61 protein-coding genes and 8 pseudogenes (2 of these 69 only partly in view) are annotated in these 56117 nt (G+C 41.0%); 42 read left to right on the forward strand and 27 right to left on the reverse strand.

The annotated features are described in order from the left end of the window. Positions 1 to 777, forward strand: the 3' portion of a protein-coding gene (locus KV40_RS02905; RefSeq protein WP_052055298.1) for a TIGR03032 family protein. The gene continues 312 nt to the left of window position 1, outside the view; only the last 777 of its 1089 coding nucleotides appear in the window; its start codon lies beyond the left edge, outside the window; its stop codon occupies positions 775 to 777. A gap of 83 nt (positions 778 to 860) precedes the next feature. On the opposite strand, the gene KV40_RS02910 is transcribed toward KV40_RS02905, so the two are convergent. After that, the gene (locus KV40_RS02910) at positions 861 to 1487 is read right to left on the reverse strand and encodes a TetR/AcrR family transcriptional regulator (protein WP_036477819.1); all 627 of its coding nucleotides are present in this window, start codon (positions 1485 to 1487) and stop codon (positions 861 to 863) included. 156 nt (positions 1488 to 1643) lie between these two features. On the opposite strand from KV40_RS02910, the gene KV40_RS02915 reads away from it, so the two are divergent. The 6 genes and pseudogenes from KV40_RS02915 (at position 1644) to KV40_RS02935 (ending at position 7881) form a co-directional block, all read left to right on the forward strand. Beyond that, positions 1644 to 2837 (forward strand): ABC exporter membrane fusion protein, encoded by a 1194-nt coding sequence (locus KV40_RS02915; protein ID WP_036477821.1) that lies wholly within the window; start codon positions 1644 to 1646, stop codon positions 2835 to 2837. A gap of 31 nt (positions 2838 to 2868) precedes the next feature. Further along, positions 2869 to 3543 (forward strand): hypothetical protein, encoded by a 675-nt coding sequence (locus tag KV40_RS02920; protein ID WP_036477823.1) that lies wholly within the window; start codon positions 2869 to 2871, stop codon positions 3541 to 3543. Then, positions 3536 to 4702, forward strand: a complete 1167-nt coding sequence (gene devC, locus KV40_RS02925) for an ABC transporter permease DevC (protein WP_036477825.1) — start codon at positions 3536 to 3538, stop codon at positions 4700 to 4702. Before KV40_RS02920 ends, devC begins: the two co-directional genes overlap by 8 nt. 28 nt (positions 4703 to 4730) lie before the next feature. Beyond that, positions 4731 to 4847: pseudogene (locus KV40_RS37195) on the forward strand (DUF1232 domain-containing protein); the annotation flags it as partial. Between the two features lie 285 nt (positions 4848 to 5132). Beyond that, the gene (locus tag KV40_RS02930) at positions 5133 to 6650 is read left to right on the forward strand and encodes an FAD-binding domain-containing protein (RefSeq protein ID WP_036477828.1); all 1518 of its coding nucleotides are present in this window, start codon (positions 5133 to 5135) and stop codon (positions 6648 to 6650) included. Between the two features lie 109 nt (positions 6651 to 6759). Next, the gene (locus tag KV40_RS02935) at positions 6760 to 7881 is read left to right on the forward strand and encodes a carboxylate-amine ligase (protein ID WP_036477830.1); all 1122 of its coding nucleotides are present in this window, start codon (positions 6760 to 6762) and stop codon (positions 7879 to 7881) included. 25 nt (positions 7882 to 7906) lie between these two features. On the opposite strand, the gene KV40_RS02940 is transcribed toward KV40_RS02935, so the two are convergent. Continuing rightward, positions 7907 to 8662, reverse strand: a complete 756-nt coding sequence (locus KV40_RS02940; protein WP_036477832.1) for an SDR family oxidoreductase — start codon at positions 8660 to 8662, stop codon at positions 7907 to 7909. 12 nt (positions 8663 to 8674) lie between these two features. After that, positions 8675 to 9448 (reverse strand): class II glutamine amidotransferase, encoded by a 774-nt coding sequence (locus KV40_RS02945; RefSeq protein WP_036477834.1) that lies wholly within the window; start codon positions 9446 to 9448, stop codon positions 8675 to 8677. Positions 9449 to 9526: 78 nt separating this feature from the next. Between KV40_RS02945 and pyrC the strand changes: the two genes are divergently transcribed. From pyrC to KV40_RS02960, 3 genes are all read left to right on the forward strand, one after another. Continuing rightward, positions 9527 to 10555 carry a dihydroorotase gene (pyrC, locus tag KV40_RS02950; protein WP_036477836.1) on the forward strand — a complete coding sequence of 343 codons (1029 nt, stop codon included), beginning with the start codon at positions 9527 to 9529 and terminating at the stop codon, positions 10553 to 10555. An 88-nt stretch (positions 10556 to 10643) separates the two neighbouring features. Beyond that, on the forward strand, positions 10644 to 11411 hold the full coding sequence (locus tag KV40_RS02955) for an SDR family NAD(P)-dependent oxidoreductase (protein ID WP_036477839.1): 768 nt from the start codon (positions 10644 to 10646) through the stop codon (positions 11409 to 11411). Between the two features lie 5 nt (positions 11412 to 11416). Continuing rightward, the gene (locus KV40_RS02960; RefSeq protein ID WP_036477841.1) at positions 11417 to 14170 is read left to right on the forward strand and encodes a glucosidase; all 2754 of its coding nucleotides are present in this window, start codon (positions 11417 to 11419) and stop codon (positions 14168 to 14170) included. Between the two features lie 41 nt (positions 14171 to 14211). On the opposite strand, the gene KV40_RS02965 is transcribed toward KV40_RS02960, so the two are convergent. Continuing rightward, on the reverse strand, positions 14212 to 14484 hold the full coding sequence (locus KV40_RS02965; protein WP_036477843.1) for a cation-transporting P-type ATPase: 273 nt from the start codon (positions 14482 to 14484) through the stop codon (positions 14212 to 14214). Between the two features lie 169 nt (positions 14485 to 14653). Between KV40_RS02965 and KV40_RS34580 the strand changes: the two genes are divergently transcribed. After that, positions 14654 to 14800, forward strand: coding sequence for a hypothetical protein (locus KV40_RS34580; RefSeq protein WP_156113921.1), 147 nt, complete (start codon positions 14654 to 14656; stop codon positions 14798 to 14800). Between the two features lie 43 nt (positions 14801 to 14843). Here KV40_RS34580 and hypB read toward each other — a convergent pair whose 3' ends face one another. The 8 genes from hypB to KV40_RS03005 form a co-directional block, all read right to left on the reverse strand. Next, complete coding sequence (hypB, locus tag KV40_RS02970) at positions 14844 to 15608, reverse strand: hydrogenase nickel incorporation protein HypB (protein WP_036477845.1); 765 nt, start codon at positions 15606 to 15608, stop codon at positions 14844 to 14846. 32 nt (positions 15609 to 15640) lie between these two features. Continuing rightward, positions 15641 to 15982: a hydrogenase maturation nickel metallochaperone HypA gene (gene hypA, locus KV40_RS02975; RefSeq protein ID WP_036477847.1), complete on the reverse strand. Its 342-nt coding sequence runs from the start codon at positions 15980 to 15982 to the stop codon at positions 15641 to 15643. Continuing rightward, positions 15970 to 16467, reverse strand: a complete 498-nt coding sequence (locus KV40_RS02980; RefSeq protein WP_052055299.1) for a hydrogenase maturation protease — start codon at positions 16465 to 16467, stop codon at positions 15970 to 15972. Before KV40_RS02980 ends, hypA begins: the two co-directional genes overlap by 13 nt. 14 nt (positions 16468 to 16481) lie before the next feature. Next, positions 16482 to 16844 (reverse strand): STAS/SEC14 domain-containing protein, encoded by a 363-nt coding sequence (locus KV40_RS02985; protein WP_036477850.1) that lies wholly within the window; start codon positions 16842 to 16844, stop codon positions 16482 to 16484. Next, positions 16841 to 17428: a universal stress protein gene (locus tag KV40_RS02990; RefSeq protein WP_036477851.1), complete on the reverse strand. Its 588-nt coding sequence runs from the start codon at positions 17426 to 17428 to the stop codon at positions 16841 to 16843. Before KV40_RS02990 ends, KV40_RS02985 begins: the two co-directional genes overlap by 4 nt. Positions 17429 to 17474: 46 nt before the next feature. After that, positions 17475 to 18014, reverse strand: a complete 540-nt coding sequence (locus tag KV40_RS02995) for a universal stress protein (RefSeq protein ID WP_253274146.1) — start codon at positions 18012 to 18014, stop codon at positions 17475 to 17477. 14 nt (positions 18015 to 18028) lie between these two features. Next, complete coding sequence (ppsA, locus tag KV40_RS03000; protein WP_036477853.1) at positions 18029 to 20560, reverse strand: phosphoenolpyruvate synthase; 2532 nt, start codon at positions 20558 to 20560, stop codon at positions 18029 to 18031. A 237-nt stretch (positions 20561 to 20797) separates the two neighbouring features. Beyond that, a complete protein-coding gene (locus KV40_RS03005; protein ID WP_036477855.1) occupies positions 20798 to 20995 on the reverse strand; it encodes a hypothetical protein in 198 nt (65 codons plus the stop codon). Between the two features lie 245 nt (positions 20996 to 21240). On the opposite strand from KV40_RS03005, the gene hoxE reads away from it, so the two are divergent. The 9 genes and pseudogenes from hoxE (at position 21241) to KV40_RS36895 (ending at position 26949) form a co-directional block, all read left to right on the forward strand. Next, positions 21241 to 21750, forward strand: a complete 510-nt coding sequence (hoxE, locus tag KV40_RS03010) for a bidirectional hydrogenase complex protein HoxE (RefSeq protein WP_036477856.1) — start codon at positions 21241 to 21243, stop codon at positions 21748 to 21750. Beyond that, entirely contained in the window at positions 21740 to 23350 is a 1611-nt protein-coding gene (gene nuoF, locus KV40_RS03015) for an NADH-quinone oxidoreductase subunit NuoF (protein ID WP_036477859.1), read from the forward strand. Before hoxE ends, nuoF begins: the two co-directional genes overlap by 11 nt. Positions 23351 to 23698: 348 nt before the next feature. Beyond that, complete coding sequence (locus tag KV40_RS03020) at positions 23699 to 24700, forward strand: L-lactate dehydrogenase (RefSeq protein WP_036477862.1); 1002 nt, start codon at positions 23699 to 23701, stop codon at positions 24698 to 24700. A gap of 104 nt (positions 24701 to 24804) precedes the next feature. Then, a pseudogene (locus tag KV40_RS36535) lies at positions 24805 to 24983 on the forward strand (hypothetical protein); the annotation flags it as partial. A gap of 1 nt (position 24984) precedes the next feature. Next, positions 24985 to 25285, forward strand: a pseudogene (locus KV40_RS37200) (hypothetical protein); the annotation flags it as partial. A 67-nt stretch (positions 25286 to 25352) separates the two neighbouring features. After that, positions 25353 to 25793 carry a DUF4278 domain-containing protein gene (locus tag KV40_RS03025; protein WP_036477864.1) on the forward strand — a complete coding sequence of 147 codons (441 nt, stop codon included), beginning with the start codon at positions 25353 to 25355 and terminating at the stop codon, positions 25791 to 25793. 244 nt (positions 25794 to 26037) lie between these two features. After that, complete coding sequence (locus tag KV40_RS03030) at positions 26038 to 26634, forward strand: GerMN domain-containing protein (protein ID WP_052055300.1); 597 nt, start codon at positions 26038 to 26040, stop codon at positions 26632 to 26634. Positions 26635 to 26658: 24 nt separating this feature from the next. After that, positions 26659 to 26808, forward strand: a complete 150-nt coding sequence (locus KV40_RS03035; protein ID WP_036477867.1) for a hypothetical protein — start codon at positions 26659 to 26661, stop codon at positions 26806 to 26808. An 18-nt stretch (positions 26809 to 26826) separates the two neighbouring features. Then, the gene (locus KV40_RS36895) at positions 26827 to 26949 is read left to right on the forward strand and encodes a hypothetical protein (protein WP_256381100.1); all 123 of its coding nucleotides are present in this window, start codon (positions 26827 to 26829) and stop codon (positions 26947 to 26949) included. 270 nt (positions 26950 to 27219) lie between these two features. Here KV40_RS36895 and hypE read toward each other — a convergent pair whose 3' ends face one another. Then, positions 27220 to 28269 carry a hydrogenase expression/formation protein HypE gene (gene hypE, locus KV40_RS03040; RefSeq protein ID WP_036477869.1) on the reverse strand — a complete coding sequence of 350 codons (1050 nt, stop codon included), beginning with the start codon at positions 28267 to 28269 and terminating at the stop codon, positions 27220 to 27222. A 24-nt stretch (positions 28270 to 28293) separates the two neighbouring features. Here hypE and KV40_RS03045 point away from each other — a divergent pair. Then, positions 28294 to 28515: pseudogene (locus KV40_RS03045) on the forward strand (hypothetical protein); the annotation flags it as partial. Positions 28516 to 28918: 403 nt separating this feature from the next. After that, entirely contained in the window at positions 28919 to 29299 is a 381-nt protein-coding gene (locus KV40_RS03050) for a hypothetical protein (RefSeq protein WP_052055302.1), read from the forward strand. A gap of 262 nt (positions 29300 to 29561) precedes the next feature. Here the strand turns inward: KV40_RS03050 and KV40_RS36550 are convergent, their stop codons facing one another. Next, positions 29562 to 29918: a hypothetical protein gene (locus KV40_RS36550; RefSeq protein WP_253274149.1), complete on the reverse strand. Its 357-nt coding sequence runs from the start codon at positions 29916 to 29918 to the stop codon at positions 29562 to 29564. An 854-nt stretch (positions 29919 to 30772) separates the two neighbouring features. On the opposite strand from KV40_RS36550, the gene KV40_RS03065 reads away from it, so the two are divergent. The 4 genes and pseudogenes from KV40_RS03065 to hypD form a co-directional block, all read left to right on the forward strand. Beyond that, complete coding sequence (locus KV40_RS03065; RefSeq protein WP_036477874.1) at positions 30773 to 31462, forward strand: phosphoribosyltransferase; 690 nt, start codon at positions 30773 to 30775, stop codon at positions 31460 to 31462. A gap of 31 nt (positions 31463 to 31493) precedes the next feature. Then, the gene (locus KV40_RS03070) at positions 31494 to 31886 is read left to right on the forward strand and encodes an ATP-dependent metallopeptidase FtsH/Yme1/Tma family protein (RefSeq protein ID WP_081942742.1); all 393 of its coding nucleotides are present in this window, start codon (positions 31494 to 31496) and stop codon (positions 31884 to 31886) included. Beyond that, positions 31837 to 32130, forward strand: a pseudogene (locus tag KV40_RS03075) (cell division protein FtsH); the annotation flags it as partial. The gene KV40_RS03070 and the pseudogene KV40_RS03075, both read left to right, overlap by 50 nt. Then, positions 32097 to 33059 (forward strand): annotated as a pseudogene (gene hypD, locus KV40_RS03080) (hydrogenase formation protein HypD); the annotation flags it as partial. The pseudogenes KV40_RS03075 and hypD, both read left to right, overlap by 34 nt. 251 nt (positions 33060 to 33310) lie before the next feature. Here the strand turns inward: hypD and KV40_RS03085 are convergent. The 5 genes from KV40_RS03085 to KV40_RS03105 all read right to left on the reverse strand — a co-directional run bounded on the left by KV40_RS03085 (position 33311) and on the right by KV40_RS03105 (position 37666). Further along, positions 33311 to 35020 (reverse strand): solute carrier family 26 protein, encoded by a 1710-nt coding sequence (locus KV40_RS03085; RefSeq protein WP_036477882.1) that lies wholly within the window; start codon positions 35018 to 35020, stop codon positions 33311 to 33313. A 201-nt stretch (positions 35021 to 35221) separates the two neighbouring features. Beyond that, positions 35222 to 35764 carry an oxidoreductase gene (locus KV40_RS03090; RefSeq protein ID WP_036477885.1) on the reverse strand — a complete coding sequence of 181 codons (543 nt, stop codon included), beginning with the start codon at positions 35762 to 35764 and terminating at the stop codon, positions 35222 to 35224. A gap of 2 nt (positions 35765 to 35766) precedes the next feature. After that, positions 35767 to 35991, reverse strand: a complete 225-nt coding sequence (locus tag KV40_RS03095) for a hypothetical protein (protein WP_036477887.1) — start codon at positions 35989 to 35991, stop codon at positions 35767 to 35769. A gap of 44 nt (positions 35992 to 36035) precedes the next feature. Then, complete coding sequence (gene hoxU, locus KV40_RS03100) at positions 36036 to 36758, reverse strand: bidirectional hydrogenase complex protein HoxU (RefSeq protein ID WP_036477889.1); 723 nt, start codon at positions 36756 to 36758, stop codon at positions 36036 to 36038. A gap of 80 nt (positions 36759 to 36838) precedes the next feature. Beyond that, complete coding sequence (locus KV40_RS03105) at positions 36839 to 37666, reverse strand: DUF6544 family protein (protein ID WP_036477892.1); 828 nt, start codon at positions 37664 to 37666, stop codon at positions 36839 to 36841. A gap of 144 nt (positions 37667 to 37810) precedes the next feature. Here KV40_RS03105 and KV40_RS34035 point away from each other — a divergent pair. The 9 genes and pseudogenes from KV40_RS34035 to KV40_RS35595 all read left to right on the forward strand — a co-directional run. After that, a pseudogene (locus KV40_RS34035) lies at positions 37811 to 38005 on the forward strand (Hsp20/alpha crystallin family protein); the annotation flags it as partial. A gap of 24 nt (positions 38006 to 38029) precedes the next feature. Next, a pseudogene (locus KV40_RS03115) lies at positions 38030 to 38215 on the forward strand (adenosine-specific kinase); the annotation flags it as partial. Positions 38216 to 38241: 26 nt separating this feature from the next. Then, complete coding sequence (locus KV40_RS03120; protein WP_036477895.1) at positions 38242 to 38628, forward strand: DUF4440 domain-containing protein; 387 nt, start codon at positions 38242 to 38244, stop codon at positions 38626 to 38628. Positions 38629 to 38729: 101 nt separating this feature from the next. Beyond that, entirely contained in the window at positions 38730 to 41030 is a 2301-nt protein-coding gene (gene hypF, locus KV40_RS03125) for a carbamoyltransferase HypF (protein ID WP_036477898.1), read from the forward strand. A 157-nt stretch (positions 41031 to 41187) separates the two neighbouring features. Beyond that, positions 41188 to 41409: a DUF4327 family protein gene (locus KV40_RS03130; RefSeq protein ID WP_036477901.1), complete on the forward strand. Its 222-nt coding sequence runs from the start codon at positions 41188 to 41190 to the stop codon at positions 41407 to 41409. Between the two features lie 22 nt (positions 41410 to 41431). Further along, complete coding sequence (locus tag KV40_RS03135; RefSeq protein WP_036477904.1) at positions 41432 to 41665, forward strand: HypC/HybG/HupF family hydrogenase formation chaperone; 234 nt, start codon at positions 41432 to 41434, stop codon at positions 41663 to 41665. A gap of 96 nt (positions 41666 to 41761) precedes the next feature. Next, positions 41762 to 42286, forward strand: coding sequence for a universal stress protein (locus KV40_RS03140; protein WP_052055303.1), 525 nt, complete (start codon positions 41762 to 41764; stop codon positions 42284 to 42286). 23 nt (positions 42287 to 42309) lie between these two features. After that, positions 42310 to 42771, forward strand: a complete 462-nt coding sequence (locus KV40_RS03145; RefSeq protein ID WP_371260765.1) for a hypothetical protein — start codon at positions 42310 to 42312, stop codon at positions 42769 to 42771. Between the two features lie 115 nt (positions 42772 to 42886). After that, positions 42887 to 43051 carry a hypothetical protein gene (locus KV40_RS35595; RefSeq protein WP_172657221.1) on the forward strand — a complete coding sequence of 55 codons (165 nt, stop codon included), beginning with the start codon at positions 42887 to 42889 and terminating at the stop codon, positions 43049 to 43051. A 12-nt stretch (positions 43052 to 43063) separates the two neighbouring features. Here KV40_RS35595 and KV40_RS03150 read toward each other — a convergent pair whose 3' ends face one another. Both KV40_RS03150 and KV40_RS03155 read right to left on the reverse strand, forming a co-directional pair. Then, positions 43064 to 44209 carry an ATP-dependent 6-phosphofructokinase gene (locus KV40_RS03150; protein WP_036477912.1) on the reverse strand — a complete coding sequence of 382 codons (1146 nt, stop codon included), beginning with the start codon at positions 44207 to 44209 and terminating at the stop codon, positions 43064 to 43066. Between the two features lie 68 nt (positions 44210 to 44277). Then, positions 44278 to 45297: a dihydroorotate dehydrogenase-like protein gene (locus KV40_RS03155; RefSeq protein WP_036477914.1), complete on the reverse strand. Its 1020-nt coding sequence runs from the start codon at positions 45295 to 45297 to the stop codon at positions 44278 to 44280. Between the two features lie 134 nt (positions 45298 to 45431). On the opposite strand from KV40_RS03155, the gene KV40_RS03160 reads away from it, so the two are divergent. Then, a complete protein-coding gene (locus tag KV40_RS03160; protein ID WP_036477917.1) occupies positions 45432 to 45800 on the forward strand; it encodes a hypothetical protein in 369 nt (122 codons plus the stop codon). A gap of 3 nt (positions 45801 to 45803) precedes the next feature. On the opposite strand, the gene KV40_RS03165 is transcribed toward KV40_RS03160, so the two are convergent. The 3 genes from KV40_RS03165 to KV40_RS34585 all read right to left on the reverse strand — a co-directional run bounded on the left by KV40_RS03165 (position 45804) and on the right by KV40_RS34585 (position 49794). After that, positions 45804 to 48431 (reverse strand): cation-transporting P-type ATPase, encoded by a 2628-nt coding sequence (locus KV40_RS03165; RefSeq protein ID WP_052055304.1) that lies wholly within the window; start codon positions 48429 to 48431, stop codon positions 45804 to 45806. Positions 48432 to 48441: 10 nt separating this feature from the next. After that, entirely contained in the window at positions 48442 to 49350 is a 909-nt protein-coding gene (locus KV40_RS03170; protein WP_036477920.1) for a hypothetical protein, read from the reverse strand. Positions 49351 to 49614: 264 nt separating this feature from the next. Next, the gene (locus KV40_RS34585; protein ID WP_156113923.1) at positions 49615 to 49794 is read right to left on the reverse strand and encodes a hypothetical protein; all 180 of its coding nucleotides are present in this window, start codon (positions 49792 to 49794) and stop codon (positions 49615 to 49617) included. A gap of 259 nt (positions 49795 to 50053) precedes the next feature. Between KV40_RS34585 and KV40_RS03175 the strand changes: the two genes are divergently transcribed. The 4 genes from KV40_RS03175 (at position 50054) to KV40_RS03190 (ending at position 52642) form a co-directional block, all read left to right on the forward strand. Then, the gene (locus KV40_RS03175) at positions 50054 to 50236 is read left to right on the forward strand and encodes a DUF4278 domain-containing protein (RefSeq protein WP_036477923.1); all 183 of its coding nucleotides are present in this window, start codon (positions 50054 to 50056) and stop codon (positions 50234 to 50236) included. Positions 50237 to 50254: 18 nt separating this feature from the next. Next, positions 50255 to 50560 (forward strand): late competence development ComFB family protein, encoded by a 306-nt coding sequence (locus KV40_RS31755; RefSeq protein ID WP_052055305.1) that lies wholly within the window; start codon positions 50255 to 50257, stop codon positions 50558 to 50560. Positions 50561 to 50618: 58 nt separating this feature from the next. Beyond that, on the forward strand, positions 50619 to 51116 hold the full coding sequence (locus tag KV40_RS03185) for a CBS domain-containing protein (RefSeq protein ID WP_036477927.1): 498 nt from the start codon (positions 50619 to 50621) through the stop codon (positions 51114 to 51116). A gap of 74 nt (positions 51117 to 51190) precedes the next feature. Continuing rightward, positions 51191 to 52642, forward strand: coding sequence for a Ni/Fe hydrogenase subunit alpha (locus KV40_RS03190; RefSeq protein ID WP_036477930.1), 1452 nt, complete (start codon positions 51191 to 51193; stop codon positions 52640 to 52642). Positions 52643 to 52940: 298 nt separating this feature from the next. Here KV40_RS03190 and KV40_RS31760 read toward each other — a convergent pair whose 3' ends face one another. Next, a complete protein-coding gene (locus KV40_RS31760) occupies positions 52941 to 55049 on the reverse strand; it encodes a serine/threonine-protein kinase (protein ID WP_052055306.1) in 2109 nt (702 codons plus the stop codon). Between the two features lie 61 nt (positions 55050 to 55110). On the opposite strand from KV40_RS31760, the gene KV40_RS33035 reads away from it, so the two are divergent. Both KV40_RS33035 and KV40_RS37205 read left to right on the forward strand, forming a co-directional pair. Next, positions 55111 to 55248, forward strand: a complete 138-nt coding sequence (locus KV40_RS33035) for a pentapeptide repeat-containing protein (RefSeq protein ID WP_081942738.1) — start codon at positions 55111 to 55113, stop codon at positions 55246 to 55248. A gap of 7 nt (positions 55249 to 55255) precedes the next feature. After that, on the forward strand, positions 55256 to 55438 hold the full coding sequence (locus KV40_RS37205; protein WP_371260766.1) for a pentapeptide repeat-containing protein: 183 nt from the start codon (positions 55256 to 55258) through the stop codon (positions 55436 to 55438). A gap of 338 nt (positions 55439 to 55776) precedes the next feature. Here the strand turns inward: KV40_RS37205 and KV40_RS35600 are convergent, their stop codons facing one another. Both KV40_RS35600 and KV40_RS03200 read right to left on the reverse strand, forming a co-directional pair. Next, positions 55777 to 55935, reverse strand: a complete 159-nt coding sequence (locus KV40_RS35600; RefSeq protein WP_172657222.1) for a hypothetical protein — start codon at positions 55933 to 55935, stop codon at positions 55777 to 55779. A gap of 4 nt (positions 55936 to 55939) precedes the next feature. After that, on the reverse strand, positions 55940 to 56117 hold the final stretch of the coding sequence (locus KV40_RS03200) for a ferric reductase-like transmembrane domain-containing protein (RefSeq protein ID WP_172657223.1). 1160 nt of this gene lie beyond the right edge of the window; only the last 178 of its 1338 coding nucleotides appear in the window; its start codon lies beyond the right edge, outside the window; it ends in the stop codon at positions 55940 to 55942.

Raw genomic sequence — 56117 nt, forward strand, 5'->3', positions numbered from 1 at the left:
TATCAAGGCTACGATCGCCTGTACGTTCCCCAAGTTAGCTATGTCACAGGCGATTTAGACGTACACGATTTAATTGTAGACAAGTCAGACAAGCTGATTTTTGCTAACACTTTATTTAGCTGCTTGTCAACTATTAGCACTACTCACAGTTTTCAACCTTTGTGGCAACCTCCTTACATTACCAAGCTAGCAGCAGAAGATCGCTGTCATCTCAACGGCGTTGCCCTCAGAGATGGCGAACCAGGTTTCGTTACCTCAGTCGGTCAAACCGATATTACCGATGGCTGGCGCGATCGCCGTCAGGATGGCGGTTGTGTTATCGACGTTAAAACTCAAGACATAGTTACCGAAGGTTTGTCTATGCCTCACTCCCCACGCTACTATCGTGGCAAACTGTGGCTGTTAAATTCTGGTACGGGACAGTTTGGCTATGTCGATCTCAAACGCGGAGTTTTTGAACCCGTTACTTTTTGTCCTGGGTATCTTAGAGGCTGTGCTTTTTATGGCGACTATGCAGTAGTTGGACTTTCTAAATCTAGAGAAAATAAAACTTTTTCAGGTTTGGCATTAGATGAGAAACTGCAAGAACAACTAGTAGAACCCCGTTGCGGACTGATGGTAATCGATCTGCGTAGTGGTGATATCGTTCACTGGTTGCGAATTGAAGGTGTAGTTAGAGAATTATATGACGTAGCCGTACTGCCTGGAGTTAGACGACCAATGGCAATTGGTTTAAAATCTGATGAAATTCGCCGCGTGATTACGATTAAAGATTAGACTTTTTGCACGCATTATCGTCGAGCAAATTCACTTGCTACTTGCTACTTTCAAGCCGATTGTTTAGTTGTCCGAATTTATATTTAAGAGCGATCGCCTGTAATTAGATCTGTCAAAGTATCAATCACGCGATCGCTTGCCAATGGCACGATATCTTTACCATGCAGCATTTCTTGCAGCATTACATAGTAAATCATCGTACCCATCATCACTCTAACGGTGGCTTCTGGATCTTCAAGCTTTAGTTCGGGATGGGATTTGAAGTACTTAGTTAGAGTTTCAATAGCTGGTTTGGCAAGGTTGTTGACGTAAGATTTAGCTAGTTCTGGAAACCGTCCTGACTCGCCAATAACAATCCGAATAAAATCTTGAAAGGCGCGATCGCTTTTGGCATTTTCTAACATCTTGGTCGCCATTTCAGACAAGACTATTTTGGGGTTTTTATTTAGGGATTGAGGTTCGTGTAAACCCATTGCCGTATTAAATTTATCTTGGGCTAAGTCGTGCATTACTGCATTAAATAATCCTTCTTTATCGCCAAAGTGACTGTAAACAGTAGCTTTAGAAACTCCTGCGGCTTTAGCTACCTTGTCCATACTAGTAGCGGCATAACCATGCTTGAGAAACTCTTGCATCGCCCCTTTTAAAATGGCTGCGGTTTTCTCTTGCGATTTGGAACTGGCTGTATCGACCGTCTTAGTTTTTCTCATGTTTTTTCTTTGATAAGCGATCGCGTTTCTTAATTTATGGTTGTACACGAGTCTTAGCTTTTTTAGCTTAATATAAATGTTGCTGAACTAGTCGGTTTAGTCTTATTATAGTATTAACTGAACTAAACGGTTTAGTCGTAAGCGAACTAGATAGACATGAACCACATAAGCAGCGACCGAGCTAAGATAGTCAAACCTTTGTTTAAAAAACCTTCTGCCTTAATAATTGGCATAGTTTTGCTAATGGCAGGAACCACAGTTTATGCCCTGCGTCAATTTTCTACGTCTCAATCAGAACCAGCACCAGAAACAGTTACTCCGAAAATTACAACCGTAACCGCATTGGGAAGACTAGAACCTAGTGGCGAAATAATCCAGATTTCAGCACCTTCTGCTTCTGAGGGTAATCGAGTAGAGGAATTGCTAGTCAAAGAAGGAAATAAAATTACTAAAGGACAAACTATTGCTATTTTAGACAGTCGCGATCGCCTTGCTGCCGCTTTAAAACAAGCAAAAGAACGAGTAGGTGTAGCCGAAGCAAATTTAGCACAGATAAAAGCAGGGGCAAAGACAGGAGAAATTAACGCTCAAAAAGCAACTATTGCTCGCATTCAAGCCGAACGCAGTAACGACATTGCCGCACAGGAAGCAACTATAGCTAGACTAGAAGCAGAACTACAAAACAGCAAAGTAGAATATGGTCGCTATCAGCAATTGTTTGATGAAGGTGCAATTTCAGCCTCCGAACGAGATAGTAAAGAGCTTGCTTTTAATACGGCACAAAGACGCTTAGAAGAAGCTAAAGCTAACCTGCAACGCATACAAACTTCCCAACGCGAACAAATTTTAGAAGCTCAAGCCACCTTAGATCGCATAGCCGAAGTACGTCCAGTAGATATAGACGTAGCCGCAGCCGAAGTTAGAGAAGCCCAGGCTGCGGTAGCAACAGCACAAGCAGAATTAGATCGGGCATATATCAAATCGCCCCAAGCAGGAACGGTAATTAAAATCCTCACTCGCCCTGGTGAAGTAGTTTCTAGCAACGAAGGTATCGCTAGAATCGGGCAAATCGACCAAATGTATGCCGTAGCAGAAGTCTACGAAAGCGATATTGGTAAGGTGCAATTAGCACAACAAGCCATCGTTACCAGCAGTGCCATATCGGGAAAACTAACAGGAACGGTAGAACGTATCGGTTTAGAAGTAGAAAGACAAGAAGTAGTTAACACCGATCCTACCGCTAACATCGATGCCAAAGTCGTAGAAGTAAGAGTCAAGCTAGATAAAGAATCCAGCCAAAAAGTAGCGGGATTAACTAATTTGTTGGTTAATGTAAAAATTTCTCTTTAATCGCGATCGCTATTTTAAAAAAATATATATCATGCGCGTAAATAGTCATAATTATTCAATTCAGGAACTTAAAGCAAGTTGGTTTGATTTATTACAGGAATCATCGGCAGATATAGAATTAGGAAATAAGATTTTTGTCGCGTTAATTCATAGTTATTGCGATCCTGTAAGAAGCTATCACAACCTAGAACATATACGAGAAATCCTAAATTCAATAGAACAAGTTAAAAACATTTCTAATAGCTTAAATGTCTTAAAGTTTTCTGCTTGGTTTCATGACTATATTTATAGTCCTCAAGCTCAATATAATGAGATTGACAGTGCAGTTTATGCCACAAAAGTTCTCAAGCAATTAAATATTGATGCTGAAATAATCAAAGCGGTCGCACAAATTATTTTAAGTACCATAAATCATCAACCATTACTTGAAGAAATTGATAACTTAATTTTTTTAGATGCCGATTTAGCAATTTTAGGAACTACAGGCGATAAATATCTACAATATTCTCAAGCAATTAGACAAGAATATTTTCACTTGAGCGATCGCGATTATTATCAAGGAAGAAAGAAAATATTAAAGCAATTTTTGGCAAGAGAAAGAATTTATTACACCGATTATTTTTATCAACGGTTAGAGTTACAAGCCAGAAAAAATTTACAAGCCGAAATAAATCAGATCGAATTATCAATTAATTCAAATGTTTAAAGCACTAAAAAACCGTACACCCTTGGGATGGCTGCAACTCAAACACGACAAATTCAGATTACTAACCGCACTATCAGGAATAGCTTTTGCAGATATTCTGATCTTTATGCAGTTGGGCTTTATGAATGCTCTGTATACCACTAATACTCAGTATGCACGAAAAATTGACGGCGATATCATTTTAACAAGTACCCAAGCGACTAATTTTACTAGACCATACACTTTTCCTCGCCGACGACTCTATCAGGCGATGGATATACCAGGAGTAGAATCTGCCGAACCAGTTTATATTGGTTCTCTTAGCTGGCGCAATCCTCAAAACCGCGAGAAAACTTCGATGACGGTAATTGGGTTCGATCCAGAACAACCAGCCTTCGATCTACCAGAGGTTAATAGTCAATTAGATAAAGTAAAAATCCCCGACACCGTACTATTTGATAAAGCTTCTAGAGGAGAATACGATGAAGTTATTAGCCAAATAGAAGCAGGTAAAACTATTACTACCGAAATCGATCGCACTACTGTAACTATCGATGGCTTATTTCAAGTTGGGGCATCTTTCCAAGACGACGGCGCATTGATTACCAGCACGCAAAACTTTATGCGCCTGTTTCCTAGAAAAGAACCAGGAACGGTCAGTTTGGGAGTGGTCAAGCTAGCACCAGGGCGCAACCTCGAAGCTGTGAGAGCGGCTTTAAATGCCTACCTTACTGAAGATGTCAAAGCCTACACCTACCAAGAATACGTCGATTCAGAACTAGCTTATATTCAAGCTAGCACTGCTATTGGCTTTGTGTTTACTTTGGGTACGCTGATGGGTTTTATCGTCGGTATCGTCATCGTCTATCAGGTGCTTTCTACCGATGTCAACGATCACATGGCAGAATACGCCACCTTTAAAGCTATGGGCTACCGCAACATCTATTTACTTGGCGTAGTGTTTGAAGAAGCTTTAATTCTCTCGATTATTGGCTTTGTACCTAGTGTGGCGATCGCTGCTGGCTTGTACCACCTTACGGCAATGGCAACGGCTTTACCAATTGTCTTACCCGTATCGAGAGCAGTTACCGTCTTAATTATAACTATTGTAATGTGTAGCGTTTCTGGTGCGATCGCTACTCGCAAACTTCAGGCAGCCGATCCTGCGGATATTTTTTAATATTTACTTTAGGAATTAGCTCTTATTACCTGTTGATGCTATTCCTGATGCGATAGCTGGTTTGGGTTTTACTGATGATGCTAGTGTTCTCAGCACCACGCTATTTACTGTTAGAGCTTACGTTGCATTTGAACAATATGGATAGATTCAAAAACAATAAACAGCCCTATTTCAGACATCTCACTCTAAGATTACCGATTAATCAATCGTTTTGAAAAATCTGCCGATGCCGCTGGCGATCGAACAGATCGGCAAGTACTCAACAGGAATATCGAACTAGGCTGATGAATTGTTTAGAGCATTCACGAATGCCAGACCTAAAGCAGCTTTCCTAACGCTGTACCTATTTTTGAGTAAGAATCATCAACTATATAATATTTTTGTACTATAATCGATTGAGTAGTTTTAAGGTACCAATAGCATAGTCTGAATGCAGATAATTTGGTTTCGTCGCGACCTACGTTTAAGCGATAATGAAATTGTTGCCGAAGCTTGTAAGAACCAGCAAGAAGTTTTGCCCTGCTTTATTATCGACCCCTGGTTCTATCAACAACCAGAAACAGGAAAGGCAAGAGTACGATTCTTATTCGAGTCTCTAACCAATTTAGATGTTAACTTAAGAAAACTAGGTAGCAAACTGTATTTCTTTGAAGGCGAATCGGTTGCCATTATTCGAGCTATTACGCGATCGCTCTTGGCATTAGGCAAACAGCCAAAGCTTTACTTCAACCAAGATGTACAAGTACAATATGGTATCGATCGCGACCTTCAGATACTTGATTTTTATCGGCAGCATAACTTAGAAACGCATATTGGTAAAAATCATTTCCTTCAAAATGAGGAATGCTACGAAACTTACTGGCAAAATTATCACGATTATCAGGAGCGATCGCTTCATCCCCGACCCAAAAAGATTAATACTCCCCAACTCACTTTAGGACAAATAGAGTGGGACGAACTCCAGCAGAAATATTGCCATTATTGGGAAGCCCAGAAGTTGCATTACTTTGTCGGCAGTGAAAATGAAGCAGATAAAACGCTTCGGGATTTTTTAGGCTATAGATATCGTGGCTATCACTGGCGAATGTCTCGTCCCTGGCTAGCTCAACGAGGGGCTTCTTCTCATCTTTCGCCCCATTTAGTTTTCGGTACAATTTCAACTCGAACAGTATATCAAGAAGCATCAAAATTACTACAGAAACTATTACCCAAATCAAAAAACGCCTTTGCGCTTTCAGCCTTTTTAGATCGCCTACGCTGGCATGATAAATTTACCCAAAGACTGTATTTCCATCCCCAACTGGTAGTACAAAATCGCTACTCAGAGTTTGACGACTGGTATTCTCCCGAAGAACTAGGGGTCGAGAAACAAAAGTTATTTCTGGCTTGGTGCAAAGGACAAACTGGTTTTCCACTGGTCGATGCTTCAATGCGTCAGCTAAATCGAATGGGCTGGATGAATTTTCGGATGCGCTCGATGTGTGCGACATTTTTAACTATAAACTGTGGTGTTTCCTGGCATCACGGGGCGCGTTACTTTATGTCCCGTCTAGTTGATGGCGACATTGCTATTAATCATTGGCAATGGCAAATGCAGTCGGGAATTACTAACCCCATGAGTAAGACTTTTAGAATCTATAATCCAACTAAAAATTTACAGGAGAAAGATCCAGAGTTACAGTTCGTGCGCCACTGGCTACCAGAACTGCGAGGTCACAGTATGGAGCAACTGTTGACTAGAAAATACAATAATAGCTACCCTCAACCAATTCTAGATTGGAAGCAAACTCGTTTGACCAACGGTAAGGTAGTTTCTCAGATAAGAGCCAAGGTTAGGGAACGCTTAGAAAAAGAAGGAGGAGAAGAATACGAAAGTGCATTAGGTGCTAAAAAGACCGTAGAGAAGTACTTTACGACTAAAGACCGACAGTATCGAAATTTGAAATAAGTTGGCTACTCTTTTTTCCAACATTTCTAATAAGAAAATAAGGATTAGAAAAATAGTCGGTTAGATTACTTCATCGATAAGATATAACTAAAGAAATTCCGAAACTTGAATGAGTCTACCAGAATTTACTTTAGGTGTCGAAGAAGAATATCAAATTGTCGAGCCGCAAACTAGAGAGTTAGCCGCAAGCTCGGGAAAAATTCTTCCCCTTGCTCGACAGAGATTAAGTGAAGATACAGTACAGTCAGAAATTCATCGCTCTCAAATTGAGATTGCTACTGAAGTTTGTCATAGTTTAGAAGAGGTTCGCGCTCAGTTAGTGCGATCGCGTCGCGCAGTAATTGAAGCTGCAGCTAAAGATGGCAAAAAGATTGTTGCCGCAGGTACTCATCCTTTCTCAAGCTGGAAGCAGCCTATTACCTCCAAACAACGCTATCAAAGCTTAGAAGAAGATTTTCAGCAAATAGTGCGAGAGCTAGTTATATTTGGTTGTCATGTTCATGTTGGTTTAGAAGATAAAGAAATGGCGGTTGCTGTACTTAACCGCGTTCAGAATTGGCTAGCTGTTCTTTTAGCTCTTTCTGCCAACTCCCCTTTTTGGTTGGGTCAAGTCACGGGATATGCTAGCTACCGAACTGAAATCTGGTCGCGTCTGCCTCAAACAGGTCCAACATTATTTTTTAAGGATTACGAAGACTATCAAGCGACGATCGCAGAAATCATTACGGCAAGTGCGATCGACGATCCCACTAAAATTTACTGGGATGTGCGTCTGTCAGAAACGTTTCCCACGATTGAGTTTCGCGTTGCCGACGTTTGTTTGACAATTGACGAAGCTTTGATGCAGGCTGGATTAGTTAGAGGACTCGTACGGACTTGCTACAACGAAATTAAACAGGGCATTGCTTTTGTCCCCCCAAAATATCAATTATTGCAAATAGCTCGTTGGCAAGCAGCACGTTACGGTTTGAGCGGAAATTTAATTGAGGTTGGAAGATCGCGTTCGGTTTCTGGTGTAGAATTAACCACTAGTTTTCTAAACTACCTGCGTCCTGCATTAGAACAATTAGGAGATTGGCTGACCTTGTCCTCGTTAGTGCAGCGTACTTTAGAACGAGGTAATGGCGCTCGACGGCAATATGAAGTATATCAACAAGCAAACAATTTTACTGCTGTAGTAGATTATTTAATTGAGCAAACGGCGCAGGGAGTAGAGGTTGAATTTATTTAAGAATATCGCACTAAAAAATTAATACTTACAATCGCGAGAAAAGTTGCAACCAATCAATATTTTTAGGTCTTTCCCCATCGTTGACAATTGAAAAATCTTTATCGATCGTACTGTCAGAAAATAATGATTCTACGCAAGCATTAGCTACGTCGATACGACTGGTTTCGCCGCCAAAGCAATCTCCTGATTCTATTTTTACTCCTTTCTTACCATCGGTTTTAGCCCGAAGCAGTGTAATTAAATCATAGGAAGTATAAGGACCATCAATTAATCTAGCTGGTCTGATAATTGTATAGGGAATACCAGAAGTGACAATCGCTTTTTCTCCTGCCAACTTAGCATCAAGTACCCCGAAGGCATTGAGAATATTGTAGGGCAGTTCATCTTTTCGTAATACCCCTGCCGAAGAGACAAATACTAATCTTTTTAAATCTGGCGGTGCAGCAGCAACTAGATTCTTTACTCCTTTACTATCTACTGCTTCAGGAGTATTAGAGGGTTGAAAGAAATTGGTAAAATCCCAACGCAGAGAAGGAAAAGCAGTAGTTCCCGTACAGCAAATAATATAATTTATATCCCGTACAGCTTCAGCTAGAGTATTGGGATAACGAATATCTCCCTCTACAGCCTCAACTCTATTGTCAAACATTGATGCTGCTTTGGCTTTAGTTCTAGTCAAAGCTCGAACCTGAAGGTTTTTGGTTAGTAGTTTTGCTACTACCAGCTGTCCGACACCACCCGTAGCACCTGCAACCAGAATTTTATCTTTTTCCGATACCATATTCGATCTTATCTATGTAAATTTTAAGGGCAAACCGTCTTGAAATACTAGCAGTTCTCCGAATTGGATTTGCGTCCAAACTTCATTATCGGTGAGGGGAGTAGTCGCGATAACAGCAACGCGATCGCTTGGAGTAGTCAATTCTTGGAAATCTACAGTTACATCTTGGTCAATTAAGTGTGCCGCAGCAAACGGTGCTTGCCGTACAATATAACTAAGCTTGGTTGAGCAGTGAGCAAAAAAATGCTCTCCTTCAGATAGTAAGTAATTAAAAATACCATAAGTAGAAATTAGATCGGTGATTTCCTGTAGAGCTAAATATAGTTCTTTTAGATTTGGCTGACCTGACGGAAAGCGTTGTCTTAACGTTTCTAGTATTAAGCAAAACGCTCTTTCACTATCGGTTTTCCCCACAGCATGATAAAACCCCAAACATTGAGGGTGAAAATCTGGTAAATCTCCATTGTGAGCAAATACCCAATACTTTCCCCACAGTTCCCGACGAAAGGGGTGGCAGTTTTCCAGAGCAATTTCCCCTTGCGTGGCTTTGCGAATATGGGCAATTACATGGGTAGAGTGGATGGGGTAGTGTCTTACCACTTCGGCGATTGGAGAACTAATTGAGGGTTTGGCATCGATAAAAAGCCGACATCCTTTGCCTTCAAAGAAAGCAATACCCCAACCATCACGATGGTCGTCAGTTTTTCCTCCTCGTGCAGAAAATCCTTCAAAAGAAAAGCAAATATCCGTAGGGACATTGCAGTTCATTCCCAGTAATTGGCACATAGCGCTCGCCGTTGTCAACTATAGATATTAATGGCTAAAGCCTCATAATACTTCCTTTAGGTGTTTTATCATAGAAAAATGCAAAATCTTACTCTTACTAGACCCGACGACTGGCATCTGCATCTACGAGACGGCGAAGCACTCAAAGCAGTCCTGCCCCATACAGTACGTCAGTTTGCACGCGCCATCATCATGCCGAATCTAAAGCCTCCGATACGCACAGTAGCTGATGCTGCTGACTATCGCGAGCGCATAAAAGCAGCAATTCGCACTGGCAAACAGTTTGAGCCACTGATGACCCTCTACCTCACCGACAATACCAGCCCCGAAGAAATTATCGCAGCTAAGGCATCTCAGTTTGTCAAAGCGATAAAATACTATCCTGCGGGTGCAACCACCAATTCAGATTTCGGTGTGACGGACATTAGTAAGTGCGATCGCGTCTTTGAAATGATGGAACAGGTAGACATACCTTTATTACTTCACGGGGAAGTGACCGATGGAGATGTTGATATATTTGACCGCGAGAAGGTGTTTATCGAGAAACATTTAATTCCCCTCAAGAAGCGATTTCCCAAACTGCGGGTGGTACTCGAACACATTACCACTGCCGATGCCGTGCAGTTTGTCCTGGCAACTAACAAGATCGCTGCCACGATTACACCACAACATCTATTGTTTAGCCGTAATGCTATATTCCAAGGTGGCATTCAGCCCCATTTTTATTGCTTACCAATTTTGAAACGAGAACAGCATCGCTTGGCACTTTTGCAAGCAGCAACATCTGGCAATCCCAAATTTTTTCTAGGTACTGATAGCGCGCCCCATCCCCGCAATAGCAAAGAAAGTTCCTGTGGTTGCGCGGGTTGTTATTCGGCTCTCCATGCTATGGAACTATACACAGCAGCTTTTGAAAGTGCTAATTCCCTCGATAAACTCGAAGCTTTTGCCAGTTTTTACGGAGCAGATTTTTATCAACTCCCGCGCAATACAGAACAGATTATTTTGACTAAAACAACCTGGCGTATTCCTGATGAAGTTCCATTTCCTGAATCTGGACTCGTTCCCTTATGGGCAGGTCAAGAGATGAAGTGGAAAATGATTTAACATTCCCATGACAGAAATTAATTGATTTAGTCTCTTTCGCGATCGCGCTATTTCCAACTCTAATTTGGTATCAAACAAAGTTAAAACTATGAAACTAGAAAACAAAGTCGCGATCGTTACTGGTGGTAGTGGAGGTATCGGACAAGCTTTATGCGATCGCTTGGCACGAGAAGGAGCAAAAATTGTGATTAACTATCGTTCTCATCCTGATGAGGCACAAAAAGTCAAACAGGAGATAGAGCAAATAGGTTCTGAAGCTCTAATTGTACGAGCAGACTTGAGTAAAGTTCGAGAAATTAATAATTTAGTCGAAGAAGGTATTAATTATTTCGGCAAAGTCGATATATTAGTCAACAATGCAGGGTTAGAAAAACGAGCCGATTTTTGGGATGTCACAGAAGAAGATTATGACTTAGTATTAAACGTCAACCTCAAAGCTGTGTTTTTTAGCACTCAAGCCGTAGTCAGACATTTCCGAGAAACTAATAACCCAGGCAGAATCATTAACATCAGTTCCGTTCACGAAGAACTGCCTTTCCCTCACTTTACAGCCTATTGCGCTAGTAAGGGCGGAGTAAAGATGATAACCCGTAATCTGGCTGTAGAACTAGGCTCAATGGGAATTACAATAAACAATGTTGCTCCAGGTGCGATCGCTACACCCATTAATGAAAAGCTACTCAACAATCCCGAACAGCTTAAAAAAGTTACGCAAAACATTCCTTTGGGACGTTTGGGAGAACCAGAAGATGTAGCGGGGTTGGTGGCATTTCTTGCATCCGATGAAGCTAGATATATTACAGGTTCGACTTTCTATGTCGATGGTGGTCTGTTGTGGAACTATCAAGAACAGTAATTAATATGATTGCAGAAAAACAAAGACTAGAAGAAAATCGAGAACGCTTGGCTTATTGGACGCGCTGGGGTCCTTATATTAGCGAAAGGCAATGGGGAACGGTTAGAGAAGATTATAGCGAGTCTGGTTCGGCTTGGGATTATTTTTCTCACCAAGATTCTTTATCTCGTGCTTATCGATGGGGAGAAGATGGCATTGCGGGTATTTGTGACAACCATCAGCGTCTGTGTTTTGCTTTAGCTTTTTGGAACGAACGCGATCCGATTATCAAAGAAAAGATGTTCGGTTTGACTGGCAATCAAGGCAATCATGGGGAAGATGTCAAAGAGTATTACTTCTATTTGGATAATACCCCGACTCATTCTTATATGAAGTATCTCTATAAATATCCTCAGCATGAATATCCCTATGGAGATTTAGTTCGAGAAAATAAAAGACGGGGCAAACACGAGCCAGAATATGAGTTATTAGATACGGGAATTTTTGACGAAGATAAATATTTTGATATATTTATTGAATATGCTAAAAACAGCGACGAAGACATTTTAATTAGAGTTACGGCATATAATCGCGGTGATGAAACCAAACCCCTACATATTTTACCTACTCTCTGGTTTCGCAATACTTGGTCTTGGTTTAAAGATGTTCCAAAACCAAAATTAAAAATTTATTCCCAACAAGATAATTACAGCGTTATCGAAGCAGATCATCCCAGTTTAGGAAAACGCTGGTTATATTGCGGTGCGACCCCCCAAGACCGCACTTTTCCGCAAGGGAACGCGCACCAAGACAGCGCCCACCCTGTAGGGGCGTTTCGCGAAACACCCCTACTGTTTACCGAAAACGAAACTAACAACGAATTACTATTCGGACAACCCAATGCTTCTCCCTATGTTAAAGACGGCATTAATAACTATATCGTTCGAGGCAAACAAGAAGCAGTAAACCCAAACCGAATTGGCACTAAATTTAGCGCGCATTATCAGCTATCGATCGCTCCTGGTAAAAGCCAAACAATCCAACTGAGATTAGCTAATGTCAATTCTTTAGAAAATCCTTTTGCTGAATGCGATCGCATCTTCCAACAAAGACAACAAGAAGCAGACGAATTTTATCACTGGATTAATCCCCATCCCATCTCAGAAGATAAACGTCGAGTCCAGCGACAGGCTTTTGCGGGGATGTTATGGAGCAAACAGTTTTATTATTATGTTGTCGAAGATTGGCTACAGGGCGATCCCAATACTGTTGCTCCTCCAGAAGCGCGTAAATCTGGCAGAAACTCGGAGTGGAAGCATCTTTTTAATGATGATATTATTTCTATGCCCGATAAGTGGGAATATCCTTGGTATGCAGCCTGGGACTTAGCTTTTCATTTAATTCCTCTAGCTGTACTCGACCCCGACTATGCCAAACTCCAGCTTTCTCGCCTTACCAGAGAATGGTATATGCATCCCAACGGACAAATTCCGGCATATGAATGGGCATTGAGCGATGTTAACCCACCCGTACAGGCTTGGGCAGCCTGGCAGATATATACTATCGAACAAAAGTATTGGAAGCGCAAAGATCTCGATTTTTTAGAGCGTATTTTTCAAAAGCTATTACTGAACTTTACCTGGTGGGTCAACCGCGAAGATGCTGGGGGAAAAAACGTTTTTGAAGGGGGTTTTTTAGGTTTAGATAATATAGGGGTATTCGATCGCTCGGCAGAATTACCCACAGGAGGATATTTAGAACAAGCAGACGCTACTTCTTGGATGGGAATGTATAGTCTGGGAATGCTAAATATTGCTCTGGAATTGGCGCGAGAGCGTCCCCCTTATGAAGATGTTGCCAGTAAGTTTTTCGAACATTTTCTTTATATTGCCGATGCCATGAACCATGTCGGTGATGGGGTTTCTTTATGGGATGAAAAAGATGGCTTTTATTACGATGTAATTAACTTTCCCAATGGCGATAGATGTTTTTTAAAAGTGCGATCGCTTGTAGGTTTAATTCCTCTTTTGGGGGTCAACGTTCTCGAACCCGCAACGATCGAGAATTTATCAGGATTTAAAAAGCGTTTAGAGTGGTTTATCAACAATCGTCCCGATCTCAAGAAAAATGTTGCCTGTATGGAAACAAAAGGCATGGGTGCAAAAAGACTACTGGCTTTATGCTATGCCACTAAAAGAAATGATGGCAAACCTAATAAACTACAAAGGTTACTGGCTTATGTGCTCGACGAAACCGAGTTTTTAGGTTCCTATGGCATTCGTTCCGTCTCTAAATATCATCAGGATAAACCTTTTGTCTTGCAGGTAAACGAGAATGAATACAAAGTAGACTATCAGCCAGCAGAATCCAATTCGGGAATGTTTGGCGGTAATTCTAACTGGCGCGGTCCTATTTGGTTTCCGATTAATTATTTACTCATAGAAGCCTTACAAAACTTTTATAAGTATCTGGGAGATGATTTTCAAATAGAATTTCCTACAGGTTCGGGAGAATTAAAAAATCTTCAGGCAATTATTCTGGAACTCTCTATGCGGATGACTAAAATCTTTTTACGAGACGATTTAGATAAGCGTCCTGTATATGGCGGTATCGAAAAGTTTCAAAACGATCCTCACTGGCGCGACTATATCTATTTCTACGAGTACTTTCACGGCGATAATGGTGCGGGTTTGGGTGCGTCCCATCAAACAGGCTGGACGGGAATAGTAGCTTATATGATTCAACTACACGCCGAACATTCAAATTCAAATTTAACTTAGCAAAATTATGAAAATTTTATTATTTGTGGCACAGATGAAAATTAATAATAAATGTTAAATGAAATGACTGAACTACAAAATAACTTTAAATACCCGAAATTCTCCTTGATTAGTGGGATGAGTTCTTGGCAATAAGCATTATTATTACCTTGTTGCAGTAGCAAAGAACGCTGAGGCGGTTCTGGTAGTTCGTTGGCACCATACTGTTTTAGTTTTACCTCAGCTTCACTATCGGCAAGTCCTTCGGCAGCAGTAGCCTGGTTGAGATAAACTTCCTCGGCATTTAACGACCAAATCGGAGGATGGAAAGTCATGACTAACTCACTTTGGTATTGGAGCAAAGATTTTGAAAGCGATATTTGCGTAGCAGTTCGAGTAATTGGCTCGATCGCTTTAATAAAAATTAGGGTAAAAATTTGAGAAACTTGTGAAGTGTGCTTTCAAACTTTAGCCCCTTAGAAATCATTAACTAATTTATAAATAATGCTCGATTCTTTTACCAGTCGCAACGCGATTAAAGCTAAAATCGTTGCGATTAAATCAAGTTGCCACAAACCACATCCCGCAGCTATGCTCAATCCTGCTGCCACCCAAATTACAGTAGCAGAGGTTAATTACAATAAACAATAAGCAGTTAAACTCCCATTGTTTATTGCTAACTACTTATTGCTCATTAAAAAAAAAGCTCATCGTTCATTGATGAATGTAATAAATGAGTATAAAAGCGATCGATTCCCGTACCTGTTTTGGCTGAAACCTCGAAAATTTGAGCTTGCGAAGCAATTTCTCGAATATTGGCGATCGCTATATCTCTTTGGAATTCTACGGCTTCAGCCAGATCGATTTTATTAATAACTACTATATGTGCTGATTTAAACATAGTTGGATACTTTAAAGGTTTATCTTCACCTTCGGTAACAGACAGCAACACCACTCTCAAATCTTCCCCCAAGTCGTAAGCGGCAGGACAAACTAAATTACCGACATTTTCAATAATTAGCCAGTTAAAATTATCTAGATCGAGTTTCTGGGCAGCTTTAGCAACCATGTTGGCTTCTAAGTGACAGGCGTTACCAGTAGTAATTTGAACTGTTGGTGCGCCCCAATTTTGTAGTCTACGAGCATCGTTATCCGTAGCTAAATCGCCAACAATCACCCCAATATCGATGTTATTTTGATAGTTTTGCAGCATTTTTTCGATTAGAGCTGTCTTGCCCGCTCCTGGTGAAGATAACAAGTTAATAACCAATAATTCTTTTGATTTAAAATAGTTGCGGTTTTGCGCTGCCAGGCGATCGTTTTTACTAAGAATACCTCGATTAATCTCGATTTGACGTTGGTGTGTTGCTTTTACTTGAGGAGTTGTTGGTAAAATTCCAAGAGAATTTTCGATTGCTACATTATCGATCGCATTACTACAGCCACAGTCTTTACACATCTGATAATTTCTCCATTAACAAGCACTAACTACTAACTAACTATTAGGGATGCTAATTCCAATTCACTACCAGTAAGAATGTTGGTACTTATTTGCTGACATTGAGGACATCGATAAACAAAATCTTGGGGTTGAAAATTGCGATCGCATCGTTGACAATAACAAGTAACGGGAATGAGGTTAATTTCTAGCGAGGCATTTTCTGCCATCGTTCCTGCAATCAAAATTTCAAAGGCAAATTCTAAAGCTTCGGGAATTACTCCCGATAACTCGCCAATATTCAGCGTCAGACATTCTATCTGTGTCGCCCCGTTTTGTCTGGCTCGATCGAAGGCAATTTCTAGAGTATTTTGCATCATACTTACTTCGTGCATGAGTTGTATTTGATGTCGGTAGCTGTTGTCATAGTCTGACAATTGCCATTTAGAATGGCTCTAATCTGAATTAAAGCCAAAGCAATTCCTTTTTTAGCTAAAGAAGATAAACTTTCGCCTAGTTGAAAATTTGTAGCTGGTATAATTACCCACCACGCCTGGGGACATTTGCCGTAGATCGCTAAAGTAAGACTTAGTAAGGCTCTAGGATCGCCAAAGTGACTGTGAAGCTGAGTTGTAGCCAATGGTTTTAAAGCACATACTTCTACAGTATCGGTATCGACTGCCTGACAGGCATCGACAAAAATGATCGAGTCTACTCCAGCCAGATCCTGAGCTAGTTCGGGAGTTAATTGAGTGACAGCAAGCGATCGCACCTTCGGCAAGTGCCAATCGGCAACCATTTCCGCTACTCTTACTCCAACACCATCATCACACCGCAAGCTATTACCGTAACCAATTACTAAATTTTTGGCAGCAATCATTACATACCTTGCAACTAACTACTTATCCATTTCAGTGCCTTATCTCGATCGGCAAAGGTAAAATGTTTGACTTCGATGCCAGAAAACAAAGAATTACCTACTGCTGCTAAATTTTTCAGCCACTGGCGATCGGAGACGATCGCTTCTTTCTCAAAATCTTTAAAGTGTTGTAAGCTAAATTTCAGGTCTTTAATAAAAGCTTCCAAAGACATTCCCGTCCAGTTTTCTACTTCTGCATACACTCTTAATTTTCCTCTCCGTTGCAGTTGCTTCTCGATTAGTTCGATTACGCGATCGATATCTTCGACTTCAATTTTGCCATCGATATTGATTCCGATTATGTTGTCTGGTTTGTGGGGAATGAGTTTAATGGTCATGGTTTCCCTCTGCTGTTAAATAAATATTTGTTTGCTATTTTTGTCGATACCATAGTTTCCGCTCCATAATTCCGCTCTGGTTCTCTCGCAGTCGGAACCAGCATTACCGAACAAGGAGCATGGTGTATTACGTAGTTGCTAACACTACCTACCAACAATTCTTTCAGTTGCGAAAAACCCCGTCTGCCGATAACTATTACCTCGGCATGGCAAGAGCTAGCAAAATCGCAAATAGTCGAACTGGGATGACCTGTAATTTGACTGAATTCAGTTGTTACACCTGCGGCGATCGCGCGATCTCTAAAAGAACGCAGTATCTTTAGTCCTTCAGCTTCAAAAGCTTTCCATTGCTGGTGATACATAGTATCTGCAAGACGAACGAGTTCGGGATCGAGATGTAAATAATGATGATGTCGGCTAACTGTCGGATAGCGAGACAGAATCGGACTGTCTGGTTCTTCTGCCGATAAAACGTGCAGTAAAATTAACTTAGCTTTGGTGGCTTGAGCCAGAGATAAAGCTTCTTCAAACACTCGTTTATTTGCTGTAGAGCGATCTATTGCCGCCAAAATTATGTCAAACATTTCTTTGGTTGGTGGTTAGTAGCTAATAGTTGGTAGGTAAGCGATTTTAGCTGTCAACTGTGGTTGCCGAAGTTTCTCGCTCGCTCGCATCAAAATTCGAGCCATTGGCGATCGCCTCACGTACGATTAGCACCGAACAAGGTGCATGATGGGTTACATAGTTACTAACGCTGCCGAGAAACATTTCTTTTAGTCCTTTCAGTCCGCGACTGCCTACTAAAATCAAATCTGTCCCCCAAGTATCGGCTAGTTCGCAAATCATTCGTCCTGGATCGCCAATTAATTGGGTATGTTCGGTGTTAACTCCTGCTTCTGTAGCCTTCTGAGTTAGATTTTTTAAGAAATTAATTCCCTGTTGTTGATACTCTGCCAATCTTTCTTTATATAATTCATACTCGCGATCTTCCAAGATCGGGTAATAGTTAGCATAAGTAGGCAGAGTGGGATATCCTGATTCGTCTTCGGATAAGATGTGCAGCAGCATTAATGTTGCTCCCGTACTTTTAGCTAGAGATACTGCCGAGTTATAAACAGATTTATTTCTTTCTGAATAGTCTACTGCTACTAAGATTTTGTTTATCATCATTTGGAACTCCTCTTTTAATGATTAATATTGCTTTCTACTGCGGCTACTTGAAGTCTGGTTTTAAGCACCGCATCGGGATTGAGACTAATCGAATCAATACCCTGGTTCACTAAAAACTCGGCAAACTCTGGATAATCGCTTGGTGCTTGTCCGCAGATGCCGATTTTGCGGTGGTTGCGTCGGGCGGCAGCGATCGCCATAGCCAGCATATTTTGAACGGCATGGTTGCGTTCGTCAAAAAGATGTGCCACTAGAGAAGAATCGCGATCGAGTCCTAATGTCAGCTGGGTTAGATCGTTAGAACCGATGGAAAAGCCGTCAAATACCCGACTAAATTCGTCTATCAACAGTACGTTACTGGGCAGTTCGCACATGACGTATACTTGCAAACCGTTTTCGCCTCTGACCAAACCATTTTTTGCCATCTCTGCCAACACTTTACGTCCTTCATCGGGAGTGCGACAGAAGGGAATCATCGGGATAACATTAGTCAAACCCATCTCATCGCGCACTCGTTTGAATGCCTGACATTCCAATGCAAAACCCTGGCGATATTTAGGATCGTAATAGCGACTGGCACCACGCCAACCCAGCATCGGATTTTCTTCAGATGGCTCGAACTGTTTGCCCCCCAACAGGTTGGCATATTCGTTACTCTTAAAGTCTGACATTCGCACGATAACTGGTTGGGGATAAAATGCTGCGGCAATAGTAGCAATACCTCTAGCTAATTTATCGACAAAAAAATCGGGTTTGTGTGGGTAATTAACCGTCAGGCGAGCGATGTCTCCGACTAGCTTCGCAATCGCTACTTTTTCGGTAGATTCTGACAGTTTGTCAAATTCCAGCAACGCCATGGGATGAACTTTAATTTGGTTGGCGATGATAAATTCTAACCTTGCCAAACCCACACCGTCGCAGGGTAAAGCCGAAAGGCTAAAAGCTGATTCGGGATTTCCGACATTCATTAAAATTTGGGTTCTAGTTGAAGGTAGATCTTTCAATTGAGTAGATTCGACGGTAAACGGAATCAAACCAGCATAGACTTTACCGCTTTCTCCTTCGGCACAAGAAACCGTAACTTCTCGTCCTGTTTGAATATTTTTAGTGGCATCACCGCAGCCGACAATTGCGGGTATACCCATTTCGCGGGCGATTATCGCTGCATGACAGGTTCTTCCCCCCTGGTTAGTGACGATCGCGCTGGCTTGTTTCATAATTGGTTCCCAGTCGGGATCGGTTTTATTGGTGACGAGAACTTCTCCTGGCTGGAATTTATCGATTTGAGTAACATCCAAGATAACTCTGGCTTTACCCCTACCAATTTTTTCGCCTACTGCCCTGCCTGTCGCCAAAACATTAGTACCAGTTTCGACAAGTTTATATGTCTGCAAGACATCGATCGCTTTTTGGGACTGCACTGTTTCGGGACGGGCTTGAACGATAAATAATTCTCCCGTCACTCCGTCTTTTGCCCATTCGATGTCCATTGGGGTATAAACTCGACGTAGTTTAGAGTAATGCCGTTCGATCTGACACGCCCATTTAGCTAGAGTGAGAATTTCATCGTCATCAATGGCATATTTAATTCTTTCTGAAGGCGAGGTAGGAATATTTTTAGTCAGCTTGCTACCACCGATGTCGTACACCAGCTTAATTTCTTTACTGCCGAGGCGTTTTTCCAAAATTGGACGATAGCCCTGGCGTAAAGTTGGTTTAAAAACGATATATTCATCGGGGTTGACCGCACCTTGAACCACATTTTCACCCAAGCCGTATGCCGCAGTAATTAACGCGACATCTCTAAAGCCCGTTTCAGTATCGATAGAAAACATAACTCCAGACGTTGCCAAGTCCGAACGCACCATCTTTTGTACGCCAACTGAAAGAGCGACGTTAAAGTGGTCGAAACCTTTAAGGGTACGATAGGAAATAGCGCGATCGGTAAATAAAGACGCAAAGCATTTATGACAGGCTTCGAGAACGTTGGGAATGCCACAAACATTGAGATAGGTTTCCTGCTGTCCTGCAAAGCTCGCATCGGGTAGATCTTCGGCAGTAGCAGAGGAACGAACCGCTACATCGACGTTATAAGTATACTGGTGGCACAGTTCTTTTTCTTCTCCTTCAAAGCGATCGCAATATTGAAAGTCGATGCTGTATCGCTGGCATAATTGACTGTAGGCTTGGGTTATAGCAGTCTCTAATTCTTTGGGGAAAGGAGTATTAAGAATTAATGCTCTGGCTTGCTTGCCCCGCAGCTTGAGGTTGTTGACATCTTCCACATTGAGATCGGCAAATAGTTGGCGCAGCTTAGTTTCTAGTCCCGCTCTTTCGATAAAGAAGCGATAGGCATAGGCAGTAGTGGCAAAACCTCCTGGAACTTTAATTCCCTGTGGCGTTAACTGTCGGATCATTTCTCCTAAAGAAGCGTTCTTGCCACCTACTAAAGAAACGTCTGACATACCCACATCTTCAAACCAGAGAACAAAAGCTCGTTCGCGGTCTTGTAACAGTTCTCCGTAGCGATTTACTGTTGCTACCATAAATCCCAATTCCTCTATTTTTTAGCTTTTTACGCCTATTTGAGGCTGATGATTCTGTTGTATCCAAATAAGTTGAGAAACTTGTGAAGATAAGTAATAGTAAAAATTAAGCAAACAGCAACCAAAACCAAAAATGGAGTGCTTTCTCTGGGAAATTACACTCCATTTATTGCTAATGCCAACTGCTTAAAATTTAACTGCATTTGCTTTAAAAATATTCAATTGTCTTTTAGATTCTCAACTCATAGCTGCATGAGAGCGATCGTAAACTAGATCGAAATCATTGAGAGCTTTACCTTGAATGTGATTGTGATATTTAGGATCGACATTTACGCCAATATCAGCAGCAGTACGAGCCAACATAGATCTTTCGCGATTCATAACTAACTTGTGATGGCGCATTAAAAGAGAACGAGCTTGGTTTTGAATAGACATTTTAGTTTCTCCTTATTTCTACACCACAAATATATCATATTTTCTGTATCAAATTTTACTTTTTTTTTAATGCTTCACAAATTCTTCAAGTAGTTTTTCTAATCTGAAATCGAAGCCAATTTCTGGCGATTAAATTTTTTCTAGCACTTGAGGAAAAAATAATGAAAACTACTCTGGCGAGAAAAAACTTAACTGCAACTATGGTGTGGCAGGAGACGATAAACCATTAACCATTAGAGCGAAAAATGTCAGTTACTAAAAAAAAATCACAACTACATCCCAGTGGCGATAAGCGGTTACGGATGTTATCGGCGACAATGAAACGTCACCAATATGCACCAGATGCTCTGATTGAAGTGTTGCATCAAGCACAAGAGTTGTTTGGCTATCTAGAGGAAGATTTACTGCTTTATATCGCTCACAGCCTTAAACTCCCGCCTAGCAGGGTTTACGGAGTAGCCACCTTTTATCATTTTTTTACTTTAAACCCAAAAGGAAAACACACTTGCGTTGTCTGTATGGGTACTGCTTGTTATGTCAAAGGAGCAGCTAATTTATTAGCCAGCTTAGAACAACAGCACCAAGTTAAAGCAGGAGAAACTACTTCAGATGGTCAACTGTCGCTACTTACTGCCCGTTGTCTGGGTGCTTGCGGCATTGCTCCTGCGGTGGTAGTAGATGGCAAAGTGGCAGGACATCAAACTTCTGCATCTGTTCTCAGTCGAGTTGAGGAATGTTTGCATCATGGATTTTGAAGAACTTAGAGCGATCGTCAGTAGCCAAAAGGAAAAACAACAACAACCTACTATTCGTTGCTGTACCGTAGGAGGATGTTTATCGGCAGGGGGACTATTAGTAAAAGAGCAGATAGAACGAGCGGTAAAGGAGAAGGGACTGGCGGAAACAGTAGCTGTTTCGGGTGTCGGCTGTATGGGATTGTGCAGTCGCGGACCCTTAGTTAGAGTCGATCCTCAAGGAACTCTCTACGATCGCATTACGCCAGAGACTGTCAGTGAAATAGTGACATCTGTAGGTATGAATCAAGACTCAGTTCTTACTCCGTCTCAATATCAACCAAATAGTCACCCATTCTTTACCCGACAGTTAAAGATTGTCTTAGAAAACAGTGGTGCGATCGATCCAGAAAATATTAAAGAATATATTGCTGCTGATGGTTATCGAGGACTACACCATGCCTTACTGGAAATGACTCCAGAATCAGTAGTAGCAAGCATCTCTCAAAGTGGTTTGAGGGGTAGAGGTGGCGCGGGATATCCTACGGGTCTAAAGTGGGCAACGGTAGCTAAGGCAAAAGGAGAACGTAAATTTGTCATTTGTAATGCCGATGAAGGCGATCCTGGAGCGTTTATGGATCGCAGCGTGTTAGAAAGCGACCCCCATAGAGTTATCGAAGGTATGGCGATCGCCGCTTATGCTGTCGGGGCGAGTCATGGTTATATTTACGTGCGCGGCGAATATCCTTTGGCGATCGATCGCCTGCAAACAGCAATTCGTCAGGCAAAACAGTTAGGTTTATTAGGCAGTCAAATATTTGAATCTCCGTTTGATTTTAAAATCGAGCTACGGATTGGGGCGGGTGCGTTTGTCTGTGGCGAAGAAACGGCTTTAATGGCATCGATCGAAGGCAAGCGGGGTATTCCTCGTCCCCGTCCTCCCTATCCTGCCGAATCTGGCTTATGGGGTTGTCCGACTCTAATTAATAATGTCGAAACCTTTGCCAATATTCCCACAATTATTCGTAAGGGTGCCGATTGGTTTGCTAGTATTGGCACCGAAAACAGTAAAGGAACTAAAGTCTTTTCTCTGGCAGGAAAGGTTTGCAATACGGGCTTAATTGAAGTACTGATGGGAACTACCTTACAGCAAATCGTAGCAGAAATGGGTGGTGGTGTTCCCGATGGCGGTAAAGCCAAGGCTGTGCAAACTGGCGGTCCTTCTGGCGGCTGTATTCCTGCTGCGGCTTTTAATACTCCTGTAGACTACGAATCTCTATCAGAACTGGGTTCGATTATGGGTTCTGGTGGAGCGATTGTCATGGATGAAACCACCAATATGGTAGATGTAGCTCGCTTTTTTATGGAATTTTGTATGGATGAGTCTTGTGGTAAATGTATACCATGTCGAGCGGGAACGGTTCAGTTATATCAGTTACTAACAAAAATTCGACAAGGTACGGCATCTTTGACTGACTTAGAACAATTAGAAGAATTGTGCGAAATGGTTAAATACACTAGCTTATGTGGTCTTGGGCAATCGGCACCCAATCCCGTATTAAGCACTCTGCGCTATTTTCGCGATGAATATTTGGAATTGATTTCAAACCTCAATGAATGAGAGCAAGTGACATATAGTACTATTGACACAGCTATTCGGCATTCAGGGAAGACAGATGTAAATTGGCATTCAAAATTCACGAACTAAGAACGTTTAATCCCTCAAAACGTCCAGCCATTGTACTCTCCGTCTCATGTAAGAGTAAATTATCATATTTTTGGCATTAGTGAGATAGGTTCTCATAAATTTCTCAACTTTAATTTCTAATCTAAAAATAGACAACCGATATTATTAAACTCGATCGAGGTATTTACCATGAGGCAAATAACCAATAGTGCTATAACTTATCTCGAACCAAAACTTTAACCTACCACTAATTACTCACCAAATCTTATAACTCAAACTTATATGTTCGACCAAATTTTTACTTCTAACACTACAGCCAAAAGCTGCTCGATTCTTCGTCCTCGCAAAGGAGTAATTATCGGCTTGGGACAAGTAGGGTTAGCTTGCGCCTATTCACTACTGATTCAAAACTGTTTTGACGAACTGGTTTTACAAGATCTCGACCTGCAAAAAGTCGAGGGAGAAGTAATGGATCTGGTTCATGGAATGTCGTTTATCGATCCTACAGACGTAGTAGCAGGAACGGTAGCCGATGCTGGTCGGGATGCCGATATTGTAATTATTACTGCTGGGGCAGCGCAAAAACCAGGGGAAACTCGTCTCAGCTTACTCGAACGCAATGTGGCTATTTATCAAAATATTTTGAGGGATGTAGTCCAACACTGTCCTAATGCCATTTTGCTGATTGTCACTAATCCCGTCGATATTATGACCTACGTGGCACTAAAAATTTCTGGGTTTCCTAGTTCTAGAGTTATTGGTTCGGGAACAGTACTAGACACCTCTAGATTTCGCTTGTTGTTAGCAAACAAACTAAATATTGATTCCCGCAGCGTTCATGCTTACATCATCGGCGAACATGGCGATAGTGAAGTTCCCGTCTGGAGTACGGCGAATGTAGCTGGTCGAAAACTACTATCGCAAGATTGGGAACATTTAGCCGAGAGCGAGCGCGCCGAACTAACGGCTATTTTCAATCGGGTAAAAAACGCTGCTTATGAAATTATCCAGCGAAAAGAATATACTTCTTACGCGATCGGTTTAGTTGTTACCGATATTGTTAAAGCTATTTTACGCTCTCAAGAACGAGTGCTTACCGTTAGCGGTCTTGTCAAGGGCTTATACAATATCGAGAATGTGTGTTTGGGTTTACCAAGGGTAATTAACGAACGCGGTATTCTCAAAACCGTTAACCTTCAACTCAGTCCTACAGAAATCAAACAGCTTCAACATTCTGCCGAAATCCTTCAAAACGTATTCCAAAGTCTCAATTTGCAGAATTAGAACCAGTACCCAATCTAAAGATTTTATTCTTTTGACTCAAAAACTATGACTCGTATTCAGACTCAGACAAACGTGGAAACTTTAATCTCGGAAGAGCCAAAAAAATCGATGCTTATTGGCACACCTGTAATTATCTGGCAGTCGGCATGATTTATTTACGAGATAATCCTTTACCGAAAAAACCACTAAAGGCAGAACATATTAAACAGAGATTACTCGAACATTGGGGAGCATCTCCCGCCCTTAGCTTAGCTTCACCTATGTTCACCTCAATCGCCTAATAAGCTTTTCGTCCTCGATATCCGATGATTATTTTACGAACTCCTAAAGGCTGGACGGAACCTGAATTTGTAGACGGTCATAAAGTAGAAGGCTTATGGCGATCGCATCAAGTACCAATGGTTGGATAGCGGATTATCTGCCCGAAGATGAAGATGGCGGTTAACTGTCTCCAGACGGCGAGTTATGGAAATGTTGAGCGAACACACCCTAGAAAGTTGGCTGGAGGCTTATCTACTATCTGACAGATATGGATTGTTTCATACCTATGAAGCCTTTGTTCATGTTATTGACACGATGTTTAACTAACTCACAACTTCTTCAAATTATTAGCTTAGTCTAAAGTTAAAAGCTAGCAAAGGAGGACGGTCACATGAAACTTCAAGCAACAAAAAAACATGACATTAGTTTTCCCTTTAAACTCTATTGGCGGCAATTATTTTCTTCTCATCAATACGTCAAATTTATCGATCCCTTTAGTTTTTGGCACAGGTATAAAATCGACCATTTAGAAACCTGCTGGGAACTCAATCCCGTTCTATTTTTAGAACGCTGTTACCGACTCGATTGTCAGCCAAAACGACAAGTTACTGTACCCACCAGCAACTTTACGACAAGGGGTATGTATAGAGGCGTACCTTGGGAAAAAACACCTCAAAATACAGTTTTAATTTCTCAGCCAAGTTGGCAACTAAAATATCGTGGTGTAACTTATCATGTCAACGGCATTTTTAAACTTAATACCAATAAAATTACTAGCGATTCCAGTCAAAATTCCGCTAACAACTCGGAAAAACTTTTTACTAGCAACTAAAAATATTAAGCCCTAAAAAGTGAGTGGTAATTTTAGTAATAAAAATAAAAAAGCAATCAAGCCTTTTTCTTGACCATCTTCACACTTTTTTTAAGTTTTTAGCTTAATTTAAAACTATAAAAGATCGAGAGCAACCTTCGCAAATTTACAATTGATACAAATATTAGGAAACAACATAGATGAAAGAAAGTAGAGCAAAAACTAGTAAAAAGCTTGTTAATTATTAATTGGGATTGATATTAATATGAAACTGCTTAATAAATCCCCTAATTTTATACCAATAGGGATTGGATTTATTCTGTTAGCGATCGGGATGGCTCAAGTTACGGCTCTGTGGGCTTTACAAAAAGCTATCCTACCTGATATTATCAAATCGCTTACTGTTGAACAAGTTAATTCGGCTGAATTCAGTCCCCAAATTTATTGGTTAGAAATTGTCGATAACCGTATTCAGTTGACATCAAAAGCTACCAATATTGTTGCAGCTTCTCCAGAAATTGCCCTTCAAAAAGCTTTAAATAAATTATTCGCACAATCTTCAATTTTTGGTTTCACCACTACCATTCCCAAACAAACTGAGTTACTTGACTTACACGTAAATAAAACAGGTATTTATATAAATTTATCTCGTGAATTTAGTCAAGGAGGTGGCAGCAGTTCGATGATTTATCGAGTAGCACAAGTTCTTTATACTGCTACTAGCATCGATTCCCAAGCACAAGTTTGGCTCTCAATTGAAGGACGACCATTAGACGAACATTATCTGTTAGGGGGTGAAGGACTGCTTTTGGAATATCCCCTAACCAGACAAAAATTCTCTAATGATTTTTTAAATCAATAGTTTAGTTTATAGAAGTAAAACAAAATGAAAATTTTTCAATGGCTACAAAATTTAGTTCAGTATATTTGGGATGGAGTCTCCAGACTGTTTAAAGCCAGTGATGATGATTATCCGAAATCTGGAGTCCAACCTTATGAAGGCGATCCTTATGACGAACGCGAACAATCTCTATAAATATTTTATTTGGGAAAAATGTTTGATGTCTTTGGCAAAACCATTGACGGAACGCAACTATCCACCAGTAAATGGCGATCGCTGCACGCCCTACCAATTCCCATAAGCGATCGCAGGACAATACGAACAACTACTAGTTAGTAATTACAAACTAAATACCGAATTAGAGAATTAACTTGCATTTTCGTAGTTACACATTACTGTCGAATTGTTCTAAATTTATGATGGTTAGTAAGTGCAATAAAATATAGCAATTCTCGGTCACATGAGATACACCTCATATTAGTAAAGCTTTAGGCACAGCGCGTACACGCTGTGCCTGCTACCGCAGGCTGTGGCTCTAGGGTTTGAGCTATCTGACTTAAGTCTGGATTTGTACCTCACGAATATGAGAAACGCTTATAAATAAACTCAACAAATTCGTGGTAATTGCTCTCCACTTAACATATCTAGAATACGCTTCGAGCCAATTGTATTTTTGAGAGTAACTAAATAATTTTTATCTTCAACTACTTTGCCGATAACTGCTGCATTTCGATCGGGACAATGCGATCGCATAATCTCTAAAGCGAGTTTGCGGTGTTTTTGGGGAATAAAAGCAACAAATCGACCTTCGTTAGCGACATAAAGGGGATCGAAACCAAGTAATTCGCAAGCTCCCTGCACTTCATCATTAACAGCAATTAAACTCTCATCAATTTCCATGCCAACTCGTGCCGCAGCAGCAATTTCATTTAAAATACTAGCCAGACCACCGCGAGTTATATCTCTCAGACAGTGAATTTCTACGTCGGCTGAAAGTAGCTTTAAAACTAATTCGGCTAATGGTGCAGAGTCACTTTCGATGGTAGTTTCAAACTCAAGTCCTTCTCTGACCGCCATAACTGCAATGCCATGACGTGCTAAATCTCCATTTAAGAGTATTAAATCCCCTGATTTGACTGTTTGCGGTGCGATCGCCAGATCGTGTTCGATAATTCCCACCCCAGTAGTATTAATATATATACCGTCGCCTTTACTTCTATCTACTACCTTGGTATCTCCAGTGACGATCTTTACTTTGGCTATTGCTGCGGCTTGCTGCATAGATCGCACCACTTGCCATAAAGTTTCTATTGGTAGACCTTCTTCTAAAATAAAGCTCGCGCTCAGGTATAGGGGACGCGCACCAGCCATTGCCAAATCGTTTACCGTACCGTAAACCGCCAGAGAACCAATGTCTCCACCAGGAAAAAATAACGGATTGACCACATAAGAGTCGGTGGTAAAAGCAATTTTGTTACCACTAAGCTGAAGCGTTGCCGCATCATGTTGAATACTATCTGTCGTTCCAAAAACAGCTAGAAACATTTGGATTAACTGCTGCATTAATTTCCCCCCACCACCATGAGCTAGTAAGATACGGGGATATTGCTGTAGGGGAATCGGACAGACAAGATCGAACTTTGGGCGATCGCTCATAAAATTAGTTTGTTTGCTCTTTGACCAATTAGTATGTTCCGCCAAGTACAAGTTGTGGCTGAGTCACTAGTCTTTTTAGAAACTATTTTAGGGGCTTTTGTTTTATTTTGGTTCTTAATTTTTGGTGATTTTGTTGGTGGGGATTTGATTTTTGCTGGAGTCACTCACACTTGTGCGATGGCAATATTACTTACCAAATTACCCTATAACAAAAGAGCGGTAAATACAGAAAATGTAGTTCTCTAAGTTAGGTTTAAACTCGATTACTATCTTTGAATAATTGTATAAAAATACTTCTGCAGCTATTGAACCAAGTTAGAATAGTAATAGTTAAATAAGTGAATATATTCGATCGCGATAAAATATTCAATAACTTTGTTTTTTTCAGCACTAAATACTTGAATTAAACATTGGTATGCAAAAATATAAAATAAAACGGGTGTAAATAGTTTTTCTTAGTTTACTTAAGTTTTGTTTGGTCGATTTAGCGATCTATTTTTAGAACCGAACTAACTACCAAGAATTCTTTTATCTATGTAATATTCGCTGGCGATCGCATAGATTCAAATTGCCAACTTTGATTATAGCTACTAAATTCGTTCTGCTAAATCATTTCTCTGCTGGTTAGCATTCTGGGGGAACGATAGTTATGAACATTAAATTTAATTCTGGAAAATTTCTGCTTGTTACTTTAGCGATCTCGCTCACAATCTCTAGTAGCATTAGCTGCGATCGCCAAACTCTCTCAGTCAAAGACTATAATACTTCTATTCCTATAGAACGAACTGGAATCAATGGAGAATACGATCCCAGTGGTTTGGCGAAAAGAGTGGCTAGAGCACTCGAACACGACGTTATTTTAAACGGAATATCTACCTTTTATGTCGCGCAGAATAATAACAAAATTATTATTAAAGGCACGATAGCAAATAAAACTTTTCTCGATAGATTAGTAACTGTCGCTAGTGATGTGCGCGGAGTTGGTGCAGTTGACGTTAGCCAAGTAGAAATTATCTCCCAAGTTCGATAAGAGTTTGCTTTTTTTAATAAGAGAAAAATTATTCACGAGTTTCTCAAATAATTTGCTTACTCTATCTAAGTTATTTTAAAAGATTGTCAAGGAAAAATTTCTGCTTGTACTAGTGACGGAGTTTACTTTATACGCATAGATAAATGTTAGCGAGAAGATCGCATTTATAGATCGATAGATCTTTTTTTGCCAGATGAATTCGAGCTACAAGAATAGCTTCGCTCATACATCCCCAGGTAAAAATTGCTATGAGGCTTAGTTGCTAGCCTTCTGGTTCGACGCTGCTGTGACTGGTATGCGAACTAACTGGCGATTGCTCGATCTCTCCTTCACAGTAACCCAAATCATACATACTAGCTGCTTGGGGATCGTGTTCTGGAGTTTGTTTGGGTTTTCCTTCCCAAGCATCAGCTTTTCCCTGGTTAATCCAATCTTCATCAGTCATGGGGTGAATTAAATTGTCGTTCATTTTAGATTTAATCCTTTTTCTAGAAAAATAACGAGCTACGGTTCGCGATTGGTGCGGTCTAGGTACTGATTGACTTTTCGATCCTTTGGTTCGGGATGCCAAATCATTGGTTTCATAACCTTTACCTCCATCAACTTTAATACTGTTCATATAGTTGTTTTTATCTACATTATAGCTGGAGTAAAACTTTGAATTCGTACGATGTAACCCCAATAACCAGAGCTTTTTTCTAGTAATTTCCAGCAGTATAACTTTACATTCAACTCCATAAAACTTATCGGTCGCACTGATAAATTATTAATTAAAATAAAGATACTAACTAGATAAATTAGCAAGCTTTTTAATGTGTGAAAGAGAAAAAGTTTACTTTAAAGAGCGAAAGTTTAGTGTGGAGTGAGAGTAATAAAAGTCAAGTTCTCGTTATCTTGCTGGAGTTTAAAGCTATGTTAAAGGGTTTTATTTTTTTAGGATTCATGATTTTCTTTCTTCTGTTTTGGCGTTGGGTGCTGTCAAATAATACGGATTGTCGTACTCCACCAGGACGCATCTAAAAGGAATAGAATCATTTTTTTTTTGATATTTGTTAATATATAGATACGAGTTTAGTTGATTGCATTTCGATCGCAACCTATGTAGTTACACTTTTTTAAAAGGTAATACTAAACCAAAAATGTGAAAAAACGATTGTAAACTGAAAAATGGACCAACTGTAGACTCGATTTTACCAAGGTTGAGGAGGAAACCTTGAACAACCAAATAGAAAACAGGTGACAGGGTGAGTTTATATAAACTCACCCTGTCTTATTGTATTAACTAATAATTTTAAAAAGTTAGTTAAAAGCACAATTACCTAATACTAAATTGCGATCGTTCTACGGCATGGCTTGGCTACGCGCTGTGTTGTGACGGTTAACAACAACTAAATCTCACAACTTTCTCAAACTTAGAAGCTAGCTTAAAAATACACCAGAAATGGTCTGTTTTTAATCGTCAGGGTAAATAAAATGAAAACTATCTTGCCTAATAGAAAAGAAGCAGGTCGCAGGTTAGCCAAACAACTTACTAGTTATGCCAATCATCCTCAAGCAATAGTATTAGGATTACCTCGTGGTGGCGTACCAGTAGCCCACGAACTTGCTAGAGAATTAAATCTACCTTTAGATGTTTGTCTGGTAAAAAAATTATGGCTACCCAATTTTTCCGAAACGGCAATAGGTGCGATCGCCGAAGATGCTTTAGTACATGACTACAGTGGCAACGTTGCCATTATTGATGAAAATACAACTCAAATTCATCAAGTTGCTTCCCAACAACTTAAAGCGATCGCAGCTAGAGAAAAAGCCGAGTTGAGGTGGCGCGATCGCTGTTACCGTAGCTTTCGTCCCATGCTCAAAGTTCGCGGTCGCATTATTATTCTGGTCGATGATGGTATGGCTACTGGCTGTACCATACACGCAGCCGTTACTGCCTTGCGTCAGCACCAGCCAGACAAAATCATTGTTGCCATTCCAGTGGCATCTTCAATGGCGATCGAACGCTCGAAATCTCAGGTAGATAAGGTTGTTTGTTTGCTTACACCAAAACATTTCCAGGCAATAGGCTTTAGTTACGAAAATTTTCCCACAATAACCGACTGCCAAGTATGCGATTTACTATCGCAAGAAACTCAGAAAAGTTTAGTTGCAACTTATTAAATTAACAGCTTTATTTTTGGAAGTATTACCAATGCCCAAACACCAAGACCGCCCCAGTAAATCGCCACAAGCCAGGCAATTAGGTTGGACTTTAATTGTCACCTCAACAATACTGATTTTGTTTAGCTTGTTTTTACCTGCAACCTCGCCACAGTCTCAACCTTACAGCAAGTTTATCGACTTAGTTCGAGCCGATCGCGTCGAGCGAGTACAAATTGGTTCCAATCGCATCGAATACGTTCTCAAAACGCAAGCAGTTGGCAACAAAACAGAGCAAGTTTATACTACGGTACCAGTAGCCCAGGATACGGAGTTACCCAAAATTCTCCGTCAGCATCAGGTAGAATTTTCGGCTACTCCTGTAAATGGTGGTATTTGTCACTCTTTACGGGATGAGCGATCGCTTGGGACCTATTGCTTTTGAAAAAATCCAGCAGCAGTTTCTTGAAGGTATAACCAACCCTCGTCGTCAAGTTAGCCCTCACATTGCCGAAACCATCGATCGCGAAGTTAAATTAGTTATTGATGGCGCGCACCAAGTTGCCCTAAAAATTCTGCAAGAAAACCAAGAACTTTTAGCAACCCTAGCTGGAATTCTCTTAGAACGTGAGACTTTAGAAGGAGAACAGCTGCGATCGATAAATTATTACCCCAGGAAATTACTTTGATTCATGGTCCTGGTTGTCCTGTTTGCGTTACCTCGGTAGATTTAATCGATAAAGCGATCGCAATTGCCGCGCTCTCAGAAGTTACGTTTTGCTCGTTTGGCGATATGCTGCGCGTACCTGGGAGTAACAGTAAAGATTTACTCTCGGTCAAAGCCTCGGGAGGAGATGTTAGAGTCGTTTATTCCCCCCTCGATGCTTTAAAGATCGCACTTCAAAACCCAGAACGACAAGTTGTGTTTTTTGCCGTAGGATTTGAAACTACGGTTCCGACAACGGCAATGGCGGTATATCAAGCTAAGCAGATGAAATTGGACAACTTTTTTTTACTGGTAGCTCACGTATTGGTACCGCCAGCAATGGAAATGATTTTAGCATCGCCCAATAACCGTGTTAGAGGATTTTTAGCGGCTGGTCATGTCTGCACGATAACGGGATATGAAGCATATTATCCTATAGCCAGGAAATATGGCGTACCAATTGTAGTTACTGGATTCGAGCCTGTAGATCTTCTTCAGGGAATTTATATGTGCGTCAGGCAACTAGAAGCAGGAAGTATGGAAGTTGAAAATCAGTACAGTCGTTCTGTTAGACTTCAAGGTAATAGAGCGGCACGGAAATTAGTTGCCCAAATATTTGAAACTGTTCCTCAGCAGTGGCGTGGCATGGGAACTATTGCTAATAGCGGTTTGAGACTGCGAGATGAATACGGTCAATTTGATGCCTTAGAAAATTTCCAGCTTGAAAATTCAACTACCAAGGAATCATCAAACTGTATTAGCGGCTCGATTTTGCAAGGCACAACAAAACCCCATCAGTGTCAAGCTTTTGGTACTAGCTGTACTCCAGAACACCCTTTAGGCGCGCCAATGGTATCTTCTGAAGGTGCTTGTGCTGCTTATTATCGTTATCGGCAATTAGTCAGTAATTAGTAGGTGGTGAATTATGATTTTAGTCTTTAAGTTTGTAGCGATCGCCAAGTAGAGCTACAGATTTCTTCAAAAGTAGTGCGAGAATGGCAAAAAGCTATCTGCTTCGCTCTTAGTTGCGATCTGCATTATCCAATCGCTTTTACAAAAATATCTTTTTTATCTATCTAAAACATCGTAGCGATTTAGCTGACGAACAATGGAAAGTAATCAAAACTCGGATGTGAGTCTATAGATTGTATCAATAGATTGTATCAATCTTCAAATGTCGATCTTCTTTCTTCAAAAGCAGCGATCGCCGTATGTAAAGTAGGGTAAATATGTTCGGCTGAATTATTTTTAAGAAACTTGGCTCGTTTGAGTTCCAGATATAAATCCTGTTTAACTCGCGTCATTACAAAAACTATGTTTTTCGCAGCTAGTTCATTTCTCAGTTCCGATAGCATATCGATAGCAGTGATATCGATTTCTACATTGGCTTCCATGTTCAGCACGAACCATTCAACGGGATGTAGTTCTGCTTCAATAGCTTCGAGCGATCGCCGTTTGAAGTTCTCGGCATTGGCAAAACACAAAGGCGCATCGTAACGATAAATTACCAAACCAGGTACTGTCTTCGCTCCTTCCCAATCGTCGATATCGTGAAATCCTGCCAAACTGGGAACCGTACCTAAAACCGCATCGTGGGGACGGGCAACTCTAGAAAATAACTCAATTACCGACAAACTAACCGCAATCCCCACACCAACTAAAATATCAGTTATCAATACTGCTAGCGTCGTAGCGATCGCTAAAATAAACTCACTACGGCGGAATTTATATAGCCTGATAAATTCTTCAACTTCAATTAATTTGGTAGCAGCATAGATAACGATTGCACCCAAAGCAGCATTGGGAAACAGTGCCAGTATCGGACGCAGAAACAATAGCACCAAAATTACTGCCACCATTGCCACCAGAGAAAATAGCTGACTTTTACTCCCCAAAGAATCGCCAATGACGGTACGACTACCGCTACTACTGATAGGAAACCCCTGCATCAAGCCGTTACCAAAATTAGCCACCCCCAAAGCCAAGAGTTCTTGATTGGCATCGATTTTATAGTTATTGCGATTGGCAAAAGCTCTAGCCGTCAGTACGTTATCGGAATAACCGACGATGGATATGCCTATGGCAGAAGCAACTAGAGTACCCAGATCGTTTAACGATACTTGAGGAATAGCAAAGCCAGGCAAACCCGCAGGTATTTCTCCTACGATTGCCACACCGCGAGTATCGAGTTTGAAAATAGCTACTGCTATTGTGGACAGTAAAACAGCGATTAAAGGTATGGGTGCATTAGGAAAGCGACGCTGAAAGCCAAACAAAAATACCAAAACCAAGATGCTTAAAATTAGCGTGGGAGAATGAGCTTGCTGTAGCTTACCGATAAATTCGCCAACCTGACTGAAAAAAGCGTCGGTTTCGATTTCAATTTTGCCAATCTTGCCTAGTTGTCCCCCTATCATAATTAGGGCAATGCCAGCCATATAACCAATTAAAACGGGTTTGGAGAGTAAATCGGCTAAAAAACCCAATCTGGCAAAATAGCTAACAATACAGATAACGCCCATAATTATTGCTAGTAAAGCAGCAAGGCTAATGTAGGTTTCGCTTCTAGCTGCGGCTAAAGGTGCTATTGCTACGGCTGTCATCACGGCGGTACTAGATTCGGGACCGATAGAAAGCTGTGGCGAAGAGCCAAATACTGCATAAATAACCATCGGCGGTAAAATCGCCCATAACCCTGCTACTGGTTCGACTCCTGCTAATTCTCCATATGCCATACATTGCGGTATTAAATAAGCTGCCACCGTCAAACCCGCTAATACATCGCCCCGCAACCATTCCCGACGATAAGAAAGCAATTGTTTTAAACTCGGTAGCGCAACAGCATTCAATCTACGGGACTGGGCTTTGGTCATGGGGCGATCGCTGGTTGTTCAATCAATAAAATGTATCATAGCTTACCAAAGCTCATTAATTTTGGTTTTAAGACAATTACTTGAAGTTGGCGCGGCATAAACTAAGCTAATAACTAAGAACGCCATTGGCTGTAATGATTTGAGAAATTTCCCCTATCTTTTTCGCTTAACAAAGTCCCAGAAGTTGCATTTAAAAGACCGCTAACCAAATCTAATTTGTTCTCCTGTTAACTTTGGTATTCCAACTGCTAACAGAGATTCTAAAGCCTCACGAATACGTTGGGCATCGGGGGGACAGCCAGGAAGATAGAGATCTACGGTTACTACCGTATGGACTGGCTGCACTTGGTCTAACAAAGTTGGAACTATTTCTGGTTCGTGGGGTATTTGGTTCTGAATGTCGGCAGCTTCCTGGTAGCAACGCTGAAGTACAGACTCAGTATCGCCAACCAGATTTCGCATTGCAGTAACATTACCAGTAACCGCACAGTCGCCGAAAGAAACTAAAATTTTAGAGCGATCGCGCACGCTTTTTATCAGTTCTAAATTATCCTCGTTAGCTACCGCACCTTCTACTAAGACTAGATCGACCCCTTCGGGATATTCTTTGACATCGGCAAAAGGACTATAAACCAAATCTACTCTAGCAGCTAGCTCGAACAGCCATTCATCTAAATCTAAAAAAGACATGTGACAGCCAGAACAGCTGCCAAGCCATACGGTTGCGAGTTTTAATTTGTTCATTGTCAATGGTTAGTGATTAACAGGCAAGTTGAAAACCAGAGAGAAGTTGTTTGAACTCCAGATTTTTGACAGCTACTTCGTGCCATTCTTTGACTACTGTCATTGGTTTCGGTAATGGTAGCGATCGCAGGTGCGGTCGTTAAATGGGCGATAATTAAAAATAGAATTAGAGTAGCGATCGCCAAAGTAATTCCCCATTCAAGATCCTGTAAGATATGACGCAACATTTGGTTTATCTCCCAAATCGAAATTATCGACTAATCACTAACTACTAACTTTGAACCAGCCATTCTCCTTTCTTCCTCGCAGTAGTAATAAACTCCAGCTTGGTTCTTTCTTTGGTCATTTCTCCTACCGTCGAACCTCTAGCAAAAATTGCTCCCGTCGGACAAGCCATAAGACATTTACCGCAGGAGGTGCAGCTGTCGGCACTACCCCAAGGACGATCTAAATCGGTAATTACATTAGAATTATGTCCCCTACCTGCCATATCCCAGGTGTGTGCGCCCTCTATTTCATCGCAGACTCTAATGCAGCGCGTACACAACACACAGCGATTGCGATCGATACCAAAGCGAGCGTGGGATAAATCTACGCTACGCTGGGGAAACTGATAGGCTAAACTAACGTGTTCCATACCCATTTCTACCGCCAAATCTTGTAACTCGCAGTTGCCGTTAGCCACACAGACGGCACAGATATGATTGCCTTCGGCAAACAGCAGTTCGATAATAGTGCGACGGTACTTTTGCAAACGTTCGGTGTTAGTCTGAATCTCCATCCCTTCAGCTACTTTGGTAACGCAAGCAGGTTGAAGCTTGTTGCTACCAGCAATTTCCACCAGGCACAAGCGACAGGCACCAACTTCCGATACTCCTTCTAAATAACAGAGAGTAGGAATGTGAATACCCGCATCCCTCGCAGCCTCTAAAATAGTTTCAGATTCTCTAGCACTAACAAGGCGATCGTTAATAGTTAAGGTTTTGACTGCCACTGTAACTAAGGTTTGTCTTTTGTTTTGTAACTATTGATAGACCAACAATTTGAGAAAGTTGTGAAGCTTTTAGGCAATAACTAACTGAATTTTGCCCGCTCGATGGACGATTGAAAAAATTCCCAGTATTTATCCGTACCGAACCACCACCCCGCGCTTATTTTTGCAGGGATAGTATAACCATCAAAAGTTTTTTCTTCTCTTGTTTCTCCCCCAAAGGTAATATATTGCCAATTACTATCTTCGGTTTTGTCTCCCCAACGTGGCAAAGATAACTTGAGTAAACTGCCATCAGAAGCAATAGTCAACGTTAAGTTTATAGGCTCGTTATCGATCTTGAAATTAGCTTGAATAATATTATCGGCGATCGCCTGCCAAGCTACATTATGCTGTGGTAACAATGCCGACGGTAGCCAAATATACTCTGCCCCCATTCTTCCTACGGCAGAGCGATCGATATTTTTATTTTGGGCATTGACTAACGGCAGCAAACCCCACAAAAAAAATCTCATTCTGCCTTTACTTTGACTGTAGTAATCCGCACCGCTAAAGCTCATGCTTGCTTTGCCTATACTTGCCTTCCAAACGAAACCAGGAGGAGTAGTAGAAATAATTTGTGAAGCATTCATTGGTAGCCAGTCTGCATCTGGTTTGAGGCAAAAACTACCACTCATTTCTAGTTCTACACAAGCAGCTATAGGCGTTCCAGGTGCGATCGCGTGTAAGAAATATCTTCGTACTGGTTCATCTAAGTCTGCAACCATGTCTGGAGTAAAGACTGCATTTGTAGGCTGAGACTTAAGAGAACGCCAGATTTTATTAACCGAGCGATTGTATTTAACGCTAATTACTAAGAAAATCGAACATCCAACAATAGCAATTGCAACAATAACTAATATAATTTTCATATAGAGTCACAAATTACAAACCACTAACGACTAACCTTCACAACATCCTCAAAATATTTTACTAAACCTGTAAATGTAAGCTTCAAATCACTACGTAAAAATTTTGGAGGTTAACTATGACAATAAAAAGAAGAAAAGAAAACCGAAGTCAAAGACAAAAAATACTTTCACTCTGAATTTCATTACGGTAAGTTTGAGAGGGTTATTCCACTGCCTATGACTATTAAAACCGATGAAATTAAATCAAACTTTAAAAAAGGTGTTTTAACTCTTACTTTACCCAAAGTAAAAGATGCACCGAAAAAATCGGTGAAAGTCAATCTAAATAATAGTCATTAGTTGGTAGTTGGTGGTTATAACTATCAGTGTCCCGAAGTATGCAATATATACTGTGCTACAGCCAATCCTGTAGAAGTAATTGTGGCTGAAAATCAACAAGGACGAGGAATTATGGGGGTAATCGATGGCTTTGCTCCCAAAGGCGTAGAAGGGAAACAAGATATCCAAACCCGTCACAGTTTATTGCGTCAGATTGGATACGAGTTATAAGCCTTGTTCGGCAGGAGATATCCATTATGACTGATGCGAAAGAAATTCTTAAAGAAATGTGCCAGAGATATCAGGATGCAGTTAACGCTAACGATTCCCAGATATATCGCCAGCTATTTGCTACAGACGCGATTAGAATTCCTCCAGGAGCTATGCCAGAACATGGTGTAGATGAGATTGCCAAAAGCGAGCAAAAGGACTATGACGTTGCTAAATGGACTGTCAAAGTGACACCTGTTGATGCCCTAATGATTGGCGAGAAATGGGTTTACGGAATTGCTCATGGTGATGTTCGTACTGTTGCTCGCGCTGATGGTGCGACAAAATCATTCCAAACCACTAAGACCTGGCTTTTTCACCAAGAAGACTCAGGAAAATGGTCGATTGTAAGACAGATCTGGAATCTCAAATAATTTACCAGAGGTAGAAAATGATGAATGTAGTTCGTCATACAAATGCGGGTAAGCTATCGAGACTTAGATTCCTCTTGGAAGAGACTAATCCATAAATAATTATGAAACAAGGTTTGAGTTTGAAGATTCAGGGGGCAGTTCAAGGTGTGGGGTTTCGCCCCTTTATCTATCGGTTGGCAACAGAACTAAGATTGACGGGATGGGTGAATAACTCTTCTGAAGGAGTAGCTGTAGAAATTGAAGGAGAACGATCGCAGCTTAAAACATTTTTAGCTCGTCTCAAATCTCAATCACCTCCCCTATCTAATATTCAAAATGTAGTTAGTTCTCAGCATACTCCTATCGGCTATCAAGAATTTACCATTAAATCTAGTTCGATGGGAGCAAAAACAGCCTCGATCTTGCCCGATCTTGCTACCTGTGCTGAATGTCGGCAAGAAATTTTCGACCCTACTAATTATCGCTATCGCTATCCTTTTATTAACTGTACTAACTGCGGTTCTCGTTTTAGCATTATTAGAGCCTTGCCTTACGATCGCTCTAATACGACAATGCAGCAGTTTGCAATGTGCGATCGCTGTTTGGCAGAATATCAAAATCCTTCAAACCGCCGTTTTCATGCCCAACCTAATGCCTGTCCTGAATGTGGACCTCATTTAGAACTATGGGATAGACAGGGTAACACATTAGCAACCCATCATGAAGCATTACTAGCTACTGCCGAAGCTATTCGCCAGGGGAAAATTATGGCTATTAAAGGATTAGGCGGATTTCATTTAGTAGTCGATGCAGCTAATGAAACAGCAGTTCAAAAATTGCGCGATCGCAAGCATCGTCCCTACAAACCTTTGGCGTTGATGTATCCCAATCTGGAACGGATTAAAACAGACTGTCATGTATCTTTTTTAGAAGAAAAGTTACTTTTATCTCCTAAAGCTCCCATCGTTTTATTAAAAAAACACAATTATGCTTGCGAATGGGTTGCACCTCATAACTCTTATTTGGGAGTGATGTTGCCCTATACTCCTCTACATCATTTATTAATGAACGAACTCGACTTTCCTATCGTGGCAACCAGCGGTAACTTTAGTGGCGAACCAATTTGTATCGATAATCGAGAAGCATTAATTAAATTAGAGCGAATTGCCGACTTGTTTTTAGTTCACAATCGCCCTATCGTTCGTCCCGTTGATGATTCAATCGTGCGAGTAGTAGGGGGTAGAGAACAAATCCTCAGACGCGCAAGAGGTTATGCACCTTTGCCAATATTTCCTTCCCCAATCTCGATCGATGTAGAGCAAAACAAACAATTGCTTGCCGTAGGAGGATATCTAAAAAATGCGATCGCTTTTACCAAAGATAATCGGCTATTTCTCAGTCAATACATCGGCGACTTAGAGACATTGGCTACTTACGAGCGATTTCAACAGACGATAAATGACTTTCAAAGCCTATACGAATTAAAACCAACTCAAGTTATTTGCGATCGCCATCCTCATTATCTTTCTACTAACTATGCCCAGAAACTAAATATTCCTGTATCCTCGGTACAACACCATTATGCTCATGTTCTTTCCTGCATGGTAGATAATGGCTTAGATTTAAACGAACCCGTATTGGGGGTGGCTTGGGACGGTACGGGATATGGCTTAGACGGTACGATTTGGGGAGGAGAGTTTTTAAGCATTACCGATACTGGTTTTAAAAGAGTGGCTTGTTTGCGAACCTTTCGCCTACCTGGAGGGGAACGGGCAATTAAAGAACCAACCAGAATTGCGATCGCTTTGCTCTACGAAATTTTTGGCGATTTTTTATTTACCAATACTAATTGCTTTAATTATTTACCTTGGTTTAAAGCATTGACCGAGGGAGAATTGAAGAACTTTCGCACTGTGCTAGATAAAAATATCAATGTACCGATAACTTCTAGTATGGGACGTTTGTTCGACGGCATGGCTGCGATTTTGTCAATTTGTCAGCAAGTTAGCTACGAAGGACAAGCAGCGATAGAATTAGAATCGGCGATCGCCGATTTAAATACTGAAGAGACTTATAGTTTTGAATTAATTCAACCTGCCAAACCTACTAGCGATTGCTCGATAATTATTGACTGGAAACCAATTGTCCGAGGAATTTTGATTGACGTTGCCAACAAGAGAGCAAAATCTAAAATATCTGCTAAGTTTCACAACACCTTAGTTGAAATGATAATTGCTGTTGCCAAACAAGTTAAGCAAAAACAGATATTACTTACGGGTGGTTGTTGGCAAAATAAATATTTAACCGAAAGAGCGATCGCTAGATTGAAGCAAGAAGATTTTATTCCGTACTGGCATCACGGTATTCCTTGTAACGATGGTGGTATTGCTGTCGGTCAAATAGCTGCCTCACTAAGACGATAATTTCGAGCCTTAATTCACTAAAGCTAGATAATCTTAAAGATCTCACAAGCATTTTCCTCGTATGCTAACTATTAACTATCAACCTTCAAAATCATCACAATTTCTTCAAGCTAATTACTTATCTTAAGATTGAGAGCGATATATCTAGAGGTATGACATGGTTGCCACAGTTGACTATTCTATCGATGAAATCAAACAAGAAGCCCGTCAACTAGTAGAACGAGGAATTATCGATCGCCACCAGCCAATCTGCATTCTTTGTGAATTTATTCCTCCCAGAGAATGGATTTGTGCCGAATGTGAACTAGAAAGAAACGATTATTTGTTGCGCGATCGCATTTGCGATTTGTTGTGCCAAGAAGAGTGGCAAGAAGATTGAAAATCGGTAGAGAGAGGACTTTATGTGTTTGGCGGTACCTGGCAAAATTATTTCTATCGACGATAGCGATGCCACTTTGAGAATGGGCAGAGTTAGCTTTGGGGGAATTATCAAACAAGTTAGCCTCGCCTATGTCCCTGAAGCTAAAGTTGGCGATTATGCGATCGTTCATGCTGGTTTTGCTTTGAGTATTCTCGATCGCCAAGCGGCAGAAGAAACCCTAAACTACATTCGGCAACTAAGCACTAATAATTAGTTGCGATCGCAACTTCCTCAAGTTTTTGGTTTAGTTTTAAGTTTATTGATATCTGGCTAGTGCCATCTTTGAAAATGGTTAAACCAGGAGAAGATTATGTTTGAGAAAATTTTGGTTGCTTTGGATCGTTCGTCAGAAGCGACGGCAGTTTTTGAGTTTGCTTTATCTGTAGCCCAACCACAAACTAGTCAGATGTTGCTAGTGCATTTTATCGATTGGGAGATGCAGGAAATATCTCCTTGGGTTGGTTTGGGAACTCTATATGACATTGACGTTGCTGGCGAGCGATATGAATGGAGTCACCAACGTCTACAAAAAGAAATAGAACAGTGTAAGAGTTGGCTAGAAAGTTATACGCAAAAAGCAAGCTCTCTGGAAATTGACTGTAAAGCTGAATGCCAAGTAGGTAATTGCAATATTGGTATTGTCAATCGCGCTAAAGAGTGGGGTGCAGATTTAATTGTTATCGGTCGCAGGGGTCATAAAAATATCTCGGAAATACTTTTAGGTAGCGTCAGCAACTATGTAATTCATCATGCTTCCTGTACGGTTTTAGTGGTTCAGGGAACTAAAGCATCGGAAACAGATGAAGTAAATCGAACTACGGAAGTTATTAGTTAGCAGGAGAAATAATAATGACTAGAATCAATCCGATAAACTATCGAGAAAAAATCATCGCTTTGTGGACGGTGTTTCTGTTGGGAACTCTGTTTCATACTCAGTTAGCCTTAATGCCCTTGTTTCATGGGATCGACGTAGCGATTGTGGGACACCATCACCAGCAAACAGCAACTATGGCAGAAATCGCACCTATTTTATGGGGAATGCTAATCTTTTTTGTCTTGCCCATTATCGCAATTGTGGCTACGGCATTTTATGAATCGAAATCTTATCGAAAGCTCCATTTTGGTTTGACGATAGTTTATACGGTTTTAAATTTCTTTCATGCGATCGCCGATTTATTGGTTATACCTGTTGCCTGGTATCAGATTGCTCTAATGGTGCTGTTGTTGGCAATCGGCATCTTACTAAATCTAGTTGCCTATCAATGGTTGCGAATTGCTTCTGGTCGTCTTCCCCAATACCATCAAATCAAAGCTAATTAAATGTCATATTCTATTCATTTATTATTCCTAGAGAAATCCTCACGGCTTCTTCAAACTATTAGCTTATGTTGAAAATAAAGCAGCATAGCCAATTCAACTAAGGAAGGTGAGTCTCATGGTCAACACTCACAAAAATTCTCTCAAGTCGAATCACAAACACCTCAAACGCAAAGTTCGATTGAGACAGCAAATGGATTGGGGAACTCCTCAAGTACCCCTACGTAAAGTAAAACAGCAACAACAGCACGAACTACTAAGCGACTGGGAACATGCTTCTTAGAAATTATTAACCCTAACTGAGATAGATACCCAGAGAACGTGCAGTTTGTACTAAAAAACTATTGGGATTTACAGGACTGGGACATTTACCAAGCCGATGAGCTTCTTTTATATGGGTTACTACTATATCCAGCGAGCAACTTTGTACTTCGCCATTTTGCCATACTACAAGTTGGTTATAGTTTTCCTCTGCAATTAAATCTACAGCTTTTTTAGCAAAACTAGCAGCTAGCAGGCGATCGTAAGATGAAGGCGTACCACTGCGTTGAACATGACCCAAAACCGTGCCTCGCGTTTCAATTCGAGCTAAATCACAAAATTCAGGCTTGCCTGTCAAACAAAGTTTATGACTAGTTGTGTCAATTTGTCGGGCTAAATAATCGCTAATATATTTCTCTTTTTGTCCCGCTTCATTTTTGACTCCCTCTGCAACGACAATAAGGGCAAACTTGCGTCCTTCCCTCCGTAGCTTAGCAATGCGAATACAAATATCATTAACTAAAGTAGCGTCGATTTTGGGTGTGAGTTCGGGAATTAAAATAATGTCAGCACCACCAGCAATACCAGAACGCAGGGCTAAATGACCCGCATTGCGTCCCATAACTTGAACTATCATAGTGCGATCGTGACTGGCAGCAGTAAAGGTAAGATCGTAGAGGGCAGAAGTTACTTTATCTACTGCCGTATCGAATCCAATCGATCTATCGGTAAAGGGTACGTCGTTATCGATAGTTTTGGGAATGGCAATGATGTTCCATTGTCCCTGCTGCGCCAGATCGTAGATAATATCCAGACTGCCATCTCCTCCTACAGCTATTAAAGCATCGAGTTGTAAATCTCGATAACCTTGTATAATAGTTTGGGCGATCGCCATATCGTCAGAATTGCCTTTACTTAAAGAGCCTAAGATACTGCCACTGAGAAATTGTAAAATATCTATTCCATGTAGAAATCCTGGCAAATCATAACCGTGTTCTTTTAGTATCAAATCGTCAGAGTGGCATTTTCCCCGTTTTAGTCTCAAAAAACCATCGGTACCATAGGGAATGCCATATACTTCCCATCCTTTCTGACTGGCACATTTGACCGCCGCCCGAATAATAGCATTTAAGCCAGGACAGTCACCTCCACTAGTAAGAATTCCGATTTTTTTATTCATATTAATTTGGTTGACTTGAATTGGCTAAGCCCTAACTACTACTTGCCACGAGCAAAGTCGAAAGGCTACTAACTACTAACCAAACCCCAATGTGGCTGATAAGTTTGTATCGCTTTAAGATATTGCACTCGTTCAAAAATACTAGGATCGGAGCAATTAATTTGACTCATACTGCCCTGTAACTGAGCAACAGAATTATATTCTTTAGCTTCCAACCATTCAACCAGATCGCGTTCGATTTTTTGTAGCTGTTCGATGCCATGACTTAAAAGTACGCTGACTAACATCGTGACATTGGCACCAACCATCAGCATTTTAATTACGTCATGAGCGGTACGAATGCCACTAGTAGCAGCAAAGTCTACAGGAACAGCACCGTAAAGAATGGCAATCCAGCGCATTGGCAGACGCATTTCTCTAGAAGTGCTGAGTAGCAAGTTAGGTTCTATTTCTAAGGTTTCTAGATCGAGATCGGGTTGATAAAAACGATTGAATAATACTAAAGCATCTGCGCCAGCATCGCTCAAGCGTTTTGCCATGTTTGCTATATTGCTGAAAAAAGGACTTAGCTTGACGGCTACAGGAAGATTGACTGCTGAAGTGACAGTACGAACAATATCGATATAGGTTTGCTCTACTCGATCGCCCGTCACGGAGATATCTGTAGGAACATAATAAATATTTAGTTCCAAGGCATCAGCACCCGCTCGTTCGACTCTTTTGGCATAATCACCCCAGCTACCAATGCTAGAACTGTTAAGACTGGCAATAATGGGAATATCTACCATTTCTTTTGCTCTACAGATATGGTCGAGGTAAGCTTCCGAACCAACATGAAAGATTTCCCGTTCGGGAAAATAGGAAGTAGCTTCGGGATAACTTTCCGTACCGTGAGTGAGATGATGATATAGCGTGTAGCGTTCTTCGAGTAACTGTTCTTCAAATAAAGAATGCAATACTATTGCGGCGGCACCAGCATCCTCTATCCGTTTGATGTTATCTAGCTCTTCGGTTAGAGGCGCGGCAGCACCTACTACTAAAGGCGATCGCAGTTTCAATCCTAGATAGGTTGTAGTTATATCTACCATCTTTTTGTCTCCTCGGTTTGTTTTGTAGACTAGATCAATTATTTGAGAATGTTGTGAAGAGACTTGAAGCTATTGGTTAGAGAGATTTTTTATAATAAAAGTAAGGATGCCATCCTATTTTGCTGGAGGGCGAAATGAAAACTAATAATCTACTTTTTATTGCTAATTTATTTGAATCTCTAACAATCGCTACTGCCTTGATTTTGCCAGGCGCGATCGCAACTGCTAAAGCTCAGGACAATATGCCAGCAGCAGGTGCAACTTTGACTTTAGAAACGCAAAACCTCATGCTCGATCGACAAAACTTATCTATTAATGGCTTGTTTACGCCAACAGCCGCTCAAAGATTCTATGAAGCAGGAAGAGAAGATTTTGAACGAGAAACGAAGTTTTTAACCGACTCCGAACGCTATTTTAGTGAAGATATACTGCAAATTGACACAGAATCGCTCCAACAGATCTGGAACAATAAGCCCTTCCCAGAATTAAAACCTAACAACTAACAACTAACAACTAATCTTTTTGGTTGCTTCATTAATCATCAATGGTAGTAATGCACCAAGAGCAATAACCAGATAATCCAGTCTAGCGACCGCCGTTATCTTGAGTAAATTACCCAGACTGGGAAGCAAGAGACAGGCAAACTGTAAACCCAAAGAAATCCCTAAAGCTAAAAGCAGATAGTAATTGGGCTGTAGCTTGACTTGCCAAAAAGGTAAACGCGAACGACAACTGAAAGCATGAAGTAGTTGACCCGAAACCAAGGTCATAAACGCAATAGTGCTGGCGCGATCGCCGATACCGTAGCTAGCAATACTGTAGCCATACGCCACTAAGGTAGAAACAGAAATAACACCTGCTTCAAAACCAAGTCTTTGATAGTCGGAAAAATCAATAATTGCTGCCGCTGGAGAACGAGGAGGAACGTCTAAAACATCAACCTCTGGTGCTTCTAACCCCAATGCCAAACCAGGAAAGATATCGGTGACTAAGTTGAGCCATAAAAGCTGAATGGCATTGAGGGGTTGACCGATACCAAATAGATTGGCGATGGTCATCACCATAATTTCGCTGAGATTAGTAGCCAGCAAAAAATGCAGGGCTTTTTTGATATTGTTGTAAATCGTTCTACCCTGACTGACAGCAGCGATCGCCGTTTCGAGATTGTCATCTGCCAAAACAATATCGGCAACTTCTCTAGCAACATCCGTACCCGATTTTCCCATCGCAATCCCCACATCGGCAGCTTTGAGAGCAGGAGCATCATTAATTCCGTCTCCCGTCATTGCTACTACTTTGCCAGCCTTTTGGTAAGCGCGAACGATTTTTAGTTTATCGGCAGGACTAATGCGGGCGAAAATATTGGTTTGGTTGATGGTTAATGGTTCTTGGATATTTGTTAGTTGTTTTACCTGTAATTCTTTATTGTGACCGAGGTTTAATTGTTTGGAGATCGCCAGAGCCGTGTTTTTTTGATCTCCAGTAATCATGACGGTATCTATACCTGCCCGATGAAAACTGGCGATCGATTCTCTAATTCCCTCTCTAATAGGGTTAGTAATCCCAATTAGACCCAACCAGATAAAGTTATTCAGAGCGTCTGTAGCAGTTGTCTCTATATATGCAGTTCCCAACACACGGAGAGCTTTAGCGGTCATTTGGGCATTGGCAGCGGCGATCGCTTTTTTGTCTGCCTCAGTTAAGATAACGGGTCGCTCGTTTTTAAGTCGATAAGTGCAGAGTGCCAGTACTTCTAAAGGATTACCCTTAACCGCAATTAACTCGCGCGATTCATCGAGTTTATGTACCGTAACCATATAGTTATTACCATCGACACGACGAGCGATTTCTAATCGCGGATACTGAGTTTGAAGTGTAGTTACATCCAATCCAGCCGCAATAGCCATCTCTATTAGAGCCTTTTCAGTAGGCGAACCTTCAACAAGCAGTTCGCCATCACCATTGCTGCTGACTTTGCTTTCGTTACACAGGAGCGCAACTATAATTAACTTATATAGTTCTAAATCGTTTTCTAGTTGGAGAAATTGTGCTGCTTCTAAGGAAATCCTAGTATTTAAAGTTTGAATTTCCGCTACAGACATCTTGTTATTAGTCAGCGTACCTGTTTTATCCAGACAGATAGTTTGAACCGAACCTAAAGCTTCGATGGCATCGAGACGACGTACTAAAACTCGATGCTCTCTCATCTTGATAATTCCTAGTGCCAAAGTAATCGTGGCAACGGTAGGCAATCCCTCTGGTACGGCAGCAACTGCTAGGGCGATCGCAGTTTTGAGCATTTCTAAAAAACCATAACCGCGAATTATACCCAATGCCAAAACTATCAGGCATACCGCACTGGACAATAGCACCAGTTGACCGCCAGCGCGATCTAGTTGTTTTTCCAGGGGAGTAGGCGCAATAGTCGTTTCGCCCACTAACGCCTGAATTCGACCCATTTCTGTCTGCTGCCCTGTAGCTACCACAACTCCCAAACCCCAACCGCTAGTAACAAAAGTACCGCGATAAACCATATTGATGCGCTCGGCGAGAGGAATATCTGGTTTGCTTAAGGTTTTGCAGGTTTTGAGAACGGCAATACTTTCTCCTGTAAGGGCAGATTCATCAATGCTGAGGCGTTCGCATTTAACTAATCTGGCATCGGCAGCAACGTAACTACCAGGTTTGAGAACTAAAATATCCCCAACTACTACGGCTTGAGGAGCGATCTTGCTAGTGCCACCATCTCTAATTACTTCAGCCGAGAAACTTACTAAATTGTTCAGTGACAGAATGATTTTTTCCGAGCGACTTTCGGTAACGTAACCCAAAATAGCATTGATAACTACTACGCCCATGATTACCAAAGCATCTACTGGACTGTCAGTAGCCAGCGACAGTAGGGCAGCGAAAGATAACAATGCTACGGGAATCGACCAAAAGTAGCTTAAGAAGATAACTAACCCAGAACGTGCTTTGGATTCGGGTAGAACGTTAGACCCATATTTGGCTCGGTTTTTTTGAACTGCCGATCTTGATAGTCCCAACTCACCAGAAGTCTCTAACTCGGCGATAATTGCTTCTGTCGATCTCAAATAAGGGGCGGTAAGCTGTGGCGATCGCTCTGTTTTCAAAGTTAAACTTTTATCCTCCCGATGGCTGCATCGTTCCTTCTAAGCGATCGAATTGTTTTTTAATCTTTTCTGGCGGCATCGTACCAACTCGTGACAACAACACTGCACCTAAACCAAACAGATCGAGCATTAAAATAATCGCTCCTCCTGCCAGAGGGATTAAACTAATTACGGCAAGAATTAGCATTCCCACAAAAAAAGTGAGGAATTTGCCAGTTGCTTTTCGAGAAAAAACTTTTTTGCCAGTCCAGAGTCCAGTAGCGATCGCTCCGAGTAAACCAGCAACAACAAAGGCTAAATTAGCAATGGGGATGAGCAAAAAGCCCAGGACGCTACCCGCAAATAGAGCCACAAATAAAGTAATAGCAACAATACTAGCTAAACCCCACATGCCACATTTAAATGGATGATGGTGCATGGTAGCGGTAATCGTTTCGAGGTGTCCTGGTAGCAGTAATAGTAAAAATGCGCCAAAAGCAAAGACAATTACCAAAGTAATTAATGAGAAGATGACATTGGTTAGGTAAATAGTTCCTAATAAGCCAAAGCGATTGAATAAGACTTTGGCGTTACTAAACATCACCACTTCACTACCGCCAACTATTGCCCCTGGCTCTTTAATAATTTCCCCACCAATGGCGATCGCGTCTCCATCTATACGAGCATTAGGTTTGAGAATTACGTCACCACCAATAGCCAGGGCATCGTTAGTAACATGCCCCCCATTGAGAATAGTAACCTTTCCCCCAATAGCTACAGCATCAGTCAGTACCTGTTGCTCTGGCACTGTAACATCAGTACCCATTTTAAAAATTTGAATCTCGTTTTCGTTTTGAGCCACAGCAACTCCAGTAACTAAAATGACTAAGAAAGCTGCTATAAAAGCTAAAATCAAAGTTTTTATTTTTTGCCAATTCATTTAATACTCTCTCGATCTAGTTGGTTATTAGTTGTTTTTGTCTAACTGACTTCTGACTTCGTTAAAATTTCATCTATAGCTCTTATGGAAGTAGGTCGCTCTTATCGGGCACAACCTAACTAGAGACAGATCTACGGAGAGCCACGAATGGCGCGATCGCAATTAGAGAATTTTATCTTCAAGTTAAGTTAAAAGCTTGAGGATCTTGTGAGGAGAAAGCAATGTTATGTGCTTATAATTCTATTGCGCTCTCAATATTTCGTACTAGTGCCTCTGTAAATCTCGCGGCTGGAACACCATCAACAGCATCATGGTCGAATAATGGGGATTAAAGCCATATCCTGTGCTTCCTGTGTTGAGGGGATAAACTACACGGGCGACGGCTTCATTACCGTCGAGAGTTGCATGGGTTTTGGTAATTTCTTTAGCAGGCGTTCGCACCATAACTAACCTCTTGTGGATATAGAACAGTTATGTAGGGTTATAGTTCTTTATTCACTTTAAAATTAGGTCAAATGTTTGAGGAATTTGTGAAGCAGAAAAATAAATTAGACTTATCGATCGCTACTTGCTCTTACTCACAAGTTCTTCAATTTATTTGCTTATGCTGAGGATAGAAAGAACGAGCAATAAGTTTTTTCTAAAAGAGTAGACGAGTATCATATTTAAATTTTCTCGTCTGTCAGAACGGAGGGCAGTAACTATGAAACTACATTTTCACGGTCGAGATTATGAAGACCCTTACTTAGAATGGCAAGTGAGCGAAGGTGAAATAGGCGGTAAATATCGCGGTACAGCCTGGAAACTCCATCGCCTGAAAGAACCGCACTATATTCCCGCTCATCATGACGAACTAGTATATCGTGGCATTCACTATATCAAATAGTTCTATCTGGAGTTAGCAATGTCTAAAAAAGTTATCAATTTGACTTTACCGATAGTCGAACGAGAAATAGATTTACTCTTGGAAATGTACCCCCATAAACTCCACCAATTGCAGTTAAACAATTCCGACTTACGACAAGAGTTAATCGCTTATATCTTGAATCGCATTCCTAGCGTATATGGAACTATAAACGATGGTGCGCTCGATAATTGCGATCGCGATTTGGAAGCATTCTTAGAATACCAAATTCAGATTGAAGCTTTAGTGTTTCAAGGAATCGATTATCTCGTACCAGCGAAACATTTAGATCGAATTTGCGATTAGAAGATTAAGTCGCTTTGCCAATCGAGTTTAGTTGGTAGTTGAAAAAAGGATAATAGCCATGAAAGCATCAGATATTATGTCCACTAATGTAATTAGTATAGACGGTTTAGCCACGATCGCCGAGGCGGCTAGAGTTATGCAGCGATATCGTCTACGAGCCTTAATTGTCGATCGCGCTTCAGACAAAGATGCTTACGGTATTGTCACCGCAACCGATATTTCGCGAGCCATTGCCAACTCACAGCACCCAGAATTAACCTATGTCTGCGAAGTAATGACCAAGCCTTGTATCGTAGTCAATCCCGATTTAGCAGTAGAACATATTGTCAAATTGTTTTCTAGGGCTAAAATTCGCGTTGCTCCAGTAATCAAAGACAAACTGCTGGGTATTGTTTCTCTAACAGATATCCTGTCAAAAACCAATTTGACCGTAAATAAAGGCAAATTACAGCCTCCTAATCTAGAAGAATTTGCCGAACTGCCTTTAGATGAATCGATGGATAAAGAGTGGCAAATCGAAACCGATCCACTCTATGAAAACTGGTGTAGCGGCTAAAACTTTTTCTCAACTGAATCTAGATGCGTTTAATTGCTAGAAACGAAAAAACAACTAACCACTAACTAGATGCAATGTCCCAAAAAATTGTTATCGACCCCGTAACGCGGATCGAAGGTCATGCCAAAATTACCATTCACCTCGACGAAGCGGGACAAGTAGAAGATGCCCGCTTTCACGTTACCGAATTTAGAGGTTTTGAAAAATTTTGCGAAGGTCGTCCTTTGTGGGAAATGCCAGGTATTACAGGTCGGATTTGTGGCATCTGTCCTGTCAGTCATTTACTGGCTTCTGCTAAAGCGGGCGATCGCATTTTAGCTGTAGACATTCCTCCCGAGGCTGAAAAGCTCCGTCGTCTGATGAATTTGGGACAGATAATTCAGTCCCATGCCCTGAGCTTCTTTCATCTCAGTGCGCCAGATTTATTACTGGGTATGGATAGCGCCCCTGCTTCCCGTAATATTTTTGGCTTGATTGCTGCCGAACCAGAACTAGCCCGTAGTGGGATTCGTTTGCGGCAGTTCGGACAAGAAATTATTGAAATTTTAGGAGGTAAAAAAATTCATCCTGCCTGGGCGGTACCAGGAGGGGTAAGAAACTCGCTATCTAAAAAAGGAAAAAACCAAATACATGCACGTCTTTTGGAAGTAAAAGCAACTGCTCTTAACACCATAGATAAATTTAAAAGCTTATTAGCCGATTACGCAGCGGAAACTCAGACCTTTGGTAATTTTCCTAGCTTGTTTATGGGACTAGTAGGAGAAGACGGGCAATGGGAACATTACGGAGGCAAAATTCGTTTCGTTAACAGTGGTGGCAATATTATCGCCGATAAACTCGATCCAACTCACTACCAAGAGTATATTGCTGAAGCAGTCGAACCTTGGTCATACTTAAAGTTTCCTTACTATCGACCCCTAGGTTATCCAGCTAAAAAAGATGTTTGCAGTTTGCAAAGCGGTATTTATCGCGTTGGACCTCTAGCAAGACTCAATATCTGTAGTCGGATCGGCACGCCTTTAAGCGATCGCGAATTAAGAGAATTTAGAGAGCGAGGAAAAGGTACGGTTAATTGTTCTTTCTTCTATCATTATGCTCGTCTGATTGAAATTTTAGCCTGTATCGAGCAAATCGAAGATTTATTGGAAGACTCCGACTTGTATGCAGATCGCTTACGCGCTCAGGCGGGTATCAATCAACTTGAAGGGGTTGGCGTTAGTGAAGCACCGCGAGGCACTTTATTCCACCACTATCATGTCAATCGAGATGGCTTGCTCACAAAGGTAAATTTGATTATCGCTACGGGTCAAAACAACTTGGCGATGAATCGCACTATCGCTCAAATTGCCAGACATTATCTTCAGGGGGGCAAAATTTCTCAAGGAATGCTCAATCGAGTTGAAGCAGGGATTCGTGCTTTCGATCCCTGCTTGAGTTGTTCGACTCATGCCGTCGGTCAAATGCCGTTACACGTTTGCTTATTTGATGCAGCAGGCAACATATTAGATAATGTTTGGCAAAATTAAGTTATGGTGCTTGGGGTGTGCGATATGCGTTATTTACACACGACTTGGCAAAATTCAGTGACTACGACGAAATAAATAGGCTTTTAGCCATTGTGAACGAGCCTCAAATGAAAAAATGCCGAAAATTAGAAGATATTGACTAAAAAAACGTGAGTTCGACAGGGTCAAAAAACAGCAGTTTGTGTGATATTCAATCTTGATGCCATCATATAGCTAACTGAGATACTTAGATTTTGATTATTCTGAGTTTACATCTCAGCCTTTCTTTTTTCCTTTTTTTCGTCGAACTCCTAGGAAACTACAAATCTCGCATTGAATCATCTTGAGGTTGTGGAGATGGTACTATTGTAGGCTCAGGTACTGAAGGATAATCATTACTCAAATCTCTTAACTCATCTGAATTAGTATTATTAAGTCTTTTGTTGCCTGTGGCAGTAGAATCACCACTCAAATCTCTTAGTTCGCCTTCATAATCTGGAAGACCAGGTTTTTCTTCATTTTTTGGCGGTTCTGTTGGTTTGGGTTCTGGCTTAGTAGCAGTTGGCGGTTCTGGTTGAATCGTATCTGGCTTTTGTGCAGGAGTGTTTGGTTCGGGAGTGGAAGTTGCTGCGGCAATACCTTCTTCTGCCTGGCTAATAATAGCTTTGGCGCGCTCGCGCCAATAACTGGAAGGGGAATCTTTGACTTTGGTAGCTTCTTGTTTGGCGTATTGCCATTTTTCTTCGCTTAGAGCTTCTTGTGCGGAGGTAATTATGACTTCATTAGTTTCATGTTCGGCTTTCCAACTATTTTTAGCATCGATTACTTTTTGTCTGATGGCAGTATCTTGAGGAATTTGTTCGGCTAATTCTAAAGCCTCTTGAAGCTTGCCTTCTTTGTTATATAAATTATTGGCTTGTTGTAGCACTTTTTCCGACCATAATTCTTTTTGTTGTTGAATTTCTGCATCTATAGAAGTTTTTGAAGGTAAGGCTTTGGCGATCGCCAGAGCTTCGATATATTTAAGATTGTCCGCTTCTTTTTTAGCTGATGCCAGACCGCATTTGGCTTCAAACTCTTTTCGCTGTGCTTCTGGTATAGTAATATTTTCAGATGCTTTGGCTTCAGTTGCCATTTTAGTCGCACGATCGTAGCATTTATCAAAGCTTTTTGTTTCTAACATCTTCTCGAATTCTGCAATCTGCTCGTCTACACTTTTTTGATTGCTGGTAATAGTTTTTTGTTTGAGTAGATACATTCCGCCAGTGGCAATAGCACCAATTACTACTGCTGTACCCAAAGTAGCAAGAGTTTTATACTTATCTAAATTTTTAGTTTTAGTCACGGAATTAGACGATTCGTTGGCAATTGAAGAACTGGGGTTTTCATTTGGTTGCGATCGCTGCTGTAAGTTAGAAGGCGGCAAGATTGTTGATTTGGATTGTGCGCTATTGGTTGAAGTTGTGGAGTTTACAACAGTAGGTAAGTTATTGACTACGGTGGGAACTTCTACAACAGAATCAGGTGGTGTCGCCTCAGCCATGTCAGCTATCTGAGAAAAGTTTAGCTTAGCTGTAGGAGTATATCCAGCAGCCTTATTTTGGGGGATAACTCTACTCATACAGAGACTGTCTAGAGAATCTAGAACTTCTCTAGCCGATTGATAGCGTTGTTTGAAGTGCGAGCGCGTCATTTTGTTCAATATTTCCGCTAGTTGGGGACTAACTTCTGCCCGATCTTGCCAGATAAGTTCGCCATCATCATCTTCGGGGAGAGAAAGAGGAGACATCCCCGCAAGCGCCTGAATGCCAATAATACCCAAAGCATAAATATCGCTAGTCGGGCGTGGCATACCTCTGGCTTGTTCCATTGGCATATAGCCCCGTGTTCCTACTGCCACAGTAGAAGGGAGTAATTGAGTTTGTTCGACGATAACTTCTTTGACGCTACCAAAGTCTACCAGTACCAGCTTATTATCAGAATTACGGCAGATCAAATTATCTGGTTTGATGTCGCGGTGAATTACGCCTTTGCTATGGATAAAGTTTAAGATGTTGGCGCAATCTCTCAGTAGTTCGATAACTTTAGCTTCCGACCAAGTTTGTCCTGGAACTAGAGCTTTACTTAGAGTATGACCCTCAACGTATTGCTGTACGAGATAAAACTTTTCTTCTTCTTCAAAATATGCTAAAAGCTGAGGGATTTGGTCGTGGCTGCCCAAACTATGCAAAGTTTCTGCTTCGGTTTTAAACAAACGCCGCGCCGTTTTGACAAAGTTGACATCGTCAACGCTGGGATAAAGCTGCTTGACAACGCATTTATCTCTGCCTGGCAATAGAGTGTCTTCAGCTAGATAAGTTTTACCAAATCCCCCTTTACCAATAAATTCGATAACTTGATAACGCGAACCTAAAATTTTTCCCTGCATAGCGCGATCGATATTTTTAATAAATATGTAACTTTAAGAATACAAAAATTTGCGGTTCTCAATGACCAAACTTTTTTTATCTAAATATTTTTTTAACAAAGATGCTATTCTTACCGAGGCAGATTTGAGCGATGCGGTACTAACTGGAGCAAATTTGAGTGGTGCTAATCTTCAAGACGCAGACTTAGATATTAGATAATGCCATTATCAATAATAGCGACCTCAGTGAAGCTAATTTAACAGGAGCGAGTTGGGAGGAGGTAGATTTAACGCAAGTTAATTTAAGGCAAACTAACTTAACCGACGCAACTATAGAGGACGCAAATTTAGCCGAAGCAGAATTCGACAGAACAATTATGCCAGATGGCACAATTCGTAATTCGCAATAACCAAGTTTATCGCAGGGATTTGTATTAACTCAGCTTTACAGTTATCAAAAATTCTTCGACTTAAACTATAAATCGGTTTTTAAAAACAAATTGTTCTGTAATTTTTGAGCCACATTCTGTCAGTAATTTAATAATAACCAAGCAATAAATATATAAAATTTATTGTCATTAAAACTTAGAGGTATATGATGCAATTGAATTTATCTAAAATCGATTTTTTAAGCTGTTGCCAAGCATTGGCGAATAGCTCGTTGGGAAATAAATTATCGGTTAAATCATTTTTAGCTAACATAATATTTCTTAAATTGGTAAAATTGTCTCAAAAAATTCATTACTTATTACTCATTTGATTGCGTACGACTGTAGTATTCAGGCGATCGCTTGCTATCTAACTCTGAGGGAATCTCGCGGTTTTGCAGCCAGGCAAATAACCCTGCCGTACCGACGAAAATTAAAGTAATGATTCCCACCACTTGCAGCATGATGCTATAGCGCATATTTTTAAACCAAATTGAAATGTTCCATGTGGACGTGAGTGACGGGGACTTCTAACTCGTATAAAGCAGCTTCTACCGCATCCATCATTACGGGAGCAGCACAGATAAAGTAGTGACGGCTACCTCGATGTGGGGGTAGGTATTTTTCTAATAATTCGCGATCGACGTAGCCCGTTTCTCCC

Source organism: Myxosarcina sp. GI1, assembly GCF_000756305.1.
Taxonomy (GTDB): Bacteria; Cyanobacteriota; Cyanobacteriia; order Cyanobacteriales; family Xenococcaceae; genus Myxosarcina.

What these genes read in the sequence shown, in the direction of transcription:
- KV40_RS03025 (WP_036477864.1), top strand. Translation starts at nt 25,353, where the DNA reads ATGAAACTTCAAGCAACAAAAAAACATGACATTAGTTTTCCCTTTAAA.
- KV40_RS02935 (WP_036477830.1), top strand. Translation starts at nt 6,760, where the DNA reads ATGAGTCTACCAGAATTTACTTTAGGTGTCGAAGAAGAATATCAAATT.
- KV40_RS02990 (WP_036477851.1), bottom strand. Translation starts at nt 17,428, where the DNA reads ATGTTTGACATAATTTTGGCGGCAATAGATCGCTCTACAGCAAATAAA.
- KV40_RS02930 (WP_036477828.1), top strand. Translation starts at nt 5,133, where the DNA reads ATGCAGATAATTTGGTTTCGTCGCGACCTACGTTTAAGCGATAATGAA.
- KV40_RS03130 (WP_036477901.1), top strand. Translation starts at nt 41,188, where the DNA reads ATGGTTGCCACAGTTGACTATTCTATCGATGAAATCAAACAAGAAGCC.
- KV40_RS03140 (WP_052055303.1), top strand. Translation starts at nt 41,762, where the DNA reads ATGTTTGAGAAAATTTTGGTTGCTTTGGATCGTTCGTCAGAAGCGACG.
- nuoF (WP_036477859.1), top strand. Translation starts at nt 21,740, where the DNA reads ATGGATTTTGAAGAACTTAGAGCGATCGTCAGTAGCCAAAAGGAAAAA.
- KV40_RS02940 (WP_036477832.1), bottom strand. Translation starts at nt 8,662, where the DNA reads ATGGTATCGGAAAAAGATAAAATTCTGGTTGCAGGTGCTACGGGTGGT.
- devC (WP_036477825.1), top strand. Translation starts at nt 3,536, where the DNA reads ATGTTTAAAGCACTAAAAAACCGTACACCCTTGGGATGGCTGCAACTC.
- KV40_RS03065 (WP_036477874.1), top strand. Translation starts at nt 30,773, where the DNA reads ATGAAAACTATCTTGCCTAATAGAAAAGAAGCAGGTCGCAGGTTAGCC.
- KV40_RS36895 (WP_256381100.1), top strand. Translation starts at nt 26,827, where the DNA reads ATGTTTGATGTCTTTGGCAAAACCATTGACGGAACGCAACTATCCACC.
- KV40_RS03035 (WP_036477867.1), top strand. Translation starts at nt 26,659, where the DNA reads ATGAAAATTTTTCAATGGCTACAAAATTTAGTTCAGTATATTTGGGAT.
- KV40_RS31760 (WP_052055306.1), bottom strand. Translation starts at nt 55,049, where the DNA reads ATGCAGGGAAAAATTTTAGGTTCGCGTTATCAAGTTATCGAATTTATT.
- KV40_RS02980 (WP_052055299.1), bottom strand. Translation starts at nt 16,467, where the DNA reads ATGATTGCTGCCAAAAATTTAGTAATTGGTTACGGTAATAGCTTGCGG.
- KV40_RS03105 (WP_036477892.1), bottom strand. Translation starts at nt 37,666, where the DNA reads ATGAAAATTATATTAGTTATTGTTGCAATTGCTATTGTTGGATGTTCG.
- KV40_RS03155 (WP_036477914.1), bottom strand. Translation starts at nt 45,297, where the DNA reads ATGGTAGATATAACTACAACCTATCTAGGATTGAAACTGCGATCGCCT.
- KV40_RS02945 (WP_036477834.1), bottom strand. Translation starts at nt 9,448, where the DNA reads ATGTGCCAATTACTGGGAATGAACTGCAATGTCCCTACGGATATTTGC.
- KV40_RS03135 (WP_036477904.1), top strand. Translation starts at nt 41,432, where the DNA reads ATGTGTTTGGCGGTACCTGGCAAAATTATTTCTATCGACGATAGCGAT.
- hypE (WP_036477869.1), bottom strand. Translation starts at nt 28,269, where the DNA reads ATGAGCGATCGCCCAAAGTTCGATCTTGTCTGTCCGATTCCCCTACAG.
- KV40_RS03005 (WP_036477855.1), bottom strand. Translation starts at nt 20,995, where the DNA reads ATGTCTATTCAAAACCAAGCTCGTTCTCTTTTAATGCGCCATCACAAG.
- KV40_RS31755 (WP_052055305.1), top strand. Translation starts at nt 50,255, where the DNA reads ATGTCTAAAAAAGTTATCAATTTGACTTTACCGATAGTCGAACGAGAA.
- KV40_RS03020 (WP_036477862.1), top strand. Translation starts at nt 23,699, where the DNA reads ATGTTCGACCAAATTTTTACTTCTAACACTACAGCCAAAAGCTGCTCG.
- KV40_RS36550 (WP_253274149.1), bottom strand. Translation starts at nt 29,918, where the DNA reads ATGAACAGTATTAAAGTTGATGGAGGTAAAGGTTATGAAACCAATGAT.
- KV40_RS02960 (WP_036477841.1), top strand. Translation starts at nt 11,417, where the DNA reads ATGATTGCAGAAAAACAAAGACTAGAAGAAAATCGAGAACGCTTGGCT.
- KV40_RS02910 (WP_036477819.1), bottom strand. Translation starts at nt 1,487, where the DNA reads ATGAGAAAAACTAAGACGGTCGATACAGCCAGTTCCAAATCGCAAGAG.
- KV40_RS03190 (WP_036477930.1), top strand. Translation starts at nt 51,191, where the DNA reads ATGTCCCAAAAAATTGTTATCGACCCCGTAACGCGGATCGAAGGTCAT.
- KV40_RS34580 (WP_156113921.1), top strand. Translation starts at nt 14,654, where the DNA reads ATGCTCGATTCTTTTACCAGTCGCAACGCGATTAAAGCTAAAATCGTT.
- KV40_RS02985 (WP_036477850.1), bottom strand. Translation starts at nt 16,844, where the DNA reads ATGACCATTAAACTCATTCCCCACAAACCAGACAACATAATCGGAATC.
- KV40_RS02915 (WP_036477821.1), top strand. Translation starts at nt 1,644, where the DNA reads ATGAACCACATAAGCAGCGACCGAGCTAAGATAGTCAAACCTTTGTTT.
- hypF (WP_036477898.1), top strand. Translation starts at nt 38,730, where the DNA reads ATGAAACAAGGTTTGAGTTTGAAGATTCAGGGGGCAGTTCAAGGTGTG.
- KV40_RS03050 (WP_052055302.1), top strand. Translation starts at nt 28,919, where the DNA reads ATGAACATTAAATTTAATTCTGGAAAATTTCTGCTTGTTACTTTAGCG.
- hoxE (WP_036477856.1), top strand. Translation starts at nt 21,241, where the DNA reads ATGTCAGTTACTAAAAAAAAATCACAACTACATCCCAGTGGCGATAAG.
- ppsA (WP_036477853.1), bottom strand. Translation starts at nt 20,560, where the DNA reads ATGGTAGCAACAGTAAATCGCTACGGAGAACTGTTACAAGACCGCGAA.
- KV40_RS34585 (WP_156113923.1), bottom strand. Translation starts at nt 49,794, where the DNA reads ATGGTGCGAACGCCTGCTAAAGAAATTACCAAAACCCATGCAACTCTC.
- KV40_RS02955 (WP_036477839.1), top strand. Translation starts at nt 10,644, where the DNA reads ATGAAACTAGAAAACAAAGTCGCGATCGTTACTGGTGGTAGTGGAGGT.
- hypB (WP_036477845.1), bottom strand. Translation starts at nt 15,608, where the DNA reads ATGTGTAAAGACTGTGGCTGTAGTAATGCGATCGATAATGTAGCAATC.
- KV40_RS03030 (WP_052055300.1), top strand. Translation starts at nt 26,038, where the DNA reads ATGAAACTGCTTAATAAATCCCCTAATTTTATACCAATAGGGATTGGA.
- pyrC (WP_036477836.1), top strand. Translation starts at nt 9,527, where the DNA reads ATGCAAAATCTTACTCTTACTAGACCCGACGACTGGCATCTGCATCTA.
- KV40_RS02995 (WP_253274146.1), bottom strand. Translation starts at nt 18,014, where the DNA reads ATGATGATAAACAAAATCTTAGTAGCAGTAGACTATTCAGAAAGAAAT.
- KV40_RS03185 (WP_036477927.1), top strand. Translation starts at nt 50,619, where the DNA reads ATGAAAGCATCAGATATTATGTCCACTAATGTAATTAGTATAGACGGT.
- hypA (WP_036477847.1), bottom strand. Translation starts at nt 15,982, where the DNA reads ATGCACGAAGTAAGTATGATGCAAAATACTCTAGAAATTGCCTTCGAT.
- KV40_RS03085 (WP_036477882.1), bottom strand. Translation starts at nt 35,020, where the DNA reads ATGACCAAAGCCCAGTCCCGTAGATTGAATGCTGTTGCGCTACCGAGT.
- KV40_RS33035 (WP_081942738.1), top strand. Translation starts at nt 55,111, where the DNA reads ATGACCAAACTTTTTTTATCTAAATATTTTTTTAACAAAGATGCTATT.
- KV40_RS02965 (WP_036477843.1), bottom strand. Translation starts at nt 14,484, where the DNA reads ATGACTTTCCATCCTCCGATTTGGTCGTTAAATGCCGAGGAAGTTTAT.
- KV40_RS03095 (WP_036477887.1), bottom strand. Translation starts at nt 35,991, where the DNA reads ATGTTGCGTCATATCTTACAGGATCTTGAATGGGGAATTACTTTGGCG.
- KV40_RS03175 (WP_036477923.1), top strand. Translation starts at nt 50,054, where the DNA reads ATGAAACTACATTTTCACGGTCGAGATTATGAAGACCCTTACTTAGAA.
- KV40_RS35600 (WP_172657222.1), bottom strand. Translation starts at nt 55,935, where the DNA reads ATGCGCTATAGCATCATGCTGCAAGTGGTGGGAATCATTACTTTAATT.
- KV40_RS03090 (WP_036477885.1), bottom strand. Translation starts at nt 35,764, where the DNA reads ATGAACAAATTAAAACTCGCAACCGTATGGCTTGGCAGCTGTTCTGGC.
- KV40_RS03150 (WP_036477912.1), bottom strand. Translation starts at nt 44,209, where the DNA reads ATGAATAAAAAAATCGGAATTCTTACTAGTGGAGGTGACTGTCCTGGC.
- KV40_RS03070 (WP_081942742.1), top strand. Translation starts at nt 31,494, where the DNA reads ATGCCCAAACACCAAGACCGCCCCAGTAAATCGCCACAAGCCAGGCAA.
- KV40_RS02920 (WP_036477823.1), top strand. Translation starts at nt 2,869, where the DNA reads ATGCGCGTAAATAGTCATAATTATTCAATTCAGGAACTTAAAGCAAGT.
- KV40_RS03170 (WP_036477920.1), bottom strand. Translation starts at nt 49,350, where the DNA reads ATGAATTGGCAAAAAATAAAAACTTTGATTTTAGCTTTTATAGCAGCT.
- KV40_RS03160 (WP_036477917.1), top strand. Translation starts at nt 45,432, where the DNA reads ATGAAAACTAATAATCTACTTTTTATTGCTAATTTATTTGAATCTCTA.
- KV40_RS35595 (WP_172657221.1), top strand. Translation starts at nt 42,887, where the DNA reads ATGGTCAACACTCACAAAAATTCTCTCAAGTCGAATCACAAACACCTC.
- KV40_RS03120 (WP_036477895.1), top strand. Translation starts at nt 38,242, where the DNA reads ATGACTGATGCGAAAGAAATTCTTAAAGAAATGTGCCAGAGATATCAG.